Below are 56,812 nucleotides of genomic sequence, written 5' to 3' on the forward strand. Positions count from 1 at the left end.
CCCGGCCAGCTGCGCCGCGTACCTCGCCAGCGCAGCGCACCTCCACGGCGCAGCGCACCCCGGCCCAACGAAGTCCGGCGCCGCGAACCGGAGCCCCGCGCACCCCTGCGCGGGCATCCTCAACCGTCAAGCGGCCCGCGGCCCCGACGTCGTCCGCTGCGGCCAAGCCCGCCGTGAAGCGGCCCGCCACACCGTCGTCGCCAGCCACACCCAAACCCCCAGCAAAGAGCCCCGCCAAACCGGCCGGCAAAGCCCCGTCCCGCCGTTAGCTCGCGGGGGCCCGTTAGCTCACGGGGCCCGTTCGCTAGAGGTTGCGCGGCCGGTCGCCGTGCGGGTCCCCGGGGTCGTGCGCCGGGGCCGTACCGCCGGGAAATCCTTCGGTTCCGCCAGATTCAGCCCGGCGTTCGCGCTCACCGCGGTCCCGGCGCAGCTCTTCGTGCGGCTGGCCGTTGGCGGCTTCCGCGTCGCGGGTCCGGGTGTCGTACTCCCCGGCGGCGCGGGTCTCATCGGCGCCACGGGTTTCATCGGCGCCAGGTTCGGTTGCGACGTCGGGATCGACCTCGTCGGCCCGGCGGAGCTGCTCTTCGGCGCCCATCCGGGCTGTTTCGGCTTCCTGCTGGGTGCCGCGGGCCTGCAGGCGCAGCCGTTCGGCCTCGACCTCGGCTGCCTTCGCGTCGGCTTCGGCGCGGGCTGCCTTGGCTTCGTGGTCCCTGGCGGCCAGCTGGTCGGCCTCGGCCCTTTCACGCATTTCTGCGGCCCGGTTCCGGTCCGCGTCGGTCTTGCGCTTGCGGCTGAAATAGATTGCCACCGCAACGATCGCGAGCACCACAACGATGCCGATAATGATCCCTACGAGCTGTCCTGAATCCACGGTGATTCACCTTTTCCTTCGGTAGCTAAGTAACACCGGCAGTAAAAGCAATTACAGCATTAGTAAACAACACAAACGGGTCGCTGGCCATGGAATAGCCCGCCCTTGGGCGCTACTTCGCGCGCGGAACCGTGAAGTGGGTCAGCCGCGCGTCCTGGCCGTCCAGCTCGGCCCAGGACTTTTCGGTTTCCAGGACAGTCAGGCCGCTGGTGGGGTAGCGGGTGGCGGCGTCCATGTAGGCGTCATGGTTCGAATCGCGGGACGCCAGATGCATGGCGAGGTCCTGCACGCCGGGCATGTGGGAAATCACCATAAGGGTGGTCACGGTATCCGGGACATGGTTGATGACTGCCAGCATGTGCAGGGCCGAGGCTCCGTAGAGGCCGTCCTCGAGTTTCGGGGTCGGCGCCTTGTCCCCCAGTTCGCTGCACACCCAGGTGCAGGTCTGGCGGGTGCGGAGGGCGCTGGAGCACAGGATGAAGTCGGGGACGACGCCGTGCTTCAGGAGCCAGCGTCCGGCCAGCGGCGCTTCCCGGTGTCCGCGCTCTTCCAGCGGCCGGTCGTGATCCGCGACGCCGCCCGGCCAGTCCGCTTTGGCGTGCCGCATGAGCACCAGCTGTTTGATGTGATGCGCGCTCATGGCTCAATCCTAGTGCGGCCAGCCGCCGCGATTCCCCCGTTCCCCCGCCCACCCCAGCCGCGGAGGCCCAAACCCCACAAGGCCGTACCCGCGCAGAGAGGCAGTGCCTTTTGCGAGGGCGCTGAAGCGCAGCGGCACATCCCGAAAGCGCCGTTGTTGCGCGAGGAACGAGCGCAGGCGCCGAGGGATCGTGCCGCGAAAGCGAAAAGCGCCCGCCCCACAGAAGGGACGGGCGCTTCGCAAAAGCCAGCCTAGATGGAGTATTCCGGAGCGGCCCAGACAACAACTTCGGGGTGCTCGTAGAACCGGTAGCCCTGGCCGCGCACGGTCCGGACGGTGTTGGCCAGGCGGCCGAGCTTGGAGCGCAGGCGCCGGATGTGCACGTCGATGGTGCGCTCGTTGGGAACCTCTTCGGCGTTCCGCCACAGGCCCTCAAGCAGTTCATCGCGGCCGACGGTGCGGGTGCCGTTCTCGACGAGGTAGTTCAGGAGCTCGAATTCCTTGAAGGTAAGGTTCAGCGATTCGCCGTCGAGCGCCACTTCACGGCGGGCAAGGTCAATAAGCACGCCGGACGGGCGCGGATCCTGGGGCTGCTGCAGCCGCGCGTTCTCGGCGCGCTGGCGGGCCCCCGCCGTCGGATCGCCGAAGGTGGACCGGACGACGTCGAGCGCGGACCCCGGGGCGGACGCCGGGGCGACGGCGACGGCGGCGTAGCTCTCGGCACCGGAGACCAGGGACTGGGCGTAGGCGCGGATTTCCTGGGCGAGCTTGGCGATGGAAGTGCCGGCAGCCGCCGCGGTCTCCTCGTCAATGCCCATGTAGAGCACAAATCCGCGGGCCACGTTGTCGTTCGGCACGGGACGGACCGGGCCGCCTGCGCCCGGGGCGATCACCGGGGTGGGAGCCGTGGCCGGAGCAGACTCGGCCGCGGGGACGGCGCGGAGCTGGCCGTAGGAATTCGGGTTGTAGCCCTGCGCGGCATAGCCCGGGGCGGGAAAGCTGTTGCCGGATGCGGCAGGGCCAAAGCTGGGACGGCCGCCGAAACCCTGGCGGAGGCCCGCCTGGCCGGCCTTATTGGCGTTACGGACGGAGATGTGGACGTATCCGGATGCAACTGACATGGAATGCTTACCTCAATGTGAATGGCCGTCATCGCGGCTCGAATGCTGATTTCCCCGCAATGAAAACTGGGGAGGGGCGCCCGACGCTGGGCTGGGGGCGAATGCCTATAAACGTTCTGGGGTGTAGAAGTTAGGCGTGCATTCGACAACAGCGCATCTCAGTACCAGCTGGTGCGCTGATCCCGGAAGCTGCGGCTGCAGGTGCTGTTGAGTTCTTGTTCACAATTGAAGTGTGCAACGTAACAATGAGAACTAGCAAGTAACAATGGACTGCCAAGTCCGCATTGTGAGACAAAAAGGGCGATTGTAGCGCAAATCACAATTCTGGCGAGCCCATAAAAAGTCAGCATACTTGCGATACAGGCGCGGTTTGGCCGGTATTATCCGAAGATTGTTCGGGCTGAGCGGCCCATGACCGCTGTCGGTTCATCTACAGCCAGAATGGCGAAATCACCCCTCGGGCTCCCGGGGCCGCGCAGGAGTCCACGGAGTGGTCGTGCCGCCGGACCCTTCGGATCCGGCGGCACGGGCCCGGATCAGTTGGTCTGGCCGGTGGCGGTCGCCTGCACCAGCTGCACGGACGACGCCGCGTATCCGGAACCGGACTTGGCGGCCACGATCCGCACCGTTGCCCCGGCGACGATGTCGGAGACACTCAGCTGGGTTCCTGTGCCACCGGCCTGCTGGCGCCGTTGTTGCATATTGCTCACCACCACGTCGCTGCCCAGGGAATAGCTGCGCGTGAAACCGTCGCTGCTCTTGATGGTGACCGACGTCGAGCTGACCTCGCTGACGGTTCCCAGCTGCTCGGCCCGGGTGGTGTAGGTGCTGCCTTCAAGCACCACATATTCGGCGTGCACGGCCGCGTTCAGCCCGCCCATGCCGCCGGCGGAGAAATCGCCGGGACCGCCCTGGCCCGGCATGCCGCCTCCCCCAAAGCCGCCCTGCGCTCCGCCTTGTATGCCCTGCATCCCCTGGCCGGAACCCTGGCCGCCCAGGCCGGGTCCGCCCGCCGCACCGGCAGCGGTGCCGCTGGCAGCGGCCGAACTCGAGGTCAGGGCGTAGACCCCCACTCCGGCTCCGGCTGCGAGGACCACGGCCGCCCCCGCGACAGCCACGCCACGCTTGACGGTCCACTGCTTGCCGGCCGGGGCGTGTGCGGCGGGTCCTGCCGGTGCACCCCACCCGGGAGCGGGGGCTTGGGCCGCGGTGGCCGGGCCACCCCAACCCGGCTGGGGCGGGGCACCCCACCCCGGGGCCTGGGCCGGGTCGGGATGCGGGCCTTGGAAAACCGGCTCCCCCGTTGCGTACCCCCGTGTTGCGTGATCCCCGGTTGCGTAATCCTGTGTTGCGTAGGGAGTGGTCACGGGTGCCGGTGCGGCCTGGGGCGGGGTGTCGGAGCCGTGCTCGAGGCTGTGCTGGGAACTGTGTCCGGAGTGGTGTTCGGGGACGGGCCGGGGTCCGGTTCCGGGGTGCTGACCGCTCATGGTGTTACTCCTGTCAGGGTGCTTGATCATGTCCACCCCAGAGTGCTGAGCGATCCTGTGCCGGGGCTGTGCGGTCCGAAGGCCACGCCTGTGACCTTTCGCCGCTGCGCGGGGCATCCAGCTCGGTAGTCTGGGATTCACAGGTGCCGCACAGGGTTCCTAAAGCCGCCCCCTAACGGCAGATCGGAGAGTCGTTCCATGGCCACTTCGCACTCCACCACCAACAACCTTCCCCAGCTCACGCACCCGGACGGCTCGCCGATCCGCGCGCTGGTGGTGGACGACGAGCCCAGCCTCTCCGAGCTCATGAGCATGGGCCTGCGGATGGCGGGCTGGTCCGTGGCCGTCGCCGGTGACGGGCCGACGGCGGTCAAACTGGCCAAGGACTTCCGGCCCGATGTCCTGGTGCTGGACGTGATGCTGCCGGGGTTCGACGGCGTCGAACTCCTCAGCCGCATCCGGGCCTTCGCATCGGAAGTTCCCGCACTGTTCCTGACGGCAAAGGATGCGGTGCAGGACCGTATCACCGGCCTCGCGGCGGGCGGCGACGACTACGTCACCAAGCCGTTCAGCATGGAAGAGGTACTCCTGCGGCTGCACCGGCTGGTGCAGCGCTCCGGGGTGGCGGCCATGGACACCGCCGAGCTGGTCGTGGGCGATCTGGTGCTCAATGTCGATACCCGCGACGTCACCCGGGCCGGCGAGGAACTGCACCTGACCGCAACCCAGTTTGAGCTGCTGCGCTACCTCATGGAAAACCCCAAACGGGTCATCAGCAAGGCCCAGATCCTGGACCGCGTCTGGGACTACGATTTCGGCGGCCAGGCGAACATTGTCGAGCTCTACATCTCCTACCTGCGCAAGAAAATCGACGCCAACCACGCACCCATGATCCACACCGTGCGCGGCGCCGGCTACGTCCTGAAACCGGCGGACTGATCCGTGCCTACCCTTTCCGGCGTGACGCCAACGCCCGGCCGCGACTGGCGGAACCCGTCCACCTGGCATTTGCGCACCCGCCTGGTCCTGGTGGCCATGGCGTTGCTGGTGGCGATCTGCGGGGCCGTAGGCGTGGTCAGCTACGCCTCCATGGACGTGTTCCTGACCCGGCAGCTCGATACCCAGCTGGCCCAGGCCTCCCACCGCGCCAGCGAGTTCGGCCGGCCGGTCCCGGACGACTCCGGCCGCCGGCCCGACCCGCTGGAGGCGCGCGGCCAGGGCATCGGGACGCTGAACGCCCGGATCGCCAACGGCACGGTCAGCAACCCGGGGTTTTTGGCCGGGGACGCCACCCGCAAGAGCCTCTCCCCCGATGACAATGCGGTCCTCCTGGCACTAACCCCGGACGGCATCCCGGTGGAACGAAGCCTGTCGGCAGGCGCCTACCGGCTCACGGCCGTCCGCGCCCCTTACGGGGACATCATTGTCACCGGACTGCCGCTGGAGGAAAAACAAAACACCCTGGCCTCGCTGGTCTGGACCCTCGCCATTGTGTCCGCCGGCGGCCTCGTGCTGATCGGCCTGGCCGGCACCGCCATCATCCGGCGCACCATGAAGCCGCTCGAGCAGCTCTCCGAGGTGGCCACTAAAGTCTCCCGCCTGCCTCTGGACGCCGGCGAGGTGGCGCTGGGGGTACGCGTCCCGGCGTCGGCCGCCCATCCGGGAACGGAAGTGGGCAGCGTGGGGCACGCGCTGAACCAGATGCTGGACAACGTCTCCAACGCCCTCGAAGCGCGGCAGGAGAGCGAGATGAAGGTCCGGCAGTTCGTGGCCGACGCCTCGCACGAACTCCGCACCCCGCTGACCGCCATCCGCGGCTACACCGAACTGATGCGCATGACCGAACACTTCTCGCCCGACGGCGCGAAATCCCTGGCCCGCGTCCAGAGCCAGTCCGAGCGGATGACCACCCTCGTGGAGGATCTGCTGCTGCTGGCCCGGCTGGACGAGGGGCAGCCGCTGAAGATCACCGACGTCGACCTCACCCAGCTGGCCGTGGAAACGGTGAGCGACGAAAAGGTCATGGCCCCCGACCGCCGCTGGCAGCTCGAGCTCCCGGACCAACCCGTGGTGGTCCGCGGCGACGCCACCCAGCTCCACCAGGTCCTCGCCAACCTGCTCTCCAACGCGCGCAAACACACGGACCCCGGGACGAAGGTGGTCACCGGTGTGATGCGCTCAGCGGACGGCAGCGCCGTGGTCACCGTGACGGATAACGGCAACGGCATCGCCCCCGAATTCATCGGCCGGGTCTTCGCCCGCTTCGCCCGGGCCGACGCCTCCCGCGCCAACCCGGCCACGGCGGCTGCGTCCGCCGCTGCGCCCGCGGTTTCGGTGCCCGGGCGGGGCACGACGGCGGTCGCCGCCACGGCGTCCGAGGGCACCAGCGGCCTGGGGCTGTCCATTGTGCAGTCGATTGTCGCGGCCCACGGCGGCACCGTCGAAGTCTCGTCCCGGCCCGGACGGACCGAGTTCGCCGTCCGCCTTCCGGCAGTGCCGCCGTCGTCGTAATCCGCCGCGGCCCGGACTTCCACAGCCCCAGCACAGCTTGACCCTAAAGCCCTCTAATGGGCGGCCTGAAAAGTGGAACCATGACGTTCACAGACCAGGCCCCAGGAACCCTGCCCCACTCCCCGGCGACGCCGGCCGGCCCGGTGTTGACCGGCCCCGGCACCCGGCGCGCAGCTATCGTCCCGCGTACCGGCAGTCCGCTGCTGGACGTCACCATTCCCGTTTTCAATGAGGAACGCGACCTCGAAGCCTGCCTGCGCCGGCTCCACGCGTATCTGCGGGGCTCGTTCCCGCACTCGTTCCGGATCACGGTGGCGGACAACGCCAGCACCGACGGCACACTCCAGGCGGCGGAGCGCGTGGCCCGCGAACTGCGCGAAGTGACGGTGGTCCACATGGCCGAAAAGGGCCGCGGGAATGCCCTGCGGAAGGTGTGGCTGGCTTCTTCGTCGCCCGTCCTGGCCTACATGGACGTGGACCTGTCCACCGACCTCGCGGCCCTGGGCCCGCTGCTGGCCCCGCTGATTTCGGGCCACTCGGACCTGGCGATCGGGACCCGGCTGACCCGCAACTCGCGCGTGGTCCGCGGGCCGAAGCGCGAATTCATCTCACGCGGCTACAACCTCCTGCTGCAGTCCCTGATGGGCGCGCATTTCAGCGACGCGCAGTGTGGATTCAAAGCGATCAGGGCCGACGTCGCCCGGCAGCTGCTGCCGCACACGCTGGACAACGCGTGGTTCTTTGACACCGAGCTGTTAGTCCTGGCCGAAAAGTGCGGCCTTCGGGTCCATGAAGTCCCCGTTGACTGGACTGACGATCCCGATTCGAGCGTGGACATCGTCCAGACGGCCCTCGCCGACCTGCGCGGGATGGCCCGCCTCAGCCGGGACCTGCTCTCGGGCCGCATTCCCGTTCCCGAGCTCCGCGCCGCCCTGGCCCGCGGACCGCTGCCGGCGTCGTCCCGGGCGCAGGAACAAAGCCCCGGCGGGAGCCTGTTCGGTCAACTGGTGCGGTTCGGCAGCATCGGGGTGGCCTCCACCCTGGCCTACCTGCTCATCTTCCTCTTGTGCCGCGGACTCATGGACCCCCAGCTGGCGAACTTCCTGGCGCTCCTCAGCACCGCCGTGGCCAATACGGCCGCCAACCGGCGGTTTACGTTCGGCATCCAGGGCAGCAGCCAGGCCGCGCGCCACCACTTCGAGGGCCTGCTGGTCTTCGGGATCGGGCTGGCCCTCACCTCGGGCGCACTGGCCCTGGTGCACGGCATGTCCGGCACGCCCGACCGGTGGCTGGAGCTGGCCACCGTCACCGCGGCCAACCTCGCCGCCACCGCCGTAAAGTTCCTGCTTTTCCGGCTGGTGGTCTTCCGCCACCGGACCGTCCCGGTGCCCGCTCCGGCTGGCGACCCTGCCCTTCCCCTCCCCAGCACAGAAACGGCCAAGTAAATGACCGCAACCATTAGCCCCGCTGCCGAAACCACCAACGGCGTCCCCGCTCCCCCGGCGCAGACCGCCCGGGCGCCCCGGCCCGCCGATCTGCCCCCGGGCGGGGTCCAGAACCGCCGCGGGCGTTTGCTCTTCGGGGCCCAACCACGCTGGGTGCGGCCCTCGGCGATCCTGTTGCTGCTCCTCACCGCCGCCCTCTACCTGTGGAACCTCGAAGCGACCGGCTACGCCAACTCCTTCTACGCGGCGGCCATCCAGGCGGGCACGAAGGACTGGACCGCGTTGCTGTTCGGTTCGCTTGACGCCGGCAACGCCATAACCGTGGACAAGCCGCCGGCGGCCCTCTGGATCCCGGCCCTGTCCGGACGGATTTTTGGCTTCTCTGCGTTGAGCATGCTCATCCCGCAGGCGCTGATGGGCGTGGCCGCCGTCGGCGTTCTCTACCTGGCCGTCAAGCGCGTCTCCGGCCCGGCCGCCGGCCTGCTGGCCGGCGGCGCCCTGGCCCTGACCCCCGTGGCCGCCCTGATGTTCCGCTTCAACAACCCCGACGCCATGCTCACCCTCTGCCTGGTGCTGGCCGCGTACTTCACCACCCGCGCGATCGAAAAGGCCGGCTGGAAGTGGCTTGCTGCCGCCGGCGCGGTGGTTGGGCTGGCGTTCCTCACCAAGATGCTGCAGGGCTTCCTGATTGTGCCCGGACTGGCGCTCGCCTACCTCTGGGCCGCCCCGACGACGCTGGGCCGCAGGCTCCTGCACCTGCTGGCGGCCGCCGGCGGCATTGCCGTCGTGGCCGGAAGCTACCTGGCCCTGTTCCAGCTCACGCCGGCCTCGGCGCGGCCCTACATGGCGGGGTCGGAGACCAACAGTTTCCTGGAACTCACGTTCGGCTACAACGGCCTGGGCCGGATCACGGGAACCGGCGGCGGGATGCCCGGCGGCGGCTTTGGCGGCAACGCCGGAGGGCCGGGCGGCAGCGGCAACGTAGGCTTCGGCGGCACGGCCGGCCTCACCCGGATGTTTGGCACCAGTTTTGGCGGCGAGGTGTCATGGCTTCTGCCGGCGGCCTTGATCCTGCTGGCCGCCGGGCTGTGGTTCACCCGGCGTGAGCCCCGCACGTCATCCACCCGCGCTGCGCTGGTGCTGTGGGGCGGATGGCTGGTGGTCACGGCCGGCATCTTCAGCTTCATGAGCGGCACCGTCCATCCGTACTACGCCGTGGCACTGGCCCCGGCAATTGCGGCCCTGGTCGGCATCGGATCCGCGGAGCTGTGGCGGGGCCGGATGCACTGGCCGGCGCGGATCGTCCTGGCCGTCACGGTTCTCGCCACCTCGGCATGGTCGGCCGCCCTCCTGGGCCGCGACCCGGCCTGGCTGCCCGGCCTCCGTGTGATCGTGGTGGCCCTGGGCGTACTGGCCGCCGCGGCCCTCCTGCTCCAGGTCGACAGCATGGCCGCGCTCCCGGTGCGGCTCCGCAAAGCCGCCACGGCCGCCGTCGTGGTCCTCTCCCTCCTGGCCGGCGGGCTGGGAACCGCCGCGTGGACGCTGGCGACGGCGGCCCAGCCGCACTCGGGTTCGATCCCCACCTCAGGTCCGACGGCGTCCGCGATGGGCGGCGGATTCGGACCCTCGGCGGGCCCGGGCGGCGCGACATCGTCGTCCGAACTCTCGACCCTGCTGAAGTCCTCCGGCACCAAATGGTCCGCGATTGTCTCCGGCGCCACCGAAGCAGCCAGCCTGGAACTCGCTACCGGCACCAGCGTCATTGCGCTGGGCGGCTGGAACGGCGGCGACCCCTACCCGACGCTCGCCCAGTTCCAGGCCATGGTGGACCGCGGCGAGATCGGCTACTTCATCTCCGGCGGCATGGGCGGGGGCCGCGGGGGCAACTCCGAGGTCGCCACCTGGGTGGCCGCCAACTACCAGGCCCAGACCGTGGGCAACGCCACCGTGTACAAGCTGGCAGGCTAGGCCGCCATGGCTGGGATCCTGGGCACGCGGACCGGAGTGTCAGACGGAATGTCCGACGGGGCGGCTGCAGGGGCGGTGGAGGGACGTCGCCTGCCGGGAACGGCCCGTGCACACCGGGCCGGGATGCACCCGATGCGGGCACGGGTGGAGCTGGCGGTCCTGCTCCTGGCGACGGCCGGGCTGTACCTGTGGAACCTCGGCGCCTCCGGCTGGGCCAACGCCTTCTATTCGGCCGCGGCCCAGGCAGGTTCGCAGGACTGGACGGCCTGGTTCTTCGGCTCATCCGACGCCGCCAACGCCATCACCGTGGACAAACCGCCGGCGTCGTTGTGGGTGATGGGACTCTCGGTGCGGTTGTTCGGACTCAACTCCTGGAGCATCCTCGTCCCGCAGGCGCTGATGGGTGTCGGCACGGTCTGGCTCGTTTATCTGGCCGTCCGCCGGGCGGCGGTACCCGCTGCGGCCGACCGGGTCCTGGCCCACCGCGCCGGGCTGCTGGCCGGCGCGGTGATGGCGCTGACCCCGGTTGCCGTCCTGATGTTCCGGTTCAACAACCCCGACGCCCTGCTGGTGCTCCTCATGACGGCGGCCGCCTACGCCGTGCTGCGCTCCATCCAGGACGCGCGTCTGCGGTGGCTACTGTTCGCCGGGGTGCTGCTGGGCTTCGGGTTCCTGACCAAGCAGCTTCAGGTGCTCCTGGTGGTTCCCGGGTTCGCCCTGGCGTACCTGCTCGCGGCACCGGCCGGAATCGGCAGACGCGTCCTTCATCTCCTCGCCGCCGGCGGTGCAATGGCCGCCGCGGCGGGGTGGTGGCTGGCCGCCGTCGAGGTCATCCCGGCGGCGGCCCGGCCGTACATCGGCGGGTCACAGAACAATTCGATCCTGGAGCTCACCCTTGGCTATAACGGCCTGGGCAGGCTCAGCGGGGACGAGACCGGGAGTGTGGGCGGCGGCAACGGCTGGGGCACCCCGGGCGTGTTCCGGCTGTTCAACACTGAGTTCGGCGGCCAGATTGCGTGGCTGATCCCCTCGGTGCTGCTGCTCGGCGCCGGGTTGTTCTGGCTGGGGCGGCGGGCACCGCGGACCGACGCCGTCCGGGCCTCCGTGATCATCTGGGGCTCGTGGGTCCTGGTCACCGGCCTGACCTTCAGCCTGATGGCCGGCATTATCCACCCGTATTACATGGTGGCGCTGGCTCCGGGGATCGCCGGACTGGCCGCGCTGGGCGGGGTTCTCCTGTGGCAGCGGCGGGAGCAGCCGGTGGCCGCCTTTGTGCTGGCCGGCGCCCTCGCCGCAGCCGGATTCATGGCCGCCGCCCTCCTCGGCCGCACGCCCGCGTTCCTGCCGTGGTTGCGCTGGGTGGTCCTGCTGGGCGCCCTGGCCGCCGCTGCCCTGGCGCTGTTCGCCGGGGCACGGGGCGTGCTGGGGTCCGGTGGAGCGCAAGCGCCGGGGCCGGACGGCACGCGCTCTCGCCCCGGCTCGGTTTCGCTCCTAACGCGCACGACGGCATCCCTCGCAGTTGCCGTTGCCCTCTCCGGTCCGCTGGCGTACTCGGTATCCACCGCGGCCACAGCCCATAGCGGCGCGATCGTCTCTGCCGGCCCCGCGGTGTCCGGCCGCGGTGCACCCGGAATGGCGCCGGCGGTGGTCGGTGCCGGCGGGCTGGGCGGGGCCGGCGGGTTGGGCGGAGCCGGCGGGATTGGCGGTCCGGGCGGCGGCAGGGGTGGCGGGATGGGAGGTCTACTCGGCGCCAGCACGCCGTCGGACGCCCTCGTCACCCTGCTCAAGGTCGACGCCGGCACCTTCACCTGGGCGGCCGCCGTCGTCGGCTCCAACAACGCTGCCGGCTACCAGCTGGCCACGCAGCTGCCCGTGATGGCCGTGGGCGGATTCAACGGGACGGACCCGGCCCCGACGCTGGAACAGTTCCAGCAGTACGTGGCCGCGGGGAAGATCCACTACTTCATCGCCGGGACAATGATGCAGGGCGAAACGGGCTCGGACGACGCCGCCCGGATCGCCTCGTGGGTCGCGGCCAACTTCACGGCCGCGAGTGTCGGCGGGACCGAGGTGTACCTGCTGGCGGGGTAGCTGCCGCCGAAGCACCCCGCCATTTCGACGGTTCCCTGCCGACTCGACGTTCATAAGCCTCGAGTGGGCGCGGAACCGTCGAAACGGGGCCGATGGCGGCGACGGAGACGGCCTGAGCACAGACCGGGTCTGCGGCAAGACGCCACGCTGCAGCTCGTGATCTCCGTTACCAAAATGTGACTTCTGAATGAAAGTCCGGTACCGTTTTAGAGTGCGGCAATCGATCTGGCCGCATATCCGGATTGACGCCATGCTCTGCCGCTTCCCGGATTCCGATGGACCAGGCAGAGGCGGGGGACCCAGTGTTCCCGGGCATTCTGCATCCATGCACCCAAGGGGTTAAGCCGCACGTCGATTTTCCGTGCGGCCGGATTTTGCATCCGAACCCAACAGCTAACTCCGTAGGCGTTGAGAGGCGAACATGACTGAATTCAAGGTACAAACGCGCCCCGAGGGCGCTAAACGCACATCCGACGCCGACACCGCGCGTCACCGGGCCGAGCCGTCCAAGCGTTCGTCGGCCCTGTCGCGGGTCGGCACCCGCTCCAACGGCAAGCGTGCCGCCGTCGTTGCCACCGCATTCGCCGTCCTGCTGGGGGCCGGCGCCGCGGGGCAGGCTTCCGGTACGTCCGCCCACACCACTGAGGCGGCCAAGGACTCGAAGGCTTCGCTGGAGACCCTGGACTTCGAACGCGTCGGAAGCACCAGCACACCGTCGCCCACGGCCATGAGTGTCGAGGCCCAGGCCTCCACGGTCAAGCCCGCCAAGGCTCCCGCCGCAGCGGCTCCGAAACCGGCTGCCGCCCCGGCGCCCGCTCCCACTAAGCCGGTGGCAGTCGACGACCCCGCAGGCGCACAGGCCTACGCCGCGTCCCAGCTGCCCGCCCACGGCTGGGCGCCGAGCGAGATGCAGTGCCTGATGAAGCTCTGGACCCGGGAATCGGACTGGAAGACCACCGCCACCAACGCCAGCAGCGGCGCCTACGGTGTGGTGCAGTCGCTGCCGGCCGAGAAGATGGCCAGCGCCGGCGCCGACTACCTGACCAACTACAAGACCCAGATCAACTGGGGCCTGCAGTACGTCCAGGAACGCTACGGTTCGCCGTGCGGTGCCCTGAACTTCCACTACGCGAACAACTGGTACTAAGAAACACCCCGCGGCCCTGCCGCACATAAAGCTCAGGCGAGGCCCCGGATCCACTGGATCCTGGGCCTCGCCCTCGTCTGCCGTCATTTGTAGCCGGCCGCGGCCCGCGAGCCCCGCGGCCGGGTGCGAGCCCCACTAGCCGTTCGTGCGGCCGGGGATGTACTGCACGGCCCATTTGTTGCCGTCCGGGTCGGCGAAGTACAGGAAGTGCCCCCAGTCCTGGACGTCGACGTCGCTGACGTCCACACCGTTGTCCTTCAGCTGCCGGTGCGCGGCCTGGATGTCGCTGACCACCAGTTGGAGGCTGGGAGCAGTGCCGGGTGGGGCATCTATGAGGCCCTCGCCGATCGCAATCGAGCACCCGGAGCCCGGCGGAGTCAGCTGGACAAACCGGATGCCTTCCGAGGGGCGTTCGTCGTAGTCGGCGTTGAAGCCCACTTTGTTGACGTAGAAATCCTTGGCCCGGTCCACGTCGGACACCGGCACCATAACAAGTTCAAGTTTCCAGTCCATGGGCACAGGCTAGCCCGGGACACGTTTCGCCGGAACCCCCGACGCCGGCACCCGCGAACGAATACCGGCGGACGGAAGCCTAGACCGCGATCCCGTACAGGCGGTCGCCGGCGTCGCCCAGGCCGGGCACAATGTAGGACTTTTCGTTCAGTTTCTCGTCAATCGAGGCCAGCACGATGGTGACATTGGCTTCCGAGAGCTCTTCTTCGAGCTTGGCGAGGCCCTCGGGGGCGGCCAGCAGGCAGATGCAGGTGACGTCGGAGGCGCCGCGCTTGAAGAGGAACTTGATGGCCTCGCGCAGGGTGCCGCCGGTTGCGAGCATCGGGTCCAGGACGAAGATCTGGCGATCCGTCAGGTCCTCGGGGAGACGCTCGGCGTAGGTGATGATGTCCAGTGTCTCTTCGTCGCGGGCCATGCCCAGGAAGCCGACCTCGGCGGTGGGAACCAGCTTGGTCATGCCCTCGAGCATGCCGAGTCCGGCGCGCAGGATCGGGACCACCAGCGGGGTGGGTTTGGTGAACGCCGTTCCGATGGTCGTACTGACCGGCGTCTCGATGGTCACCGGTTCGGTGCGGACGTCCCGGGTTGCCTCGTAGGCGAGGAGCGTCACGAGCTCCTCGGTGAGCTGGCGGAAGACCGGGGACGGGGTGTTCTTGTCCCGCAGAACGGTGAGCTTATGGGCGACCAGCGGGTGGTCCACAACGAGAGTGCGCATGGGTCAAAACTATCACCCGGACGCTGAGGACCGTCCCGCGCTGCCGGACGAATCGGCGTCGGCGGCATCACCGCCGGGCGCCCCCGCGCCGCCGTCGACGCCGGGGGCACGGTCGCGCAGGTGCGCCTCGTTATCGAACGTCGGGGCGGGCCCGGTGTGCTCCCGGTGCCGCAGCACATGGAAGAGCCTGTGTGCCAGGATCACGATCCCCACCCAGCCGAATCCGAGCACCCAGCCGATGATCACGTCGGTCATCCAGTGGTGGCCCAGGTAGACCCGGCTCATACCCATCGCGAAGATGAAAAGCACCCCGGCGGCGATCAGGCCGACCCGTGCGATGGTGCGGTGCACCTGGAGGCAGGCGAGGTAGACCACCAGCCCGATCACCACCGTGGTGTTCAGGGTGTGGCCGCTGGGGAACGACGGCGAGTTCTCGTAAGGGGGGACGGCGTCGGCGTGGTCCGGGCGGGCCCGTCCGATCAGCTTTTTGCCCAGCGACGTGGCGGTAATGGACACGGCTGCGGCGCCGCCGATCAGGATCAGGGGCCGCCAGGTCCGCGAGACCCAAGTCAGCCAGGCCGTCAGGATGCTGGCCAGGATGGGCATCCCGATGCCGCCGCCGATGTTGGTGAACCCGGTGACGAAGGAGTCCAGGCCGGGACTGCGCAGGTGCTCCATAAAGGAGAGGGTGGGCTTGTCCAGGTTGGCCAGGCCGGCGTCATCCACCACGTTGTCGTAGACCTCCGCGCTGAGGAGGGCGAGCATCACGATCACGACGCCGCCGATCAGCATGGTGATCCACAGGGCGGCGTACGGCACCACCCACTTACCCCAGCGCCGCATCAGCCAGCTCTCGGTCCTGGTACTCACTGCCGTCTCCCGACTTTCCGGTGCACCGCCCGGGTGCACAGCCTGCTTAGGATCGAAACTACCATTGAGCCATGACTACCCCCGAGCCGCGCCATGCCGAATGGATGGGCCTGGCCCTTGCCGAAGCGCGCCGGGCGCTGGCCACCGCGGACGTGCCGATCGGCGCCGTCGTCATCGGCCCGGACGGTTCGGTGCTGGGCACGGGGCGCAATGAGCGCGAAGCCCTCGGGGACCCGACGGCGCACGCCGAGGTGGTCGCGATCCGGGAGGCGGCGGCCCGGCTGCGGGTCAGGCGTTCCCGGGAGGGGGCGGCCGACGACGGCTGGCGGCTGGAAGACTGCACCCTGGTGGTCACGCTGGAGCCGTGCGCGATGTGCGCCGGGGCGGTGGTGCTGGCCCGGATCCCGCGGGTGGTCTTTGGCGCCTGGGATGAGAAGGCCGGGGCCGCGGGTTCCGTGTTCGACATCCTGCGCGAACGCCGGCTGAACCATTGGGTGGAGGTCTACGCCGGGGTCCGGGAGCAGGAGTGCGGCGCACTGCTGCGGGAGTTCTTCGCCGGGCACCGCGGCGCCTGAGGAGCGCCGGCGGCCGGCTGGAAGGCCAGCGGTCAGCCCACGCGAGGCCGCCGGGCTACCGCGCTGCCCGCTCGAGGCCGCCGGGCTACCGGCTAGCGGTGGCCGTGGTGGACGCGCGCAGCGCATCGATCCGTATTTGCCGCGACGCGGGCGAGTCCAGGCTGAAGGCACGGAAGTCGCCCAGGTCCTCCCTGATCCAGTCCTCCACCTCGGCGATCCGCCGGGTCACGGCCGGCGTTGCTGTGCCGAACACCCAGGCGGCGATCCCTTCCCGGCCCGGATCGTACTGCCAGAGCCCGATGATCCGGCCGCGGTCGACGATGGGGTGGTCCGGAAGGTCGGCCTGCAGCGCCAACGGGGCCAGGGCCGCTTTGCTGTGATCCGCCCCGGCCAGCAGTTCCGCCGCGTTCCGGCGCAGCAGCACCAGCGAATCGGTCCCGGCGAGCAACTGGATCTGCTCCTCGGCCGGTTCCTCGAACGCGGCCAGGAGTTCGACGTCGTCGGGCAGCATCCAGAGCGGGTCCCCGCCGGCGGCGGTGGGAACCTCGACGGCACCGGCGGCGGCGAGCGCGGTTTTGCTCTGCGCGACGGTGAAGCCGGTGAACCACTGCGACTGTTTGAAGCTCGCCCCGCCGGTCCAGCCGAGGTACCGCCGGATCAGCTGGGCGCGGACCTCGTCGTCGCCCAGGGTGCTCGGCTGCAGTCCCCAGGGTTCGTAGGCGTAGCGCTGCTGGTCGAGCCGGCCGTTGGCGGGGACCCGGCGGATCCGCCCGTCTGCCTGCAGGATCCCGAGTGCGGTGGGCAGCGTGGTGGCGGCGCCCTTCTTTTTGCCCTCCTCGCCGAGGTTGCGGACCGTATCTCCAAGTTCCTCCTTGAGCTGGCGCGGGTCCATGGGGACTCCGGCCTCCGCGAGGACGTGCAGCACCTGCTCCTCCAGCAGGGTGATTTCGCCGCGGTCGACGCCGAGCCTTCCCAGCACCTTGAAACCGGCCTCGGCCGCGTCCCGCCCCAGCCGCAGCGCCCAGCCGAAGTCGTCACTGCCCAGCACATAGGTGCAGCCGCGCGCCGTCGGGAGCTCCAGGATCCGTTGCGCCAGGACCTCCCCGTCCACCTGTTCCCGGCCCAGGCCGGCCCGGGCAAAGAGCGTGAGGTAGGGGTTGGCGCCGCCTACGGAGCGGGCCCAGCCGGCCCGGGCGAACACCTGCTCCGCGGTGCACCCGGCCAGCGAGCCGTCGAGCCCCTGCCGGTGCCACGACCAGGCACGGAGCCGTTCAGGGGTGAGGCTCTTGGCGGGAGGCAACTGCACGGTCATCGGCTCGGTGGTCATGGGGCCATTCTCCATCAGCTTCGGCCGGCTGGCTCGCAATAATTGCCGGCAGGTGTCGCCCGGGGGTAACTGCGGCGGGCTAGTCCACCGGGCCTGCGTCGCCGAGGGCCGCCAGGACTGCCCTCGCTGTGGCGTCCCAGCCGGGCAGGTGGTCCCGTGCCGTCAGGGCGGCCGTCCGCCAACGCTCTCGGAGCGTCGGTTCGGTCAGCCAGCGGCGCAGCAGCGCTGTCAGCGGCGCCGGGTCATCGGAGAGGGCGACGACGGCGCCCGGGAGCGCCGTCCCGGCGGGGGTTCCGGCTGCGAGGGCCTCCACGGCACCGGTCCCCTGCCGGACTACCACCGGGATGCCGTGGGCCAGTGATTCGGTCACTACCAGCCCGTAAGTTTCGGCCTGTGAAATCAGCAGGCTCAGGTCGGCGGCGGCCCATTCGGTTTCCAGCGCGGGGCCGCGCAGCTCGCCCGGAAGGCTGACGCGGCCGTGGAGTCCGAGGCGCTCCGTTTCTTGCCGGAGGCGGGCCGAGTAGCGGGGTTCGGCGGTATCGGATCCGGCGAGTGTGGCCGTCCACGGCAGGTCCGTGAGGCCGGCCAGGGCCCGTACCAGCAGCAACTGGTCCTTGTTCGGCAGGAGGGCGGCCACGGCGAGGAGGTGCGGCGGGTGGGAGCCGGTGGCGGCTGGGGCAGGCTCGGTGCCGGGCAGGGCGACGCAGATTTTTGCGGCCCTGGCACGGCCGGCTCCTTCGTGTGGGGTGACCAGCGCGTGCCGGTCACGCAGCGCCGCCGCCGCGAAGTTGCTGGTGCAGATCACTCCGGCGGCGGCGTCCAGGGCGCGGTGTTCCAGCTCCGCGTGCCCCTCCAGCGGCATATGCAGCAGGATCCACGCCGGGGTGCCGGCCGCGGCGGCGGCCTCCAGCTCAGCCGGCGCCCCGAGGGCCACCAGTCCATCCACCAGGGTGACCTGGCCGCCGTCGGACCCGGTGAGCAGTTGGCTAAAGCGCTGCCGGTCAGCCGCGCTGCCGACGGGCCAGCCGCCGTCGGCCCCGCAGGATTCCGCCGTTACCCCGAGGTCTTGCAGGGCACGAAGGAGCGCGGCGTTGTAGGCGTTGCCGCCGGAGTTGTGGCGGACGTTGCCGGGCAGGATGAGGCGGACGCCGGGCGCTCCCACGGGGTTTAGCCGGCGTCGAACTCGAGGGAGTAGCTGGCCCAGGCGTCAGGGGTTTCGCGCAGCGTGACGTCGAGGCCGGCGAGGGCTTTCCCGTCCTGCCCGTCCCGGATGCGCCCGGCTACGGAGTCGGCGATGTACTGGGCGAGGGCTTCAGTGGTGCTGAGTTTGCCGGCGAAGTCGGGGTGTTCGTCGAGGTTTTTGTAGTTCAGTTCCGCCAGGACGGCGTCCAGCACGTCGCCGGCCTCGCCAATGTCCAGGACGATCGAGTCCTCGTTCAGGGCGCGACGCCGGAAGGTCACCTCGGTGACGAATGTGGCCCCGTGCAGGCCCTGGGCGGGACCGAAGGCAGGCCGAGGGAGGCTGTGGGCGATCATGAAATTACGGCGGACGGTCAGGCTGAACACGGATTACCTCGTGGTTTCTGTTGCCGAATGGTTCGGGACGGGTGAGCCGGTGGCTGCTGAGTCACTGGCGGGGTATTCGATGACGTGGCAGAGGGCGTCCAGGGTGCCGTCGGAGAGGCGCTGGACGACGTCGGGCAGCTCGGCGAACGGCGACGCCCCGGAGAGGAAGGTGTCGAAGACGGGGTCGCTGAGCAGGGAGACGGCGAGGTTGAGCCGGTCCGCGGTGGTGCGGCGGTGCCGGCGGGCCCGGGCCACCACGCCTACCTGGCTGGCGCGGAGGGAGAGCCGGCGGGCGTGGAAATCCTCACCGAGCGGGAGGGTGACCAGGCGGTCGGCGTACCAGGACATCTCGATGATCTCGCCCTCGTCCCCCACCAGCTGCAGGGCGCGGCGGAGCCCGCCCTCGGAGGCCGAGCAGTGGATCACGATGTCGCAGTCCGGCAGGGCGTCGTCGGGATGGCAGAAGTCGACGCCGAGGGTGTCGGCGAACGCGCGCTTGGCGGGGTCGACGTCGATCAGCTGCAGCCGGCCGAGCGGGAAGGTTCCGAGGAGCTTGGCGACCATGCCGCCCACCAGGCCGGCGCCGATCACGGCCACCCTGTCGCCCAGGCGCGGGCCGGCCTCCCAGAGGGCGTTGACTGCGGTTTCGACGGTGCCGGTGAGCACGGCGCGGCGGGCGGGAACGCCGTCGGGGACTTCGGTCAGGGCCTCGACAGGGACGATGTAACGGTCCTGGTGGGGGTGGAGGCAGAACACCGTTTTGCCCTGCCAGTCCGCCGGGCCCTGCTCGACGACGCCGACGGACAGGTAGCCGAACTTCACCGGCGACGGGAAGCTGCCCTCCTGGTGGGGTGCCGCCATTTCGTCGGCAATACACTCGGGCACCCGGGCGTTGTGCACCACCATCTCGGTGCCCTTGCTGATGCCGGAGTACAGCGCGCGCACCAGGGCTTCACCGGGCTGGAGCGGGCGCAGTTCCTCGGTCCGGAGCTCACCCTGCTCCGGGCCGACCGTCCAGTAGGCGGTGGCCGTGGTGTGGTCCGGGCTCGATACGTGGCCGGTGCTGGTGGAGGTAGTCATCGTGCTTACGAATCTAGCGCCGGGGGCCGACACGGGGAAGCTTCGGGCCGGGCACGGGCGTGGCGGACCCTCTTGCGGCGGCCGTTTTGGGGTTGGGCGCCTTGCTCCGGTAGCCTAGTCAGGTTGGTGACGTGTCCGAGCGGCCGAAGGTGCAACACTCGAAATGTTGTTTGGTGTAAAAGCCAACGTGGGTTCAAATCCCACCGTCACCGCCAAATGCGGGGCCCCTGCATCCCTAGAAGGGAAGCAGGGGCCTTTGCTTTGCCCTAAATGTAGTCCTGGGTTCGATGGCCCGATTGCATGCGGGAGAGGACAACCTGGTGGAGGGCGCCGTTGGCTTGGCGGGCCACCCTGAGCACCCGATCGGGCACGATCCCTGGGCGCGATCTCTGAGAACATGCTTCCCGCCAGCTGCCCCGGGGATGCGCTCGTGCGTCCTCGTGTCTTGGACGAGCTGCCGGCAGCGATGCCGGAGGCACCGAAGCCAGCCCGGGCGAGAGAACTCTCAATCTGGGCGGGGTGCAGTTCTATCGAGCCCGTCTTCTGGGTGCTTCTTTGGGAGTTCTGGCGTGCGGAACAGTCACAAAATGCGCACAGCAGGATGAAGGTAGTCCGACAGGCTTCCCTCCGAGGATAAGAACAGCTTCGAAAGCCGGAGTGGAACCAGCAAGGAGAACAATCGTGAACATCATCCGGAAAATAGCAGCACGCACCAGCCTCATCGCCGTACCCTTCGGAGGTGGTGCCCTGACCGCCATGGCACAACCAGCCAACGCCGCAACCACCCCTACCCCGTCCGCCACATCAACGTCAGTGAGCGATGCCAGCCACGGAAACAAAACCGATCTCACCGGGGACGCCGCAATCAACGTCAAGGCCGCCGTGCTGGCAGCCAACGCGGGTGCGACCGTCGAGAACATGACGACCGAGGATGACGGCAGTGCAGCTTACGAAGCCCTTATCACCAAGACTGACGGCACGCACGCGACCGTCAAGCTCGACACCAACTTCGCCATCACCGCCGCCGAAGCCGGCGCACAGGGCGGTCACGGCGACTGATCCTGTCGCACTCCTTCGGGCGGGCGCCCCATTGCGGGAGCCGTCCGAAGACCACCGGCGGGCGCTGCCTAACAGCAGTCCAAGTCGTCATCACAACGCCCGGTCTCGGTGCAGCATCCGGCATCCATCCAGATCGCCTCCCTAGCACGTGGGCTTCAGGCGTGGGCAGGTTCCCTCAGGCAGCGTGGGTTAGGTGGCGGCCGGGGTTAGGGATTGGATGAGACTCTCGATGCGGCTCTTGATCTCGTCCCGGATCGGTCGGACAGCATCAACTCCCTGCCCGGCAGGGTCTTCCAGGATCCAATCCTCGTAGCGCTTGCCCGGGAAATACGGACATTCATCGCCGCAGCCCATGGTGATCACGACGTCGGAATCTTGCACCGCTTCGGCGGTGAGGACCTTCGGGATTTCGGCGGACATGTCGATCCCCAGCTCGGCCATGGCCCGCACGGCGGCCGGGTTGACCTTCTCAGCCGGCTGGGAGCCAGCGGACCGGACCTCGATCCGGCCCTCGGAAAGGGTGGTGAGGAAGGCTGCGGCCATCTGGGAGCGTCCGGCGTTGTGGACGCAGACGAAGTGGACGGAGGGCTTGTCGGTCATGAGGGGACCTTTCGATCGGCCGCGGGTCGATCTGCCGCGGGAACTGCTGGGCCGGCAACGGTTGGGTAGAGGACTCGAATCAGGTAGAAACCGGCGGCGCCGCCGAGTAGCTGGGCGAGGATGAACGCCGGCGCGGATGCCGGAGCAATGCCGGCGACGGTGTCGGTGATTGTCCGGGCCACAGTCACGGCCGGGTTGGCGAAACTGGAGGAGCTGGTGAACCAGTAGGCCGCCGTTATGTAGCCGCCGACGGCAAAAGCCACCCGCTCCCCCCGGCCCGAACGGACCGTGCCGAAGATGACAAGGAGCAGCCCAAACGTGGCGATAATTTCGCCGAGCCACAGCCCTGACCCTGCGCGTTCATGTGTCGAGAGCGTCACCGGGTCCAGGCCGAACATCAGGTTGGCCAGCATGCTTCCCGACAGGCCGCCGGCGAACTGGGCCAGGATCAGGGCCAGTGTGGTGCGAGTGTCCACCGCCCCCAAGGCCCGTTCGACCAGGGTGACCACGGGGTTGAAGGATGCCGAGACCGGTTGCAGCGCCAGGATCAAGGCCACCAGCGCCGCGCCTGTGGCGGTGCTGTTCTCGAGAAGCTGCAGCCCGACGTCGTTAGGGGACAGCCGCGAGGCCATGACACCGGACCCGACTACGGCCATCACCAGGAAAGTTGTCCCGGCGAACTCCGCCACGGCCCGCCGCAGGAGTATGCTCATCGGCTCTGTCCGCTGATCAGCTTGGAAAGGTTCGTCAGGGCATCGGTGCGCGCACGGTAATAGACCCACACGCCGCGCTTTTCCCTCTCCAGCAGCCCCGCTTCATGGAGGATCTTCAGGTGGTGGCTAATGGTCGGCTGTGAGAGCTCGAAGGCGTCATTCAGGTCGCACACACAGGCTTCACCGCCTTCATGGGAGGCCACCAGGGACATCAGCCGCAGCCGCACCGGATCACCCAGCGCTTCAGTAGCGGCACGACTTCCCCGGCCTCCACTTCCGACAACGGTTCCCTCGACAGGGGCGAACAGCGCGCCACGGACTGGACGGGAGCGACGTTGACAGATATAGACATATGCCTATATTTACACCTATCGATGCCTAGCCAACGCAGGGCTGCAGACTCGCCCGGGAGGAAACCGGCCACACCACTGCAACGAGTGCGAAAACGTAAACAATGGGGACCTATTTCCGTACAGATCTACGTAACATCCCTAGCCCCCTGGGCGCCCCGGCTGTTCGGAAAACCCGTCGGTAAGGCCTGCCAGCAGAATAGTGATGCCGCCGTCGAGCTCTTTCTTTCCGTCATAGTCAGTCAAGACCGGGACGAGGGACCGCAGATGGGGGAAATCCTTCGGCGGCAGCCGGTACAGGCCCAGACGGAGCAGGGCTTCGTTTTTCTCAGGGTCGACGACGACCTCCTGCAGCTCGTTGAGGACATGCCCGTACAGGAAGCCGTAGTAAGCGCGGTACACGTGCAACGCCTCAGGAGCGGCAAACCCTGCGCCAACCAGCAGCGACAGGATTTGTTCCAGCGGCCGGAGTGTTCCCATCGGCCGACGGCCCAGCGGGGTGGAAAGAGGCCGCGTCACCAACAGCGGCACGACATTCGGATGCCGCAGTGCGAGGTCCCGGAAATCATGCGCGATGCGCCGGAGCTGGGCCCGCCAGTCAGGATCAGCAGGATTGACAGGCAGCTCATTGAAGACCAGCTCCGTGACACCATCCAGCAGGTCGGCCCGGCTCCGGGCGTACCGGTACAGTGCCATCGGGTCCCGGCCCAACTTCTGCCCGAGCCGACGCATAGTAAGGGCCTCCAGCCCCCAGCCGTCTACCAGCTCCAGTGCGGCCGAGAGCACCAGCTCCCGACTCAACCGGCTCTTGCCCACCGAACCCGAGGGCGGATCGTCCGCGACCATAGGGCTCATCCCCTCCGCCCCGACGGTAACAGCCGTGCCTGCGCCACCACCTGGGGCTATCACTGCTCCGCCACCGGGGCTATCACTAAGCATCCTTGCCTCTTCTGCAGTCTACGCGCGACGTCTGCTGCCTGGAGGAAATGACGTCGGCTTACCCTCGGGACCATCAGCAATGATGAGGCCTGCGGATGCCCGGCTACCAACACCCAAGATCGGCGCGTGTCGCGGCGAGGGCGCCGGCAAGCCGACCGGCGTTGTCTTTCCGCACCGCCTCCGTAGGCAACACCGGGGAAACATCGCTGGTACAGACCAGCAGCGCGTCCGTGACCTCCGCCACCAGGTCCGGGAACCGGCTGCTCCGGTAATCACCGTCGGTCTCTGAATGGCGGTTTAACGCATTCACTACATGCACGGCGACCTGCGATCTGCGCTCCATGCCAAGCTTCGCCAGAATACTCGAGATCATGTTCTTGACTGTTTTTTCCGAGAGAAACATTCTGTGGCTGATCTGACGGTTACTCAGTCCCCGGCCAAGGGCAGCAGCCGCGACAGCCTCCTGGCGGGTGAGCATCCCAAGTTTCTCCTCCCGGTCGGGCTCAACAATGAGCAGGTTCGGAGCCCGGAGAGCCGGCTGAAACACGCCACTGAAGGCGGTGTACCCGTCCAAGGCTCGGGAGATCAGCCGGAGCTGTTCGGCGTTGTCGTCCTTTTTGGACAGACACCCCCAGGCGCCGGACATTATGGACTCGATCAAGACTGCTTCGTCGGCCGCCGCCGTCATCAGGAGGCACCTGATACCCGGTGCCGACACGGCGATCCCACGGCAGACCGCAGCACCGGAACCGTCCGGAAGATCATCATCAACAATAACCAGCGCCGGCCGAAGCGCAGGGATCCGCCGCAGTGCCTCGAGCGCCGACGCAGACTCCCCCGCAACGCCCACACCCGAGGACTCCAACAGATAACGCAGACCGCGCCTCACGACTTCATGGTCGTCCAAAAGGTAAACACCCTGGCCCCTCAGCGGCAGGGCCACTTCGACCTCCGGTTCAGCCCGCATTGCTGCTCCATCCAAGCCTCCGGGACTCCAAAGGCGCCGTCGTCCGTCACTGTCGTCGGCCCCGCCCGATGCGAAGACGAACCCGGACCCCATCCGGTCACCCCGGCCCCGGCGCAATTATCCACGCGGACCTTGCCCCCAAACTAGACCTGATGGCTCCGAAAGAACACCCCGATCCCGCCTTGCCCCATTTCAAGGAACCGGCCTTCGGCGAACCGGCCGCCGCTTCCGTCCGGGCCCATCAGGGTCGGAGCGCAGGCGTCCTGCAGCACGGAGGGAGCGCAGAACGGTCTTCGCTCCCGAGCCAGCGTCGCTCTGCCCCGTCTACTGAAGATCGAGGATCCCAGGTATCCAAGGGCGGCCCGCACCCCCTCAACTCCGTGATCGGGACTCACATTCGAACTTCGCGGGAGTGACCGTGCCCGGCTTTTAACATGGGCCGCTGGCCTCACGCCAGGCCCGGACCGCTCTGTCCATTCGCTTACACGCCTCCTCCATATATAAGCCAGGCGAATAAGGATGCTGAACGCTTGCTAACTGCTGAGGACGGTTTATATTCTGGGTCAAGTAAGGAGTTAAGCAGTTGGCTTCCACGGATCTGCTTACGGGGAGACGTAATGGAACACAAACTGCAACTCACAATCCGCACCGACGTGGACGCCCTGGGCCTCGGCCTTCAGGTCTCCGGTTGCCTGACCGGCGCTGCGTACCCTGTCCTTCTGCGCGCACTAGCAAGGGCCGGACAGGTATCTAAGGGCCCGCTAACCTTGGATTTGCGCGGAGCCAGGCATCTGGACCCTGACGTGCTACTCCATCTGCGGGCCTTCAGCGGCTCCGCCACAGCACCAGCTCCGAACAACGCCGAACCCGGAAAAGAACTCCCCGGGGTCTTCCTAAAGGAACCGTCCGAACTGCCGGTCTGCCTCGCTCACGTCGCTATCGACGGAGCCGTCCTGGAGCACCTCACGGACGCTCAGGGCGCCCACGCCGCCGGCTGCACCGTCACCCACGGACCCGCCGGGACCGAGCTCATCGACGACCTTCAGCTCTGCCAATACTACGAAGGAAGCCTCGACCCGGCGTCAACCGTACGTGCCCTCTCGGATGAAGCGCTTGGCCGATTGGTCGACGCCCTGTACCGCCACCTTGATTCACCCGGCCCGTCCTTCGGGGCCCGGACCTGGTTCGAGCTCGCGACCGATGAGATGGACCGACGGGACCTCCCTGGCTCTTCACTCAACGAGTCCGCCTCAGACAAAGGCACTGTGACGGCTCGAAAGCTCCAACTGCCCTCACAGACCGATGAACACCGCGAACCCGTTCAGCTTTGAACAGGGCCGCGGGTTCATAGTTGGGGCTGTGGAGGCGTGCCCACGCCCGTCATCGTCTCCCGGGCAGGAATAATGCACCAACTACCCCAAGCCGCCTACCTTCGTGACGCAGCTTTCGCCATAATTCCGGTAGTGCCCCCGGCCTCGCAACTGATCGATCTTCTCGGAAGAACACCTGCCAGTAAAGACAGCCGTACCGTTTTATTAGTCGGGCCTGCGGTGACGGCCTGCGGGGGCGAACAGACGGGGTTTACTGCGCCCTATCCCGGTAATCGAATGCCGCGGTCGGGGACGCCGCTGGCTATTGGGCCGATTTGGGCGCATGCTGGTCGTGGATCCGCAGCTTGAAGGCGAAGTTTTTCGCCACGGGCGGTCCCCGCGTACCAGGCCGCCTAAACACCGGTCCGGGCTGCGTCGGAGCCGTCAAGCAGCCGGCGGCTTCGAAGGCGGAAATCAATCATCCCCGTGATCGGCGCAGTCACAGCCAGGACGCCGACATTCTCTCGGGCCCGCCGCCACCCTGATTTTCATAACGGTGACAGGATGTGGGCGTCCCCGGATGCCACAAGACACAAGCTATTCCCTATCGGCCGCCAGCCTTGCCCATGCCGTGCTGCCCTGTTGCCAAACGGAAGGCGACGTAGATGAGCCAGGGAGATATGCAGTTACGGGGAGCAGGATCGATCTTAATCGGATCGAAACCGCTCGGTTACGGTTCTCCTACATGTGGTGGACTGCCCTCAGCGTGCTGCAACTCCATGTGTTGTGAGGTAAGTGCGCCACCACTGCAGGCACTCGTCCGCCAATTCCAACGCATCGACCGTATCGGTCGGGTCCTCAATGAAGCGGAAGCTGGCCCTGGAGTTGTCATGGATCGCCATGCCTTGAACCCCCTCCGTGGCACGTTGGTTGGCGGTATTCGCCACCGCCCAGCACCGGCGCATGGAGAGAACCCTGGCCTCGATGTCCATCAGATCCTTACCGAAGGGAACCGTGTCATCGGTCATGATCCAGTCGCGAAGGTTCCAGCACAGGATGAAGAAGACCATTATGTCTGCCTTCAGGGTTTCCGGATCCGAACCGCTCTCATATCCGTTCGCAATTTTGGTCCGTGTGCGCCGCATTGCGTCCCACAAGTCGGTCCAGACCGGGGGACCGTACTCCATTGCAACGTCCGAGGCGGCTTCCGTCCCGGCGCTCCCGGCAGTCTCGGGAATTTCTGGACGTTTAGGTTGACTACCGCTTCCGGTACTTGACATGTCTTGAGATTATCCCGGGCAGTGTCTTACTGACTACATCACCAACACCCAGTTGATTATTTCAGAGGAGCCGTCGTTGCGCCCCTCTCCAATGATCCCCAACCGCCGACGCATGTCGGCAACCGCAGCGCCAAACCATACGTAGCCTTGTGAACATGGAACTCGTCGCTCAAGGAGCCGGGTGCCGCAAGATCGTGGAGTTCGTCAACGGCTTCGTCGTCATGGCAATCCATCACCGCTCGGGCAGTGGCCCCGTTCCCTAACGCCGACGGCCGACTCTGGTCATCGTTTTGGACGGCGGCAAGGTTATCGGCGCCTATTTCTCCGGCCGGACATTTCTGACGGCTCCTTCTGATTCAGGGGCTTGATGGTGTTCATTCTTCTGACGTGCTTCACGCAGGTGAGAGCCCAGCTTCTCTTCCGATTCCCGCCGGCGTTGACCTACGGTAGGCACCGGCTGCGTACCCGGCGCCGACTGCCCGTGCTGATGCGAGCTTTGGTCCTGCTCGTCCTTGCTGTGTTGATCGCTCATAAGGGCATCGTCCCACCGCCCCTGCTCTGGAGGAAGCCCAGTTGGGAATCCCGAAACATCCTCGTCTTCCTGATGGCAGCTGTGGCACCTGGCCTCGAATTTTATTTCGCCGGTAGTGTTTTCGGTTTCCGCCGAGGAACCGTCAGCTGCTACTTTCGGCGCCCCAGCGGGTGTACCACGGTATGGTTGTGATCGTAGACGTGCTGCACGTTCCATTCAAGGAAGCTGCGAGGTGCAGGTGTGAACGAGTATGAGGCTTCATTGGTCATTAGGTCCGGAGCCGAGCAGCTGTCGGCGGCGTCTTCTGACCCCCGTTCGGAGGAAGGCTACGCGGCGGTCAAGGCCAATATTTCCGAAGCGCTTGAGCGCATAGCGGAAGCTCTTGGTAACTTTGAGTCGAGTTCGGGGGCACCGCGCCGTTCAAGCGGATGGGTTCAGGACCTTCGCCGCGTAGCGGACGACCTGGGGGAATGACAGGGCTGAAACGCCGATGACAGCGAGTGGCCCTGACGGGGCGCCTGCACGTTTTGACCGGGCTGTGCTGGTCTTCAATCCCGGCAAGTCTGGTATGACCGCCAGGATCAACGGGCTGCGACGGGATCTCGCCGCCGGAGCCCCGGAACTTCAGGTTGACTTGCTGCCGACCGGCTTTGCGGGGCATGCGCGAGACCTTGCACGGTCCGTCGCGGCGGCAGGGTCCACGCTCATTGTTTCAGTAAGCGGTGACGGCGGGTACAACGAGGTTGTCAACGGGGTGATGGACGTTCCGGGCAGCAAGGCGGTGTGCACGGTCGTCGCGGCAGGCAATGCCAACGACCATCACCGGAGCATGCCTGCAATATCATTGCCGGAGGCTGTGCGGATAGGACAGGGACAGGTCCGGCACATCGACCTGTTGCGAATAACATTTGGGGAGGAGCCGCAGGCACAGGTTCACTACGCCCATTCCTACATCGGTTTCGGACTTACGCCCCTGATGGCGATCGGAATCGAGAGCGGAGGAAAGGGCAAAATCCTCGAACTCCTGTCCGTGGCGCGCACGCTCTCCCACTTGAGCCCCTTCGAGCTCGTTCGGGCAGACGGGGCCATCGCCTGCTTGGACAGCCTGATCCTGGCCAATATTTCGCGGATGGCCAAGTATGGGAGGGTCAGCGAGGCGGCGGGTCCCGACGACGGCCGTTTCGAGGTTGTGACGCTCCCCCATTCCGGCCACTGGAAGATGGCACTGATGACTCTTCGGGCCGTGACGTTGGGGCTCGGGAATCAGCCAAGCGTCAGTAGCTACGCGTTCAGCACGCGCGACGCTGTTCCTTGCCAGATTGACGGCGAGGTCAGACATCTTCCCGCCGCCACCCATGTTCTTGTCGAAAGCGCGAAAAATGCCCTGGCGGTTCTCTGATCCTCGGCGCCCTTGACATCTACTCAATGGGGCGGCCAGCACCCAGGGAATCTCCGCCGGCGATGACGAACACGGACCATTGATGGCCTTCGCGGCACCACCGGGACTACGGCAGGAGACTCAGCGCCGTCGTTATCGGCTTCGGCGCCACAGCCCGTGGGTGCACAACGCCCTCATCGCCGACGGCATCCATGACCTCCAGAGCCTGACCAACCGCGGGGGCGCCACCATCGGTTCGTCCATCCATCCGTGCTGATTCTCCAGTCCGATCTCGGTCCCCGATGCGCCGTTCCTCCAGCTGGCGCCCTTCCTGGCCGAAAGCGACATCGTGGTCACGCCCAAGAAAATCCCAGTCCACCACTGACGTATTTGCGGACCGAGGACCCGGATGTTTTCCGACCCTGATCGCGGACGTTTCCTGCGATGAGGGAATGGGCTTCAGCTGGACGAAAACCACCATCTGAGAGATCAGCGAAGCACGGTCGCCCTTCCTTGAACCATCTTCGCCAGTTTTAGGGCGTAGCAGCAATTTTGATGGAAGGGCGCTGCCCGGACTGGTAGGCAGACGCGATGACTGGTTCGAGTTCGTCAATTACCGTCCGATTCCCGGGTAGAACCACATGGGCGAGAAATTCCGACTCAAGCGTAGCAACCCCGGCTGCCACCGCTGCGAGTTTCGCGTCTATCGACAAAGCGAAAGAATGCCAAAACCTTCGGGCGCTGAGCTCCGACACTCTTACTGTAACCTCCGGGCCGTGGACCTTCCCGGAACCACCGCCGACACCAGCGACCACGTGCGGATCCGGTAAACAGATGACGATGCGGAACTGCCTTCCGCCGGCCCTGAACGCGATGGCTGTGAAATCGCCGCGTTGGCTGGAACGGACGTCGGTTGCCCCGAAGGTAACGAGCGCCCGCTCGGCATGTTCCTTTGAGTCCCCAATGCTGAATGAGTCACCACGCGTGTAGAAACTGCGGTTATCAAGAGGTCCCATAGTCCAACTATGCACCCCCTTGCCAAACCTTCGAGACTTCAGCCTATCGGCGGGACGAACAAAGTAGCACGAAGGACTCTTTGGGGAATTCCAGGTGCACAATGTTGCGGCGGCCTGGTGTCCAAGGGGCGCGCCCCACACACACCCTTATAGGCGTAAGCTATCGATGCGCGCGTGCGAAGCAACTGCGCCCGCGCGGAGCCCGGCATCGGACCCTCAGCCGATGTCGCCCGACGTCAGTCCCAGCGCCGGCACCCGGCGTCGGACCCTAAGGCAGGACCCCGAACCGGGGCCGAACCAGACCGAGCCATCGAGGAGCCGCATGGACACGCGCAAACTGAAGTACTTCCTTGCGGTGGTTGACCACGACGGCTTCAGCCGGGCCGCGGAGCATCTGCTGATCGCGCAACCCTCCCTGTCACAGACCATCGCCGGGCTGGAAAGAGAGCTAGGGGTTCCGCTCTTCCACCGCATCGGCCGCCGGGTGGTCCTCAGCGAGGCGGGCAACGAACTTGTCGGCCCGGCCCGGCTGGTGATGCGGGACCTGGACGCCGCGCAGTCAGCGGTGCGGGCACTTCAGGGGGTCCGCAGCGGCCGCCTCGACATCATCACCATGCCCTCCCCGGGCATCGAGCCGCTGACCTCCATGATCGCCAGTTTCACCCGCCAGCATCCTTCGGTCCGGCTGAACGTCAGCGCAGCGTTCACCCCCGAAGAGGTCATCGAATCCGTCCGGACCGGCAGCACCGAAATCGGCCTGGCCGGGTCGCCCGATCCCATCCGTGTGCCCGGCGTCCAGGTCATGGAACTGGAACGCCAGCCCCTCATCCTCATCGTCAACCCGCAAGCCGACACCTTCGGCCCCGGACCTGCCATCCAGAGGGAGGACCTTGGCGGCCACCGGCTGATAGCCAGCCAACGCGGTTCCCTGGTGCGCTGGCTGGTCGACGACGCCCTGGCACGCGGCGTCAACACCGAGATCGTTGTCGAGGTCGCGCACCGGACATCGATCCTCCCCCTCGTTCTCGCCGGCGTCGGACACGCGGTGATGCCCTCGTCCTGGGCGCCTACAGCCCAGAAGTCCGGGCTCCGGACCCTGCTGATCGAGCCGGTCTCCCAGCTTGATGTCGCAATCCTCAGCCGAAAGGAAGACCTGACACCTGCTGCGCGGGCTTTCCTGAAGGTTGCCGAACTGCACGTCACGCCCTGATTCCGCGGGGATCCGCCCGAGTCCATAGGTCGAGCCTATGTGGCGCATCGGATCTTGGTCTTGGACGCCCTGAGGCGTCAGCCCGTCTACTTGAAGAGGACCAGCAGTGTGACGCTGCTAACACACACTCAACGAGGAGGTAGGCACGTGAGCGCCACCCAAACATTCAGCATCGCGTCCATTCCGGCCGACGGCGTCGGCAAGGAAGTCATCTCGGCCGGACGCCGGGTCCTGGACGCCCTCGCGGAGAATTCCGGAGGCAAGTTCGCCTTCGAATGGAACGAATTCCCCTGGGGTTGCGGCTACTACGAAAAGACGGGCCAGATGATGGACCCGAAGGGCCTGGACGCCCTGAAGAACTTTGATGCCATCTACTTCGGAGCCGTCGGCTGGGAAAACGTCCCCGACCACGTCAGCCTCTGGGGCCTTCGGCTGAACATCACCCAGAATTTCGACCAGTGGGCCAACGTCCGGCCGGTGAAGTTCCTTCCCGGTATCGAGTCCCCGCTCCGTAAGGCCGACACCACGGAGCTCGACTGGGTGGTGGTCCGGGAGAACAGCGAGGGCGAGTACGCCGGGCTGGGTGGCCGGAACCTCAGCGGCCGTGGCCCCGGCAACGAGGTTGCGCTGCAGACCGCGCTGTTCACCGAAAAGGGCTGCGAACGCATCATGCGCTTCGCCTTTGATCTCGCACGGACGCGGACCGTGAAGAAGGTGTCCTCGGTGACGAAGTCCAACGCCCAGCAGTACGGCATGGTCCTGTGGGACGAGACGTTCCAGCGCGTGGCCCCGGACTACCCGGACGTTGCCACCGAAAGTGTCCTGGTGGATGCGATGAGCGCGAAGTTCATCCTGAAGCCGGAAGAGCTCTCCGTCGTCGTGGCGTCCAACCTGAACGCGGACATCCTCTCCGACCTGGGGTCCGCCCTCGCCGGCAGCCTGGGCCTGGCCGCGAGCGCCAACCTCAACCCGGAGCGCCGCTTCCCGTCCATGTTCGAACCAGTGCACGGCTCCGCCCCGGACATCGCCGGCAAGGGCATCAGCAACCCGATCGGCGCCATTGCGAGCGCCGCCCTGATGCTGGACCACTTCGGCCTGCACGCCGAGGCGCGCCAGGTCGAGGCCGCGATCGAGCAGACCACCGCGGCCGGATACCTGACCCGCGACGTCGGCGGCGATGCCGATACCACCGACGTCACCGACGCCATCATCAAGGCCCTGACCCACACCCTGGCCGCCGTCTAGCCACACCGGCCGGCCTCCGGAACATCGGGGGCCGCCACCAGCCCGGGACGGGCGGCGCAGCAAAACCACCGCCCGTCCCGACACCCCTGACTTTCGAACGCTCTTCCAGCGACATTCCACAACGAGGTAGGAATTATGGATCACATCTCCACCGCCGCAAAGGCACCGCGGAACCCCAAGGTCCGCTGGTACCGGCAGCTGTACTTCTGGGTACTGACCGCCATTCTCATCGGCATACTGGTCGGCTGGCTCGCCCCCGCCGCCGGCACCGCCCTGGAACCGATCGGCACGACGTTCGTCAATGCGATGCGGATGCTCATCGGCCCCATCGTGTTCCTGACCATCGTGGGCGGCATCGCCGGCGTCGCAGACCTCAAGAGGGTCGGCATGACGGGCCTGAAGGCGCTGACCTATTTCCAGGTCGGCACCATCCTGGCCCTGGTGTTCGGCCTGGTCGCCATCAACATCTTCCGCCTCGGCGACGGCGTCAACGCCGACGCAGGCTCCATCAAGACCTCCGAATCCGCGGCCAAACTCATCGACGCCGGCGCCAAGCAGGAGTGGTGGCAGTTCATCACCCACATCATTCCCAACAGCGTGATCGGCCCGTTCGTTGAAGGCGACATCCTGCAGATCATCTTCATCGCCGTCGTGTTCGGCATCGCCCTGAACGCCATCGGCAAAGCGGGCGCCCCCGTACTGGACGGGGTGCAGCGGCTAACCGGGGTCATGTTCAAGATCCTGGGCTTCATTATGAAGGCGGCCCCGATCGGTGCCTTCGGCGCGATGGCCTACGCCGTCGGTAAGTACGGCGTCTCCTCGCTCACCAGCATGGGCGGCCTGATCGCCCTGTTCTACGCCACCTCGATCCTGTTCGTTGTGGTGGTCCTCGGATCAGTGATGGCGTTCCTGAAGCTGAACATTTTCTCGATGATCCGCCACCTCAAAGAGGAATACCTGCTGATCCTGGGCACGTCCACCGCCGAACCAGCCCTCCCCGGGCTGATGCGCAAACTGGAACACGCGGGCGTGAAAAAGGAGACCGTGGGGCTGGTGGTGCCCACCGGGTACAGCTTCAACCTCGACGGCGCCGCCATCTACCTCTCCCTCGCTGCCGTCTACATTGCGCAGGCCACGAACACCGACCTCAGCATCGGCCAGCAGTTGGGCCTCATCGCGGTCATGCTGCTCACGTCCAAGGGCGCGGCAGGCGTGGCCGGCGGCGGCTTCATCGCCCTCACCGCGACCCTGGCCACGATCGGGACCATCCCGGCCGCCGGCATCATGCTCATCTTCGGCATCGACAAGTTCATGTCCGAATGCCGGGCCTTGGTCAACTTCACCGGCAACGCCGTCGCAACCCTCTTCATCGCCTGGTGGGACCGCACCCTCGACGCCGACCGTGCCCGCCGCGTCTTCGCCGGAGAGGTAGTCGAACCACTCCCCAGCAACGCTGCCGTCCCCACCAGCGAGCCCACGGACGGTGCCCGCACCGTCCACGCCGCCAGCGCATCAGACGAGGCAGGCACCACCGGCCCGTCACCGGCCGCAGACGGCCGCCGCCCCGCCTACTCGGAAACGCTCTAACGTGACCCCGGCAGAAAACACCATCCGCACCCTTATCGCACCCGACAAGTTCAAGGGCAGCCTCACGGCGGCTGAGGTCGCGGATGCCCTGGCGGCGGGGCTCCGCTCCGCCGCCAGGACCGGCGGGGTGCTCTGCGAACTCCTTCCGCTGGCGGACGGCGGCGACGGGAGCGTGGACGCCGCCGTCGCGGCCGGCTTCAGTCGGCATGATTGCACCGTGGCGGGCCCCACGGGGCAACCGGTCCAGGCCAGTATCGCGTTCGACGGCGTCACCGCCGTCGTCGAGGTGGCCAACACCTGCGGGCTCGGGACGTTGGCGGGCGGGCGGCTGGAGCCCCTCAACGCATCAAGCCGCGGCTTCGGTGAGGCGGTCCTGGCCGCCCTCAGCCTCAGGCCGGTCCGGATTGTCATGGCCCTGGGCGGGAGCGCCAGCACCGACGGAGGGATGGGCATGCTCACCGCTTTGGGCCTCAGCTTCCGCGACGCGGCGGGCCGGCCCCTCACCGGCAGCGGCGGGGACCTGGAGATGATCGACCGCATCCACGGCGCGTTGCCCCCGGAATTGGCCGGCACGGAACTCGTCGTCGCCTGCGACGTCAGCAACCCCCTGCTCGGTGCTGCCGGCGCGGCGGCTGTCTTCGGGCCGCAGAAGGGCGCCGGACCCGCGGAGGTCGACGTCCTCGACGGCGGCCTGGCGCGGCTGGTTGCCAGGCTCGCGGAGGCAGGATTCGACGACGCCGCGACCGTGGCGGAGCACGACGGCGCCGGCAGCGCCGGCGGGATCGGCTTCGCCTGCCTGCTGCTCGGGGCGCGGCAGGTCTCGGGGGCCGATTACTTCCTGGATCTGCTGGACTTCGACGCCCGCAAGGACCAGTGTGACGTCGTCATCACGGGCGAGGGGAGCCTCGACGAACAGACGCTGGCCGGGAAACTGCCCGCCGCCGTCGCCCGTCGTTCCGGAACCCGTCCCATCATCGCCGTCGCCGGACGCTCCCTGCTCCCCCGGGAACGCTGGCACGAACTGGCCCTCACCCGGGTGTACACCCTGGCCGACTACACGGACCTCGACTCGGCCAGGGACCCCGCGCTGTCCGCTGCGTTGCTGCGCCGGATCGGCACGGACATCGGAACGAGCCTGCTGTAGCTTCGCGCTCCCGGGTGCCGGCTCCCGGCGCCCGGCAGAACCGTTGCCAACAGGACCCCGGCCGATTAGCGTGTCCTGACGTGGACATGACCTTCGACGCGGAACTGTTCGAATGGCGCGGACCGGCGCCGTTCTACTGGCTGACCCTGCCCGCGGACGCATCCGATTTCGTCCGGGCCGAGGCCGCAGAGGCAACCTACGGGTGGGGTGCCATCCCGGTGGCCGCGCGGATCGGCGACACCGAGTGGGAAACCTCGCTGCTGCCCCGCAACGGAGACTACGTCCTTCCGGTGAAGAAGCACGTCCGCCTGCAGGAGGGGTTCGGCGACGGCGACACCGTGACCGTCTCCCTGTCCGTGGCGCCCCGGGGTGGCCGGGCCGCCAACGGCACCGGCCCCACCATGTGAGGCCGTGATTCCGCGGCGGTTCGGTTCTGGCGCGGCGGACAGGGCCGGACGCGGCGGTTCGTGCCCGGCGCGGCGGTTTGCGCCCCGCGCTACGCAAAATACCCAGCGCGGTGGGTATTCCGGTCGCGAGGGGTATTTTTCGCGTCGAAGGGCAGGATACGCAGCGCCAAGCGTCCGGAGCACCACAAGATGACGCCCGCTCGGCCACCCATCACCCCGCCGTCTTCGACACCCAGTAGAATTGGGGCGTTTGCAGCCCGCGTCGAACGGTGAAGGAGGCCCCGGTGCGTACATCCCGTGCCCGGACACCCTTTCATTCGCTCCGCGCCGCCATGGTGGCCACCACCATGGTGACGCTCGCCGCCGCCGCGCACGTGATCGCCGGCGGCCAGCTTCCCGCCCCCGCCATCCTGGCCGCCGTCCTCGCCCTCACCGGCCTGACGTCCACCGCGGCCACCCGGCTGAAGCTGAACCTCCCGGCCATGGCAGCCCTCCTCGGGGCCGGCCAGGTGATCCTGCACGAGGCATTCGCCGCTTTCAGCACCCCCGCCGCGGCCGACGCCGGCCCGGGCGGCACTGCCAGCGACGCCGGAGCCGCCAGCTCTGCTGGCCTCGCCGGCGCTGCTGCCACTGCCGCGCACCACACGGGATTCGTGCAACTGCCGCATCCGGCCGGACACCTGCAGCTGCACGAACTGGACTCCGTGGCCTCCTGGTCGATGCTGGCGGGCCACGCACTGGCCACACTCGCCTGTGCCCTGCTTTTGGCCAAGGGTGAAGATGCCCTCTGGTCGCTCGCCGCATGGCTCCGGCCGCTCATCGAGCTCCCCGCCCCTGCTCCGCTCAGGCCTGCAGTCGCCCGCGCCGTACCGCCGCACCCCAGGGCCGCCGTTCCGCTCCCCTGGCGCAACCTCCGGGCCGACTGCCGCCGCGGGCCGCCCGCCGTCGTCGTTCCTTCCTAACCCTTCTTAAGGCACCGGCCGTACCCTCCGCTGAACCCAGCGACGGGAGGCCCGCCGTGCCTCCCTGTTTCCGCGCGCCGCCTTGCCGCCGCGCCCGCCTGAAAGGCACCCGTTTTGACCACTTCACAGCACAAATCTGCCCTCCGCCGCGGCCTCACCGCAGCCGCCGTCACCGCCGCCACCTCGGCCCTTATGCTCGCCGGGATCAGCGGCGCATCGGCCCACGTCGAAGCAACCCCGGACCAGACGGCGGCGGGCTCGTACGCCCTGCTGACGTTCGCCGTCCCGCATGGCTGCGGGGAATCCAGCACCACCAAAATCGCCATCAGCCTGCCGGACGAGCTCGACGACGCCCTGCCCACCGTGAACCCCAGCTGGACTGCAGCGAAGGTCACCGAGAAGCTGGCGCAGCCCAAGAAGCTCGCGGACGGTTCCTCTATCACCAAGCGCACCAGCCAGATCGTCTACACGGCCAAGACCCCCCTGAGCCCGGAGCTCCGCGACACCCTGGTCCTGTCCGTGAAGCTGCCGGACGAGCCCGGAAAGACCCTCTACTTCCGGACCCTGCAGACCTGCGAAACCGGAACGGTCGACTGGTCACAGATCCCTGCGGCCGGCCAGGACGAGCACGATCTGAAGTCCCCGTCGCCGTCGGTGACCATCACGGCGGCAGCGGCGGACAGCCACGGCGCTGCCGCCTCCGGCGCGCACGACGCGGAGGCAGCCGGGTCTGTCACGGCAGCGTCCTCCGCGAAGGACGACGACGGCGGCCAGGCCCTGAGCTGGGCGGGCCTGGTTGCCGGCATCGGCGGCCTGGTGCTGGGCGGACTGGCCCTGCTGCGGAGCCGGCGGGCCACCCCCGCGCGGGTTCCGGCCGGCGGCACCGCACCCAAGGACTAGCGCGCCCGAAGTCGACGGCGCCACGGTGCTCCACCCGGTTGATGCCCGGAAATCACAATCCGGGCGTCAATCCGGGCCCTGCGTCGTGGCGTCGTTGACTAAGGCAACTGTGGAACATCACAGTTATGCCATGAGGTCTCAGCAGATGAAAAACAAACTCGTATTCATGTCCGTGACGGCGGCTGCCGGGGTGGCGCTGCTGCTCAGCGGCTGCGCGACCACCCAAAGCCAGACCCAGGCCACCAGCAGCTCCTCCACGCCGTCTGCGTCCGCCAGCGATACCAGCCAGCCGAGTTCCGCTGCCGCGACCCCGACGGCCTCCGGCGCGGCCACCGCGACGACGGCCACCACGTCCGCGTCCGGACCTGCCCTCTGCAAGGCTGCGAACCTCAAGGGCTCCCTGGACGCCAGCGGCGGCGGCGCTGCCGGCAGCGTCTACATGCAGCTGATCCTGAAGAACTCCGGCTCCGCTTCCTGCCTGCTGAAGGGCTTCGCCGGAGTGTCCCTCACCGCCAGCGCCACCGGAAACCCGCTTGGAGCAGCCGCCACCCGCGACGACTCCACCCCGGTCGCCAGCGTGCTGCTGGCCCCGGGGCAGTCCGGTAAGGCCACCCTGCGCTACACCCAGGCCGGGAACTACCCCAGCTGCACCCACGTCCCGGCAGCCGGCTTCCGGGTCTACCCGCCCGAAGACACAGCATCACTGTTCCTCCCGGCCGCGAAAGACGCCTGCAGCGAGTCGGCCATCAAGCTCCTGACCATCGGGGCCTTCGCGGCGATGTAGCTCGGCGCGTCCTGCCGGAGGCCGGGCGGCGATCAGCCCGCGAATTACTGTCGGTGCCGTAAGGCATGATGGAGGAATGAAGGGGCAGGAGCTCGCCGGCGGCACACTCGAGGCCGAGGCAATGGACCGGTTCAGCCGGCCGACCCGTGAGTGGTTTTTGGGTGCCTTCAGCGCGCCCACCCCGGCCCAGAACGGCGCGTGGAATGCCATCTCCTCCGGCTCCCACGCCCTGGTGGTCGCGCCCACCGGCTCGGGCAAAACGCTCGCAGCTTTCCTCTGGGCCCTGGACCGGCTCCTTGTCTCCGTCCCGGCGGAACCCGAGGAGCTGCCGGGCCTGGACGCCGCAGCCGCCAAGCCTGGACGGCGGAAAACGCCCAAGCGGAAGACCCGGGTCCTGTATATCTCCCCGCTGAAGGCCCTCGGCGTCGACGTCGAACGCAACCTGCGCGCGCCGCTGATCGGCATCACCCAGACCGCCAAGCGGCTCGGGCTTCCCGCGCCGATGACCACCGTGGGTGTCCGTTCCGGAGACACGACGGCGGCGGACCGCCGCTCGCTGCTGAGCAACCCGCCGGACATCCTCATCACCACGCCCGAGTCTCTCTTCCTGATGCTGACCTCCAAGGCGCGCGAAACCCTGGACGAGGTGGACACCATCATCGTGGACGAGGTCCACGCCGTCGCCGGCACCAAACGCGGCGCCCACCTGGCCGTCTCGCTGGAGCGCCTCGACGCCCTCCTGTCCAAGCCCGCGCAACGGATTGGGCTCTCCGCCACAGTGGAGCCCAAAGAACTGGTGGCACAGTTCCTCGCCGGATCCGCCCCGGTGGAAATCGTGGCGCCCCCGTCGAAGAAGACCTGGGACCTCACCGTTTCCGTTCCGGTCGAGGACATGTCCGACCTCCAGGGCGCCGCCGGGGCTTTCGATTCGGGGCCCGCGTCGGGGCTGCAGCCGCAGGCGTCCATCTGGCCGCACGTCGAGGAGAAGATCGTGGACCTGGTGCTGGCCAACCAGTCCACCATCGTGTTCGCCAACTCCCGCCGGCTCGCGGAGCGCCTCACGGCCCGGCTGAACGAAATTTACGTCGAACGCCAGCTGATGGCCGAGGGCCGAGGCTGGGACGACGCCGCCCCGGCGTCGTCCGGCGGCCCCGCCACCTCGACTGCCACGCCGGCGCACATGATGGCCCAGGCCGGCAGCACCGCGGGCGCGGACCCGGTGCTGGCCAGGGCGCACCACGGGTCCGTATCCAAGGACCAGCGCGCCCTGATCGAGGACGACCTGAAGTCCGGCCGGCTGCGCTGCGTGGTGGCCACCTCCTCGCTGGAACTCGGCATCGACATGGGCGCCGTGGACCTGGTGGTGCAGGTCGAATCCCCGCCGTCGGTGGCCAGCGGGCTGCAGCGCGTGGGCCGCGCCGGCCACCAGGTCGGCGAAGTCTCCCAGGGTGTGCTCTTCCCCAAGCACCGGGCGGACCTGGTCCACACGGCCATCACCGTCGAACGGATGCTGGACGGCAAGATCGAGCGGCTCTACGTCCCGGCGAATCCGCTGGACATCCTCGCCCAGCAGACCGTCGCCGCGACCGCACTCGGCGGGATTGACGTCGAGGAATGGTTTTCCACCGTCCGCCGCTCCGCGCCTTTCGCCTCGCTCCCGCGCTCCGCGTTCGAGGCCACTCTGGACCTGCTGGCCGGACGCTACCCCTCGGACGAATTCGCCGAACTGCGGCCCAGGATTGTCTGGGACCGCAATGCAGGCACCATCGAGGGACGCCCGGGCTCGCAGCGGCTGGCCGTGACCTCCGGCGGCACCATCCCGGACCGCGGCATGTTCGGGGTGTACATCATCGGCACCGAGGTGGAGGGCACCGGTAGCGACGGCTCCAGCGAGGGCAAGGCCCCGAGCCAGACGTCCACCGCCAAGGGCGGGCGCCGGGTGGGCGAGCTGGACGAGGAGATGGTCTACGAATCCCGGGTCGGGGACATCTTTGCCCTCGGCGCCACCAGCTGGAAGATCGAGGACATCACGCACGACCGCGTCCTCGTCTCCCCCGCCTTCGGCCAGCCGGGCAAGTTGCCGTTCTGGCGGGGCGATTCGCTCGGCCGGCCGGTGGACCTGGGCCGGGCCCTCGGCGCATTTATGCGCGAACTCTCGGCGTCCGACGTCGGCCCGGCCACCGAGCGCTGCAAGGCCACCGGCCTGGACGACTTCGCCGCCAACAACCTGATCCAGTACCTCGCCGAACAGAAACTCGCCACCGAGGTGGTCCCCAGCGACACCACCCTGGTGGTGGAGCGGTTCCACGACGAGCTCGGCGACTGGCGGGTGGTGCTGCACAGCCCCTTCGGCATGCCGGTGCACGCGCCCTGGGCCCTGGCCGTCGGCCAGCGCCTGCAGCAGCGCTACGGGCTGGACGGCTCCGCGATGGCAGCCGACGACGGCATCGTGCTGCGGGTGCCGATGATGGAGGACGAACCGCCCGGCGCCGAACTGTTCCTTTTCGAGCCCGAGGAACTCGAACAGATTGTCACCGCTGAGGTCGGCGGCAGCGCACTGTTCGCCTCCCGCTTCCGGGAGTGCGCGGCCCGTGCCCTCCTGCTGCCGCGGCAGACGCCCGGAAAGCGCCAGCCGCTCTGGCAACAGCGCCAGCGCTCCGCCCAGCTGCTGGACGTCGCCCGGAAGTACCCGACCTTCCCGATCGTGCTCGAGACCGTGCGCGAGTGCCTGCAGGACGTCTACGACCTTCCCGCTCTGAAGGACATCGCCGCCTCGATCGAGCGGCGCGAACTGCGGATCCTGCAAACCACCACGCAGCAGCCCTCGCCGTTCGCAAAGTCGCTGCTCTTTGGCTACGTGGCGCAGTTCCTCTACGAGGGTGATTCGCCGCTGGCCGAGCGCCGGGCCGCCGCCCTGGCGCTCGATTCGACCCTGCTCAACGAGCTCCTGGGCAGGGTGGAACTGCGCGAACTGCTCGACGCCAAAGTCATCGAGGCCACCGAGCTCGAACTGCAGCGCCTCGCCCCGGACCGCCGGATGCGCGGACTGGAAGGGGTGGCCGACCTGCTCCGGCTGCTCGGGCCGCTTACCGCCGGCGAAGTCGCGGCCCGGCTCGAGGCGCAGGTCCAGCCGGAGGGGGCGGATGCGGCGGCCGCCGGGGTGGCCGGCGATGCCGCGGCTGCACCGGATGCCCCGGAAGCCGCGCCGGAGGAGGAAGCCGTCGCGGCGGTTGCCGTGGGCGCCGACGCCGCAGAGGCCGCCGCGCACTTGGCCGCGCTGCAGCGCGCAAACCGCGCGATCAAGGTCAACATTGGGGGCGCCGAGCGGTTCGCCGCCGTTGAGGACGCCGCGAGGCTGCGGGATGCGCTCGGCGTTCCGTTGCCCATGGGTGTGCCGCTGGCGTTCATCGAGCCCGTCGCCGACCCGCTGGGCGACCTCGTCTCGCGCTACGCCCGCACCCACGGGCCCTTCACTGCCGGCGAAGCGGCCACCCGGCTGGGACTTGGCGTCGCCGTCGTCGGCACGGCCCTGAAACGGCTGGCCGCTGACGGCCGCGTCGTCGAGGGCGAGTTCCGCCCCCACGCAGCGGCTCCCAATGCAGCACCCGCGGGCACCGACGGTGCGGACGACGGCGGCGCCGACGGTGCCGCGGCCGCCGCTCCGGCCGTCGTTCAGCCCCTGGCGGGGGCCAGCGAATGGTGCGACGCCGAGGTACTGCGCAAGCTCCGGCGCCGGTCACTGGCCGCGCTGCGCGCCGAGGTCGAACCTGTGGACACGTCGGCGTACGGGCGGTTCCTTCCAGCGTGGCAGCACGTGCGGACCCCCGGCGGCCGGGGCCAGTCGGCACTGCGCGGACTGGACGGCATCATCACCGCCGTCGACCAGCTCTCCGGTATCCCCATTCCGGCGTCGGCCTGGGAACCGCTGGTCCTGGCGAGCCGGGTGTCCAATTACCAGCCGGCCATGCTCGACGAGCTCATGGCGGCGGGGGAAGTCCTTTGGTCCGGGGCCGGCTCCCTGCCCGGGAACGACGGCTGGGTGAGCCTGCACCTCGCCGACTCGGCCGAATTGACGCTGAACCCCGCCATCGACTTCGAGCCCGGGGACGCCCAGCAGCGGCTCCTCGACCACCTGCAGAACAACGGCGGCGGCTATTTCTTCCGGCAGCTCACCGACATTGCCGGCGGGATGGACACGGTCCTGAGCGACCAGGACGTGGTGTCCGCGCTCTGGGATCTGGCCTGGGCCGGCCGGATCACCGGCGACACCTTCGCCCCCGTCCGCGCGCTGATCGCCGGCGGCCACACCGCGCACCGCCAGGTGGGACGGGCTCCGCGGGCCCGCGCCCCGCGGCTCAGCCGGCTGGGCCGCGCCCACGGCAGCGGGCTGCTGGGGTCACCCGGGCTCACCGGCGGCCGCTATGGTTCGGTCAGCGGGACCACGCCCACGCCGCCCCTGGCCGCGGGGCGCTGGTCCGCCCTCCCCTCCCCCGAACTCGACGCCACCATCCACGCCCGCGCCACCGCCGAACTCCTGCTGGACCGCTACGGCGTGGTCACCCGGGGCTCGGTCATGGCGGAAAACATCCTGGGCGGTTTCGGCCTGATGTACAAGGTGCTGGCGCGGCTGGAGGAGGCCGGGCGCTGCCGACGCGGCTACTTCATCGAACACCTCGGCGCCGCGCAGTTCGCGGTGCCGGCCACCGTGGACCGGCTGCGCTCCTATGTTGAGGACGCCCAGCTGGAGAATGCCGAGCCGGTCGCTTTGGCCCTCGCCGCCACTGATCCCGCCAATCCCTACGGCGCGGCCCTGCCGTGGCCTGCCCTGGACGTGGAGGCGGGAACGGGCCACCGCCCCGGCCGGAAGGCCGGCGCCCTGGTGGTGCTGGTGGACGGAGCCCTGATCCTCTATGTCGAACGCGGCGGCAAGACCCTGCTGGCGTTCAGCGCCGACGCCGGTCTGCTGGCCGCCGCCGGAGCCGCGCTGGTGGGCGTTGTGACCCGGGGCGCCGTCGACAAGCTGATCATGGAGAAAGTCAACGGCCACGGCATCCTGGACACACCCGTTGCGGCCGCCCTGGCCCAGGCCGGCGCTTATTCCACCCCGAAGGGACTGAGGATCCGTGCCTGAGGGGGATTCGGTCTTCCGAGCCGCGGCGCAACTGCACGCCGCGCTGGCCGGCAAGGAACTCCTCGCCTCCGACTTCCGGGTGCCCCGGTTCGCCACGCTGAAGCTGGGCGGCTGGACAGTCCAGGAAGTTGTCCCCCGCGGCAAGCACCTGCTGATGCGGGTGACGGGCCCGACGCCGAAGGACCGGCTGACCATCCACTCGCACCTGAAAATGGAAGGCACGTGGCAGGTCTATCCCCCCGGCGGGCGCTGGCGGAAGCCCGGTTTCACCGCCCGCTGCGTGCTCCGCACCGCGACCGCCGACGCCGTCGGATTCTCCCTGGGCATCCTCGAAGTCATCCCCACCGCAGAGGAAGCCAGTGCGGTCGGCCACCTCGGACCGGACCTCCTCGGCCCGGACTGGGACATGGCGGAGGCCGAACGGCGGCTGCTGGCGGACCCCGAGGTGCCGATCGGCGTCGCCCTCCTGGACCAGAGCAACCTCGCCGGCATCGGCAACATCTACCGCTGCGAGGCCTGCTTCCTCTCCGGCGTCCATCCGGCAGCCCCGGTCTCTGCAGTGCCGGATTTGTCGGCGATGATCACCGACGCAAAGGTCCTGCTGACGGCCAACCTCGGCCCCGGGCGGCGGGTGACGGTGCTGAACGCCCGCGGCGTCCCGGTGGGCCGGACCGCCGGACGGCCCGGCTACTGGGTGTACCGGCGCGAGCACCAGCCGTGCCTGAAATGCCGCACTCCGATCCGTCGCGGGGTCCTGGCCAAGGCCAGCGGAACCGAGGAACGCGACATCTACTTCTGCCCCCACTGCCAACCCCTGCCGGACACACAGAACGGGTGAGGCGGGGCGCGGTGTGCCGGGGCCGCGGGGCTGGCCGTTCCGCGGGGTGGCCTGTCGACTCGGCGACGTGCCAGCGACGCGCAAAATACCTAAGGCGACGGTAATTCCCCTAGCGAGCGGTAATTTGCGCGTCGAGGGGTGTTTTGCGCGTCGAAGTCGATGGCCTGCAAACGTCCGGGGCGGAGGGAACCGCGCACTCCGTCAGGGAGCCCCACCAGTTCCCGGCCACCAGACGGTCAGAGAGTGGCCACCGCCGGGTCGGCTGCTGATACCGGTGGTTCGGGCGACTCCTCCTCGGGCACCTTGGCCTCGGGAGCGGTGAACCGCGGCAGCAGGAGTTGCACCAGCGGGCCGATCGCCAGCGCGTAGAGCACCGTCCCGACGCCAACCGAACCCCCCAGCAGCCAGCCGGCGGCCAGCACCACCACCTCGATGGCGGTCCGCGCGCCCCTGACGGGCCACCCGGTGCGTCGTGCGAGTCCGGTCATCAGGCCGTCCCTCGCCCCGGGGCCCAGGCGGGCGCCGATGTAGAGCGCCGACGCCACACCGTTCAGCAGCACGGCCCCCACCAGCAACGCGATCTGGCCGCCCAAGTGTGAGAACTTCGGAATCAGGGCCAGCCCGATGTCGGCAAAGACGCCCACCAGCACCGCATTGCAGACCGTGCCGACGCCCGGCCATTGCCGAAGCGGGATCCACAGCAGCAGGACCAGGAAACTGACGATGATGACAACCGTGCCCAGGCTCAGGCCGGTCCGGCCCGCGAGTCCCTGGTGGAAGACATCCCACGGCGCCGTGCCGAGGCTGGCACGGATAACCATGGCCAGCGAAACGCCATACAGGGCGAGGCCAATCAGGAGCTGGAGGAGTCTGCGCGTCATCATGCCTTCAATCATTGCCAAAACTGGCCTTGCAATCCATAGCCAGTTTGAAATACTGGCCTTATGTCCGGCTCCCTGAATCCGAGTTCCCTGGCACGCCTGTTGGGTGAGTGGAACGTCGGCGCCTCGCCCGCCTACCGCGAGCTGGCCGACGTCGTCCGCCTCCTGGTCCTGGACGGGCGGGTCCCCCTCGACGTCGCACTGCCCAGCGAGCGGGCACTGGCCGCGACCCTCGGCATCAGCCGCACCACGGTGACGGCGGCCTACGCCCTGCTGCGCGAACAGGGGTACCTCAGCAGCGGCCAGGGCAGCCGGAGCCGGAGCTGCATCCCGAGCCAGGGGCACGTCCATGCGGGGGCGAACGACGGCGGCCTCCGGCTCAGCGGCGCACCCGGCCTGGCGGTGCCGGACGGAATCATCGACCTCGCCTACGCCTCGCTGCCCGCCAGCGGCGAAGTGGTGCACCGCGCGTTCGCCGCGGCGCTGACGGAACTGCCGGCGCTCCTGCCCGGATTCGGGTACGACGCGCTCGGCGTCGGACCGCTCCGTGAGGCGATCGCGGCCCAATACACGGCGGCCGGCGTGCCCACCACGGCCGGGCAGATCCTGGTCACGTCCGGCGCGCAGCACGCCCTGAACATAGTTTTGCGGACCCTGGCGGGGCGATCGGAGCGGGTCCTCGTCGAGCATCCGAGCTACCCGAACGCCCTCGACGCGATCCGGGCTGCGGGCTGCCGGCCGGTCACGGTGGCCATGCCCGCGGCAACGTCCGACGGCGGCCACCATTCCGGTGGCCTGCGCGCGCCGGGCGGCAACGGGCACCCCGGCTGGGACCTCGACGCGATGGAGTCCGCACTCCTGCAGCAGCGGCCGGCGATGGCGTACGTGGTGCCCGACTTCCACAATCCCACGGGCCGCCTGATGCCCGACGAGCAGCGGCGCCGCCTTGTCGCTGCTGCGGCGGCGGCGGGCACTGTATTGGTGGCCGACGAAACGCTCCGCGAGCTGAACCTCGACGGCGTCCGCTCCACGCCCATGGCCGCGTTCAGCCCGGCGGTGGTTTCCCTCGGATCCCTGAGCAAGTCGCACTGGGCGGGGCTGCGCACCGGCTGGATCCGTGCCAGCGAGCCCCTGATCCGCCGCTTCGCCGCCGCCCGCACCACCCTGGACCTCGGCGGCCCCGTGGTGGAGCAGCTCGCCGCGGCGCACCTCGTGAGCGATCTTGCCGAGCCGCTCCCGGCGCGGCTCGCGTCGCTGCGCGGAAACCGGGACGTCCTGCTCGATCTGATCCGCAGCCAGCTTCCGTCGTGGCAAGCGGAACGGCCCGACGGCGGGCTGTCCGTCTGGTGCCGGCTGCCGGCGCCGGTGAGCACCGCCCTGGCCGTGATCGCCCCGGACTTCGGCATCCGGCTCGCGGCGGGACCAAGGTTCGGCGTCGGCGGCGCGTTCGAACACTACTTGCGCGTCCCGTTCACCCTGCCGCCGGAGCAACTGGAGACTGCGGTGCTCGCCCTCCGCGCGGCCCAGGATCGGCTGGACAGCTCGCCGCAGCTGCGCCGGAACCTGCCCGCCCAGCCCGCCGTCGCCATCGCCTGACCGCTGGGCCACCGCGCCCGTTTCGACGGTTCCCTGCCGGTTCGACGCCCAGAAACATCGAGGCGGCGCGGAACCGTCGAAGTGGCGAAGCGTGGTCGCGTGGAAACGGGGGGGCCGCGGAGGAGGGACCTAGGCGTAGACCTTCGCGAGGAACCCGGCCCACGCATCCGCCGTCGCCGCGGAGTCGCCCCGGCCGCTGAAGTCGTGCACGGTCATGCCCACCGGCGCCCCGAAGTTGTTGCGTCCGAAGAACCGGTACATCGTGTCGGCGGTCCGTATTCCGAGGAAGTTCTCGTTGGCAAAGTCCACTTCGCCGGACAGGTGGCCGACGCCGTCGATGTCCAATGCCACCGCATCCCCCGGGGCCGAGCCGGCAACTCCGAGGGCCTTCTTGAGCCGGTCGAAGCCATCCGGCGCCTGCGACGGGGGCGGGGCCTGGATATCTGTGAAGACCACGGGCCTCCCGCTGAAGTGCTGCAGGTACTGGCCGAGGGTGTGGAGGTAGAAGGCGGTGTGCTTGCTGGCGCCGTCGTACTGTTCGTCCCAGTTGTCGGCAAAGATGCCGCTGTGGACGTAGTGCAGCCGCGCCCGGCCGCCGTCGGCCGGTTCCAGAACGTGCTCCAGCTGGTTGAACCAGCCGTCAGGTCCCTCCATCCGGGACACCAGGTGGGAGGGGTAGTCCTCGACGGTGCGGACCGCGGGCCACCGGTCGGTGGGGAACATCCAGGCGGGAGTGTCCTTGGTGACGGCCTCCCAGACCTGCTCGGGGGTGCCCGGCAGCTCAGTGTCGTAGACGATCTCGAATTCGCGCTTGTCAGTCATTGTCCTGCTCCTTGGCTTGTGGGTTGGGGCCCTGGGGGCTGCGTGGGGTGCTGTTCGGCGGCGTCTTCAACGCCGGGTGGAGCGCGACGACGAGCCGGTGCTTGCGTCCGGCAGGCGGGCTGGCGGCCGGGCCCCCGGGCTGGCTGACCGCGGGACCGGACGGTCCGCCGTCGTGGTACTTGTCGACGAGTCGGGTCACCGCGACGCCGAGTTCCTCCGCGAATGCCGCCCGGTCGGCGGCCGTCTTGAACGTCACCTCGCCGTCGATCGCAAAGGTGGCGAGTTTCTGCCTTGCCGCGGCGGCACCGGCGATCAGCCGACCCACTTCCTGGACCATGCGGGCCGCGAGCGCCAGCAGCCAGAACGCGGAGAACCGGTCCGAGAAGCGGTGCGGGTCCGGGGCCACGGACGCCAGCGCCGACGGCGAAATCAGGTACGACGACGCCGTCGCCCGCAGGATGCGTTCGGTGACGTTTCCCCGCCGCCGCTCCTCGATGAGTTCCACCAGCCCGTGCCGTTCGAGCGCTTTCAGGTGGTAATTTACTTTCTGCCGCGGCAGCCCCACCTTCGCGGCAAGCTGCGTGGCGGAACCGGGCTCGGCAAGCTCACGGAGGATCCGTGTGCGGATCGGGTCCAAAGAGGCCTCCGCCGCGGCCGGGTCCTCGATTACTTCGATGTCTAGCATGCTCCAAGTCTCCTTGCCGACAGTTTTATTTGTCAAGAACTTTTTTGTCGTCGGCGTCGTTTCGACGGTTCCCTGCCGAATCGATGCTCAGATACGTCGCGCCAGCACGGAACCGTCGAAGTGGCCGGGGCGGAGGCCGGCGAACGGGGGCGAGGGGTGGGCGCAAGGGCGGGGCACGTAGAATGGACCGGTGATGCAATCCCCCCTGCCCGTACGTGACGGCGTGAATGCGACCCGCCTTCGCCTGCCGGAGGAGGGGCCGTGGGACACCGCCATGGAGTACATGATGCACCGCTGGGGCCACATCGACCCGCAGGGCATCGAGGACCGCTTTGACGCCGGCGAGATCGTGGGCGAGGCCGGCGTCCCGCTGGACCGCACCACCCCCCTGCGCCGCCACACCTTCATCTGGTACTACCGCTCCCTGCCGCCGGAGACGCGTATGCCCGTGGAGCTGAACATCCTGCACCAGGACGAGCATCTGCTGGTGGTGGACAAGCCGCACTTCCTCCCCACCACGCCGGGCGGCACCTACATCCAGGAATCGGCCCTGGTCCGGCTGCGCAACCAGCTGGAGCTGCCGGACCTGATCCCCATGCACCGCCTCGACCGCATGACCGCCGGGATCCTGCTGCTCTCCACCAACCCGGAGACCCGCGGGAAGTACCAGGTGCTCTTCGAAAAGCGCCAGGTCCAGAAGGAGTACGAGTGCGTGTCCGCCGCGGAGCCCGCCGCCGGGCACCCCGCCGTCGACTTCCCCGTGGTGGTCCGGAACCGGATGACTAAGTCCCGCAGTTACCTGCTCGCCGAGGTCATCCCCGGTGAGCCCAACGCCGAGACCCGGATCGAGCGGCTGCGCTGCTTTGACGGGCCCGCCCGGACGGGAGCGGCCGACGACGGCGTCCCGCGCCGCGCGCTGTACCGCCTGGAGCCGCACTCGGGCAAGACGCACCAGCTGCGAGTGCACATGGCGTCGCTGGGACTCGGGATCGTAAACGACGCGTTCTACCCCGACCTGCTGGATAAGGCGCCGGACGACTACACTAGACCCCTGCAGCTGCTGGCGCGCGGCATCCGCTTCGTCGACCCCATCTCGGGCGCCCCGGTGGAGTACCGGAGCCGGCTCACCCTTTCCGAGGCCCGCTAGCCCGCTAGCCCGTTAGCCGCGGGCGCGCCGCGCGCCCACCCGCAACGAACCACACCGCGCCCACTCCGCCGGATATGCGGTACCTTGTGCCCATGGACCTGGCCAACGCGGACACCTGGGGAGCCGCGATCTATTTCTGGATCATCCCCGTGGTCCTTGGCGACGCCATCTTCCCGCCGGTCCCCTCCGAAATGCTGGTCATCACCGGCGGCGCCCTGTCGGCCGACGGGCGCGCCAACGTTTTCCTCGTGGCGTTCCTCGCCGCGGTGGCGTCCTGGCTCGGCGACCTCCTGGTGTTCCAGCTGTTCAAACGGCGGCTAAGCCATGTGCTGGACCGGTGGAGCTGGGGCCGGAAATTCCACAGCGGGGTCCACCTCGCCATCGCCCGGGCCGGCCGCTCATCCACCTACGGGGCGATCATCGGGATCCGGTTCATCCCCGGCGGCCGGCTCGCCACCACCGCAGCGGCCGGGATCGCCAACGTGTCCACCCGCGGCTTCAGTTTCTGCGCGGCCCTGGGCGGCACGCTGTGGGCGGTGTGGTCCGTGGCCCTCGGCTACGTCACGGGCTCGGCCACCAAGCTGCCCTTTTGGGCCAGTTCGCTGATCGGGGTGGGAGTGGGCCTGGTGATCGGCGCCGTCGTCGGAGTGATCGTCACGCGCCGCCGCGGCAGCCGCTCCCCTGTGGTGGAGCCCGGCTCCCCCGGCGCGGATCCCGACGCCGAACTCGACTTCTAGGCCGGCGCCGCCGCCGGCAGGTGGCCGCTAGACCGGCGCCCAGCGGCCGCGGTTGCGGCGAAGCACCGTCAGTGTCCCGGTGACTGCCACGCGTTCGACGGCGTCGCGCATCATGGCGGCCGACTCCAGCGCCTGGCTGTTCTCCGCGGCATAGGCCGTGGCGTCCACCAGGAAACGCAGGTTCAGCTGCGGGACGCCGCCGGCGAGTTCCAGCTGGTTCGACTCCACGTGGTGCCGCGTCCCGAGCACCTCCACGGCCGTTGCCATCACGGCCTCCGGCGGGTTGCCCGGCTTGAGCCCGGTGATTTTGAGTCTGGTCTGGAACGACGGCATAAAACCACCCTAGCCGGAGCCGGCAGGACGCAAGCCAGCGCGGACCGCCCCGGCCGGGAGCGCCCCGGCCGAAACCCCAACCAAAGCCCCGGGCCCCTACCCCGTATTGCGCAGCCCGGCGGCCACACCGTTGACGGTGATCAGCATCGCGCGCTGGAGCCGCTCGTCGATCTCAGGATTGGACATGTCCGTCCCGGCAGCGGATTCGGCGCGGACGCGACGCAGCAGTTCCACCTGCAGGTAACTGATCGGATCCAGGTACTGGTCCCGGATTTCGAGCGAGCGCTTGAGGGTGGGCTGGGCGTCCAGCAGCAGGTTCTCACCCGTCAGGGTCTGGATTTCGGCGACCGTGAGCTCGTACTCGGCCCGGATGGCGTGGAACAGGTGGTGCAGCTCCTCCGGGACCAGGGTGGAGACGTAGTAGCCGGCGATGTCCATGTCGGTCTTGGCCAGGGTCATTTCGACGTTGGAGAGCACCGAACGGAAGAAGTGCCACCCGTCCATCATCTCCACCAACTGGGCCGTGTGGCCGGCCTCGCGGGCCGCCTTGAGTCCCGAGCCGACGCCGAACCAGCCGGGAACGATCTGCCGCGACTGGGTCCAGCCGAACACCCACGGGATGGCCCGGAGCCCCTCCAGCCCGGCCCCGGAATCGGGGCGTTTGGACGGCCGGGACCCGATGTTCAGCGACCCCAGCTGCTCCACCGGGGTGGAGGCCATAAAGTAGGCCGGCAGGTCCGGGTCATCGATCAGTGTCCGGTACCGGGCGAACGCGGCGTCCGAGATGGTTTCCATCACGTGGCCGTACCGCTCCCGCTGGTCCTCGGAGGTGCGCGGGGCGCGGTGCAGCGCGGAACCCTGGAGCACCGCGGCGAGGGAGAGTTCCAGGTTTTCGCGGGCGAGCTCCGGCAGCGAGTACTTGTCCGAGATCACCTCGCCCTGTTCGGTGAACTTGATCTCGCCCTCCAGGACGCCGTTGGGCTGGGCCATGATGGCGTCATAGGTGGGCCCGCCGCCGCGGCCCACCGACCCGCCGCGGCCGTGGAAGAGCCGCACCCGCACGCCGTGCTTGGCCGCGACGTCGCGCAGCTTCCGTTGGGTTTTGTAGATTTCCCACTGGCTGGTCATCACCCCGGATTCCTTATTGGAGTCCGAGTAGCCAAGCATGATCTCCTGCACGTCGCCGCGCAGCCGGACCACCTCGCGGTAGGAAGCGTCGGAGAGCAGCGCATCGACGATCTCGGCCGAGGCCCGCAGCTCTTCGACGGTCTCCAGTAGCGGGGCGAACCCGATCTTCGCGTAGGGCGCCTCACCGAAGACGTTCACCAGCCCGGCCTCGCGGGCCAGCACGGCGGCGGCCAGGACGTCGTCTGCGCCGCGGGTCATGGACACGATGTAGGTCTCGATGACGTCCGGGCCGTAGGTGCGCAGGGCGCGGCGGATCTCGCGGAAGACGTCGTAGGTGCCGTCCGCGACGCCGTCGAGCTTGATCGGGTGGCCGGAGAGCGGTCGCCGGGACGCGAGCTCGGAGCCGAGAACCTCCAGCCGCTCGGCCCGGCTCAGTTCGGCGTACCGCACGCCGGGGCCGCCGAGCCGGTCCATCAGCTGGCCGACGGCGTCGTGGTGGTGGTCGGCGTGTTCCCGGATGTCCAGGGTGGCCAGGTGCAGGCCGAAGGAGGAAATCGCGCGCCGGACGCGGGCCAGGGCACCGTCGGCGGCGAGGGCGGCGTGGTGGTTCCGGAGCGAGGTTTCCAATAGACCCAGCTCGGCCAGGAGCTCGGCAGTGGCGGCGTAGTCACGGCCCGGCTCGTGGGCGGACCCGGCCGCAACCCGGCGTCCGGTGTTGAGCAGTTTCGCCTTGATGCAGGTGAGTTTGAGCCGGTACGGTTCCTGCGCGTTCAGTTCCAGGACGCGGCGGTCCAGGCCCGGCAGGTTCTTCAGGTCGACGTCGATCGAGTCCAGCAGTGCCTGGTCCGCCCCGGCGAGCGCCGTGGAGTTGGACAGGATGGAGATCAGCCCGTCGATCAGGCCGATGCTGATCCGGACGGCGTGCTGGTTCTGGATCTGCAGGATTTCGCGGGTGACGGCCGCGGTGACGTTGGGGTTGCCGTCCCGGTCCCCGCCGATCCAGGACCCGAAGCGGATCGGCGCCTTGGTGACCGGCAGGCTGACCCCGTGATCGCCGAGGAGTTCGGAGAGGTCCGAGAGCATCTCCGGCATGGCGTCCCCGAGGATCCCGGTCAGGTAGTAGATGGCGTTCCGGGCCTCATCCCCGGGGGTGGGCCGGACCTGCCGGAGCTCGTCGGTCTGCCACATCTGGTCGATCACCTCGGCCAGCTGGCGGTCCTGGCGGCGGCGGGCCGCGGTCCCGTCGAGGGTGGCCTCGGACAGCACGTCGGAGAGCCTGCGGATCTTGTCCAGCACGGAACGGCGCGAGGCCTCCGTGGGGTGCGCGGTGAAGATCGGCCGCACGTCGAGCTCATCCACCACGTCCTGCAGCACACCCGGGCCGGCCTGCTCAGCGATGTCCGCGACGGCCCTGGCCAGCCAGCCGTCCTTCTCCTGCCGGTTCCGCAGCCCGCGCACCCGGTGGACCTGCTCGGCGGCGTTGGCCAGGTGGAAGTAGAACGCGAAGGCCCGAACCAGGTCGGTGGCCTGCTCGAGCGGCAGGGAGCCGAGCAGTTCCCGGACCTGGGCGACGACGTCGTACGAGCTCCAGGGACCCGTGGCGTCGGCGCCACCGCGGGCAGCCTCCTTGGATTCCTTGGTCAGCAGGCGCACCTGCTCCACGAGGTCCAGGAGTTCCGGGCCGTGCTGGCGGACCAGGGATTCGCCGAGCAGGGTGGACACCCGGCGGACGTCAGCGCGGAGTTCGGAGGCGAGGTCCGAGGCGGAAGTCATTGCAGTGTCAGCCATGGAAACAATCTTTCGAGGGTTCGACTTGGCTCGTACACTGCGCTGGATACTGTGAGCCGGGTTACTTGTACCCATGGGATGTTACCCGGCTCACGGTGCGCCGTGGAATCCGTCTCAGATAGTGTCCGCCCCCTTGCCGTTCGAGGCCCGGGGCCTAGCGGGCGATCTTGAAGTTGAAGTCCGCGTTCCCGAGGGCACCCCAGAGCCGCAGCCAGACCGGCAGGAGCATCTCCGTGCCGCGGGCCGTGGTGATGTCGCCCAGGTCGATGATGTCGCGGTGCCCCAGGTCCGCCAGCAGGCCGGACACCGCGGCCTTGGCGCCGGCGTCGTTGCCGGAGACGAAGACCGAGTGGTCGCCGCCGGCCACACTTGCCGGGTCCACCATGATCGCGGCGTTCATCGTGTTGAGGGTCTTGACCACCCGGGCGTCGGGGAACGCCCGCTGGATCTGCTCGCCGAGGCTGTCCGTGTTCACCGGGTTCAACGACGGCGGGAAGCCCTGGGAGAAGTCGAGCGGGTTCGCGATGTCCACAATGACCTTGCCGGCCAGGTTGTCGGCGCCGGCGGCGTTCAGCGCCTCCAGGGATCCGGTCCCATTGGTGGCGTTGACAACAATGTCGCTGCCGGCCGCGGCCTCGGCGAAGGTGGCCAGCGCAATGTCGGAATGTTCCGTGTGCCACTGGGCGAAGGGGACGCCGCCCATCGGGCCGGCCTCGGTCCGGGCCAGGGTGGCCTGCGGGTCCCGGGTGCCGATAGCGACGTTGTGGCCGAGCTTTGCCAGGGCGCCTGCGACCGTGGGGCCAACGGTGCCGGTGCCGAAGACTGCGATTTTCATGGGGACCTCACGGGTTTCGGATTATGGGGTAGACAGAACCGTCTACCATCTGGCGAGACGTTATCAGACAGAACTGTCTACGGCAAGACCCGGCAAGCTGGATAGACAGACTGGTCTGTGTACCATGAAGCTATGACCGCGACAGCCCCAGCGCCCACTGCCGGGCCCCGGGCTGTCCGGACGCCGGCCGGCCAGGCGAAGGACAAGATCCTGGCAACGGCATTCCGGCTCTTTTATGCCCAGGGCCTCCGGGCGGCCGGGATCGATACGATCATTGCCGAGTCCGGCGTCGCCAAGGCCACCTTCTATAAGTACTTTCCGGCCAAGGACGACCTGATCCTGGCCTATCTCGAGCGGGTCGACGGGGTCTGGAGCGGGCAGCTGCACGCCGCCGCCGACGCCGCTGGGCCGGAACCCGCGGACCAGCTGGTGGGCCTCTTCGACGCCCTCTCCACCGCGTGCCGCCGTGACGGTTACCGCGGCTGCGCGTTCATCAATGCCGCCGCCGAATCCGCCGCCGGCACCCGGGTGCACCAGCGGACGGTTGCCCATAAGCAACAAATCCTGGCCTGGATCAGGTCCCTGGCAGCGGATGCCGGCGCCCCGGACCCGGACGGCCTGGCGCGGAGCCTGACCCTGGTCCTGGACGGCGGCCTGGCCAGCGGGGTCCTCGACGCCGACCCCGCCGCGCCCGCCGCGGCCCGCGCCACCGCCGCCGCGCTGGTCGCGGCGTCCCTCGCAACCCCGCCCGCTACCAGGAGTGACGCCCGTGACCACCGCTGAGACCCCCGCCGACCCGCAGCTTGCCCGCTGGCAGCGCTTCCGCACCAGCCGGAACACCGCCCTCGCCAGCGACTACGGCTGGCTGACCCTGACCTCGTTCCAGTGGCTGGCGGCCTCCCCCGCCGCCGTCGACCTCGCGCCGGGGCAGTGGTCAACGGACGGCACGACGGCGTTCCTCACCGCCGCCGCGGCGGACGGGCTGACGCTGGTGGAGTCTGGCGACCCCGTGGACGGGACAGTCAGCGCGGAACTGGCCGACGAGGAATCCCTCCTGTGGGTCCAGTACGGCGGCACGGACGGCCGGCAGGTGGTGGTGGAACTCGCCATGCGCGCGGACAAATACGCGATCCGGACCCGCGATTCGGCGTCGCCGGTCTTCACCGGGTTCAGCGGCGTTCCCACCTTCGACTACCGGCCCGACCTCGTCATCGAGGCGCGCTACAAGCCCTACCCCGAGCCGGTGGACGTGCCCATCGGCACGGCCAACCCGCTGGTCGACGGTGTGCACCGCTCCGTCGGCGAGCTCGTCTTCCGGCTCCCCGGCCAGGAACACGAAAGCCGCCTGCAGGCCGAAGAAGAGAAGCTCGGCGCCCTGACGGTCACGTTCCACGACGAGACCAACGGCGAGAGCACCGACGAGTGGCGCAAGGTCTCCACGGCCCGGCCGCGGCCGGACAGCACCGTGATCCTGGACTTCAACCGGGCCATCAACTACCCCAGCGCGTTCACCCCGTACGGCACCTGCCCCATGCCGGTGAAGAACAACAGCCTGGACTACCGGATCGAGGCCGGCGAGAAGCAGCCCTTCGCCTAGCGGTACCCCGGACAGGCACCCGGGGTCAGGCAATCGCGGAGACCCCGGTGACCGCGCGGCCCACGATCAGGGTGTTGATCTCGTAGGAACCCTCGTAGGTGTAGATCGCCTCGGCGTCGGCGAAAATCTTCGCCATCCGGTAATCGGTGACGATCCCGTTGCCGCCCAGCAGGGACCGGCCCATCGCCACGGTTTCCCGCATCCGGGCGCTCACGTAAGACTTCGCCAGCGCCACCTGGGGCATATCCGCCGCGCCCCGGTCCTGCAGCTGCGCGAGCCGGACCATCATGCCCATACTCGCCACCGCGTTCCCGAGCATGATCACCAGCTGCTGCTGGACCAGCTGGAACTTCGCCAGCGGCCGGCCGAACTGCTGGCGTTCGACGGCGTACTGCCGGGCGACGTCGAACGCCGCCAGCTGCTGCCCCACACCCTGCCAGGCGACCATGATCCGCGACCCGCGCAGCAGCTCGTTGGTGTCCTCGAAGCTGTTTATCCCGGCGAACCGGTCCGATTCGGCCACCCGGACGTCCTCGAAGACAATGTCGGCGTTCTGCACGGTCCGCAGCGCGATCTTGTTCTCGATCCGGCTCCGGCTCACACCCGGCAACGTGGCGTCGACGATGAACCCGCGGATGCCGCCGTCGGCCTCGTCGCGGGCCCAGACCAGCATGTAGTCGCAAAACGTCCCGTTCCCGATCCAGCGCTTGGCGCCGTTGAGGACCCAGTAATCGCCGTCCTCCCCGCCGGAGACCCGGCGGGCGGTGGTCTCCATGCCGCCGGCGACGTCGGATCCGTGGTCCGGTTCGGTCAGCGCGAAGGCCCCGGTGGTGCGCAGGTTGGCCGCGTCCGCGAGCAGCCGGGCCTTCTGGTCCGCCGAGCCGAACCCGTAGAGGGACTCCACGAAAAGGTCATGGTGGACCAGGAAGAAGGTGGCCAGCGAGGTGTCCACCCGGGTCATCTCGGCGATGACGAGGCCGGCGA

At 68.5% G+C, this 56,812-nt stretch carries 50 protein-coding genes, 1 tRNA gene and 1 riboswitch (2 of these 52 cut by a window edge); of the genes, 27 read left to right on the forward strand and 24 right to left on the reverse strand.

Annotated elements, in window-relative coordinates; all coding sequences use genetic code 11:
* Positions 1–269, forward strand: partial view of a hypothetical protein gene (locus AC1DBE_RS11600; protein WP_476970618.1) — the 3' portion only. It extends 496 nt beyond the left edge of the window; 269 of the gene's 765 nt are visible here — the last part of the coding sequence; the start codon falls outside the window, past its left edge; the stop codon is at positions 267–269.
* Between the two features lie 35 nt (positions 270–304).
* On the opposite strand, the gene AC1DBE_RS11605 is transcribed toward AC1DBE_RS11600, so the two are convergent.
* From AC1DBE_RS11605 to AC1DBE_RS11620, 4 genes are all read right to left on the reverse strand, one after another.
* Positions 305–871: a hypothetical protein gene (locus AC1DBE_RS11605; RefSeq protein ID WP_476903815.1), complete on the reverse strand. Its 567-nt coding sequence runs from the start codon at positions 869–871 to the stop codon at positions 305–307.
* 112 nt (positions 872–983) lie between these two features.
* The gene (locus tag AC1DBE_RS11610; protein WP_476880557.1) at positions 984–1,511 is read right to left on the reverse strand and encodes a SixA phosphatase family protein; all 528 of its coding nucleotides are present in this window, start codon (positions 1,509–1,511) and stop codon (positions 984–986) included.
* Positions 1,512–1,762: 251 nt separating this feature from the next.
* Complete coding sequence (locus AC1DBE_RS11615) at positions 1,763–2,632, reverse strand: winged helix-turn-helix domain-containing protein (RefSeq protein WP_476903814.1); 870 nt, start codon at positions 2,630–2,632, stop codon at positions 1,763–1,765.
* A gap of 536 nt (positions 2,633–3,168) precedes the next feature.
* Positions 3,169–3,750: a hypothetical protein gene (locus tag AC1DBE_RS11620; protein WP_476903813.1), complete on the reverse strand. Its 582-nt coding sequence runs from the start codon at positions 3,748–3,750 to the stop codon at positions 3,169–3,171.
* A 567-nt stretch (positions 3,751–4,317) separates the two neighbouring features.
* Between AC1DBE_RS11620 and AC1DBE_RS11625 the strand changes: the two genes are divergently transcribed.
* The 6 genes from AC1DBE_RS11625 (at position 4,318) to AC1DBE_RS11650 (ending at position 13,281) form a co-directional block, all read left to right on the forward strand.
* Complete coding sequence (locus tag AC1DBE_RS11625; protein ID WP_476970619.1) at positions 4,318–5,058, forward strand: response regulator transcription factor; 741 nt, start codon at positions 4,318–4,320, stop codon at positions 5,056–5,058.
* Positions 5,059–5,154: 96 nt separating this feature from the next.
* A complete protein-coding gene (locus AC1DBE_RS11630) occupies positions 5,155–6,630 on the forward strand; it encodes a HAMP domain-containing sensor histidine kinase (protein ID WP_476970666.1) in 1,476 nt (491 codons plus the stop codon).
* A gap of 80 nt (positions 6,631–6,710) precedes the next feature.
* On the forward strand, positions 6,711–8,075 hold the full coding sequence (locus AC1DBE_RS11635) for a bifunctional glycosyltransferase family 2/GtrA family protein (protein WP_476970620.1): 1,365 nt from the start codon (positions 6,711–6,713) through the stop codon (positions 8,073–8,075).
* Positions 8,076–10,043 (forward strand): glycosyltransferase family 39 protein, encoded by a 1,968-nt coding sequence (locus tag AC1DBE_RS11640; RefSeq protein ID WP_476970621.1) that lies wholly within the window; start codon positions 8,076–8,078, stop codon positions 10,041–10,043. It begins immediately after the preceding gene.
* A 6-nt stretch (positions 10,044–10,049) separates the two neighbouring features.
* On the forward strand, positions 10,050–12,134 hold the full coding sequence (locus tag AC1DBE_RS11645; protein ID WP_476970622.1) for an ArnT family glycosyltransferase: 2,085 nt from the start codon (positions 10,050–10,052) through the stop codon (positions 12,132–12,134).
* Between the two features lie 253 nt (positions 12,135–12,387).
* A riboswitch (cyclic di-AMP (ydaO/yuaA leader) is annotated at positions 12,388–12,557 on the forward strand.
* Complete coding sequence (locus AC1DBE_RS11650; protein WP_476903809.1) at positions 12,556–13,281, forward strand: aggregation-promoting factor C-terminal-like domain-containing protein; 726 nt, start codon at positions 12,556–12,558, stop codon at positions 13,279–13,281. (Overlaps the previous riboswitch by 2 nt.)
* 135 nt (positions 13,282–13,416) lie before the next feature.
* Here AC1DBE_RS11650 and AC1DBE_RS11655 read toward each other — a convergent pair whose 3' ends face one another.
* The 3 genes from AC1DBE_RS11655 to AC1DBE_RS11665 all read right to left on the reverse strand — a co-directional run bounded on the left by AC1DBE_RS11655 (position 13,417) and on the right by AC1DBE_RS11665 (position 15,352).
* Positions 13,417–13,794: a VOC family protein gene (locus AC1DBE_RS11655; protein WP_476879130.1), complete on the reverse strand. Its 378-nt coding sequence runs from the start codon at positions 13,792–13,794 to the stop codon at positions 13,417–13,419.
* 79 nt (positions 13,795–13,873) lie between these two features.
* Positions 13,874–14,509 (reverse strand): uracil phosphoribosyltransferase, encoded by a 636-nt coding sequence (gene upp / locus AC1DBE_RS11660; RefSeq protein WP_056736007.1) that lies wholly within the window; start codon positions 14,507–14,509, stop codon positions 13,874–13,876.
* Between the two features lie 12 nt (positions 14,510–14,521).
* Entirely contained in the window at positions 14,522–15,352 is an 831-nt protein-coding gene (locus AC1DBE_RS11665; RefSeq protein ID WP_476970667.1) for a phosphatase PAP2 family protein, read from the reverse strand.
* A 98-nt stretch (positions 15,353–15,450) separates the two neighbouring features.
* Between AC1DBE_RS11665 and AC1DBE_RS11670 the strand changes: the two genes are divergently transcribed.
* Positions 15,451–15,954, forward strand: coding sequence for a nucleoside deaminase (locus tag AC1DBE_RS11670; protein ID WP_476970623.1), 504 nt, complete (start codon positions 15,451–15,453; stop codon positions 15,952–15,954).
* An 85-nt stretch (positions 15,955–16,039) separates the two neighbouring features.
* Here AC1DBE_RS11670 and AC1DBE_RS11675 read toward each other — a convergent pair whose 3' ends face one another.
* The 4 genes from AC1DBE_RS11675 to AC1DBE_RS11690 form a co-directional block, all read right to left on the reverse strand.
* Positions 16,040–17,281 carry a DNA glycosylase AlkZ-like family protein gene (locus AC1DBE_RS11675; RefSeq protein ID WP_476970624.1) on the reverse strand — a complete coding sequence of 414 codons (1,242 nt, stop codon included), beginning with the start codon at positions 17,279–17,281 and terminating at the stop codon, positions 16,040–16,042.
* Between the two features lie 79 nt (positions 17,282–17,360).
* Complete coding sequence (locus tag AC1DBE_RS11680; RefSeq protein WP_476970625.1) at positions 17,361–18,443, reverse strand: glycosyltransferase family 4 protein; 1,083 nt, start codon at positions 18,441–18,443, stop codon at positions 17,361–17,363.
* A 5-nt stretch (positions 18,444–18,448) separates the two neighbouring features.
* On the reverse strand, positions 18,449–18,847 hold the full coding sequence (locus AC1DBE_RS11685; protein ID WP_476970626.1) for a 6-pyruvoyl trahydropterin synthase family protein: 399 nt from the start codon (positions 18,845–18,847) through the stop codon (positions 18,449–18,451).
* A 3-nt stretch (positions 18,848–18,850) separates the two neighbouring features.
* Positions 18,851–19,927: a zinc-dependent alcohol dehydrogenase gene (locus AC1DBE_RS11690; protein WP_476970627.1), complete on the reverse strand. Its 1,077-nt coding sequence runs from the start codon at positions 19,925–19,927 to the stop codon at positions 18,851–18,853.
* Positions 19,928–20,052: 125 nt separating this feature from the next.
* On the opposite strand from AC1DBE_RS11690, the gene AC1DBE_RS11695 reads away from it, so the two are divergent.
* Positions 20,053–20,142 (forward strand) — tRNA-Ser (locus AC1DBE_RS11695).
* Positions 20,143–20,608: 466 nt separating this feature from the next.
* Entirely contained in the window at positions 20,609–20,986 is a 378-nt protein-coding gene (locus AC1DBE_RS11700; protein WP_476970628.1) for a hypothetical protein, read from the forward strand.
* A gap of 189 nt (positions 20,987–21,175) precedes the next feature.
* On the opposite strand, the gene AC1DBE_RS11705 is transcribed toward AC1DBE_RS11700, so the two are convergent.
* The 5 genes from AC1DBE_RS11705 to AC1DBE_RS11725 form a co-directional block, all read right to left on the reverse strand.
* Positions 21,176–21,586, reverse strand: a complete 411-nt coding sequence (locus tag AC1DBE_RS11705) for an arsenate reductase ArsC (protein ID WP_476879124.1) — start codon at positions 21,584–21,586, stop codon at positions 21,176–21,178.
* Entirely contained in the window at positions 21,583–22,299 is a 717-nt protein-coding gene (locus AC1DBE_RS11710; protein ID WP_476970629.1) for an aquaporin, read from the reverse strand. Before AC1DBE_RS11710 ends, AC1DBE_RS11705 begins: the two co-directional genes overlap by 4 nt.
* Complete coding sequence (locus AC1DBE_RS11715) at positions 22,296–22,526, reverse strand: ArsR/SmtB family transcription factor (protein ID WP_476970630.1); 231 nt, start codon at positions 22,524–22,526, stop codon at positions 22,296–22,298. The genes AC1DBE_RS11710 and AC1DBE_RS11715 overlap by 4 nt, the downstream gene beginning before the upstream one ends.
* Before the next feature lie 264 nt (positions 22,527–22,790).
* Positions 22,791–23,504 (reverse strand): TetR/AcrR family transcriptional regulator C-terminal domain-containing protein, encoded by a 714-nt coding sequence (locus AC1DBE_RS11720; protein WP_476970631.1) that lies wholly within the window; start codon positions 23,502–23,504, stop codon positions 22,791–22,793.
* 187 nt (positions 23,505–23,691) lie between these two features.
* A complete protein-coding gene (locus AC1DBE_RS11725; protein WP_476879456.1) occupies positions 23,692–24,555 on the reverse strand; it encodes a response regulator in 864 nt (287 codons plus the stop codon).
* A gap of 617 nt (positions 24,556–25,172) precedes the next feature.
* Between AC1DBE_RS11725 and AC1DBE_RS11730 the strand changes: the two genes are divergently transcribed.
* Positions 25,173–25,886, forward strand: coding sequence for a hypothetical protein (locus AC1DBE_RS11730; protein ID WP_476970632.1), 714 nt, complete (start codon positions 25,173–25,175; stop codon positions 25,884–25,886).
* 740 nt (positions 25,887–26,626) lie between these two features.
* On the opposite strand, the gene AC1DBE_RS11735 is transcribed toward AC1DBE_RS11730, so the two are convergent.
* Positions 26,627–26,935, reverse strand: coding sequence for a hypothetical protein (locus tag AC1DBE_RS11735; RefSeq protein ID WP_476879458.1), 309 nt, complete (start codon positions 26,933–26,935; stop codon positions 26,627–26,629).
* 1,232 nt (positions 26,936–28,167) lie between these two features.
* Between AC1DBE_RS11735 and AC1DBE_RS11740 the strand changes: the two genes are divergently transcribed.
* The 11 genes from AC1DBE_RS11740 (at position 28,168) to AC1DBE_RS11790 (ending at position 44,279) form a co-directional block, all read left to right on the forward strand.
* Positions 28,168–29,076, forward strand: a complete 909-nt coding sequence (locus AC1DBE_RS11740; protein WP_476970633.1) for a diacylglycerol/lipid kinase family protein — start codon at positions 28,168–28,170, stop codon at positions 29,074–29,076.
* A 1,317-nt stretch (positions 29,077–30,393) separates the two neighbouring features.
* On the forward strand, positions 30,394–31,281 hold the full coding sequence (locus tag AC1DBE_RS11745) for a LysR family transcriptional regulator (protein WP_476970634.1): 888 nt from the start codon (positions 30,394–30,396) through the stop codon (positions 31,279–31,281).
* A gap of 147 nt (positions 31,282–31,428) precedes the next feature.
* Entirely contained in the window at positions 31,429–32,526 is a 1,098-nt protein-coding gene (locus AC1DBE_RS11750) for a tartrate dehydrogenase (RefSeq protein ID WP_476970635.1), read from the forward strand.
* A gap of 135 nt (positions 32,527–32,661) precedes the next feature.
* Positions 32,662–34,113, forward strand: coding sequence for a C4-dicarboxylate transporter DctA (gene dctA / locus AC1DBE_RS11755; protein ID WP_476970636.1), 1,452 nt, complete (start codon positions 32,662–32,664; stop codon positions 34,111–34,113).
* Position 34,114: 1 nt separating this feature from the next.
* A complete protein-coding gene (locus tag AC1DBE_RS11760) occupies positions 34,115–35,257 on the forward strand; it encodes a glycerate kinase (RefSeq protein ID WP_476970637.1) in 1,143 nt (380 codons plus the stop codon).
* 86 nt (positions 35,258–35,343) lie between these two features.
* Positions 35,344–35,664 carry a DUF1905 domain-containing protein gene (locus tag AC1DBE_RS11765; protein WP_476878873.1) on the forward strand — a complete coding sequence of 107 codons (321 nt, stop codon included), beginning with the start codon at positions 35,344–35,346 and terminating at the stop codon, positions 35,662–35,664.
* 284 nt (positions 35,665–35,948) lie between these two features.
* Positions 35,949–36,626 carry a hypothetical protein gene (locus tag AC1DBE_RS11770; RefSeq protein ID WP_476970638.1) on the forward strand — a complete coding sequence of 226 codons (678 nt, stop codon included), beginning with the start codon at positions 35,949–35,951 and terminating at the stop codon, positions 36,624–36,626.
* Positions 36,627–36,818: 192 nt separating this feature from the next.
* A complete protein-coding gene (locus tag AC1DBE_RS11775; RefSeq protein ID WP_476970668.1) occupies positions 36,819–37,526 on the forward strand; it encodes a YcnI family copper-binding membrane protein in 708 nt (235 codons plus the stop codon).
* 130 nt (positions 37,527–37,656) lie between these two features.
* On the forward strand, positions 37,657–38,310 hold the full coding sequence (locus AC1DBE_RS11780; RefSeq protein ID WP_476878868.1) for a DUF4232 domain-containing protein: 654 nt from the start codon (positions 37,657–37,659) through the stop codon (positions 38,308–38,310).
* 76 nt (positions 38,311–38,386) lie between these two features.
* A complete protein-coding gene (locus AC1DBE_RS11785; RefSeq protein ID WP_476970639.1) occupies positions 38,387–43,441 on the forward strand; it encodes an Lhr family helicase in 5,055 nt (1,684 codons plus the stop codon).
* Entirely contained in the window at positions 43,434–44,279 is an 846-nt protein-coding gene (locus AC1DBE_RS11790; protein ID WP_476970640.1) for a DNA-formamidopyrimidine glycosylase family protein, read from the forward strand. Before AC1DBE_RS11785 ends, AC1DBE_RS11790 begins: the two co-directional genes overlap by 8 nt.
* 236 nt (positions 44,280–44,515) lie before the next feature.
* On the opposite strand, the gene yczE is transcribed toward AC1DBE_RS11790, so the two are convergent.
* Positions 44,516–45,163 carry a membrane protein YczE gene (gene yczE / locus AC1DBE_RS11795; protein WP_476970641.1) on the reverse strand — a complete coding sequence of 216 codons (648 nt, stop codon included), beginning with the start codon at positions 45,161–45,163 and terminating at the stop codon, positions 44,516–44,518.
* Between the two features lie 60 nt (positions 45,164–45,223).
* On the opposite strand from yczE, the gene yczR reads away from it, so the two are divergent.
* Positions 45,224–46,756: a MocR-like transcription factor YczR gene (gene yczR, locus AC1DBE_RS11800; RefSeq protein ID WP_476970642.1), complete on the forward strand. Its 1,533-nt coding sequence runs from the start codon at positions 45,224–45,226 to the stop codon at positions 46,754–46,756.
* Positions 46,757–46,885: 129 nt separating this feature from the next.
* Here the strand turns inward: yczR and AC1DBE_RS11805 are convergent, their stop codons facing one another.
* Together AC1DBE_RS11805 and AC1DBE_RS11810 are read right to left on the reverse strand one after the other, a co-directional pair.
* Positions 46,886–47,578, reverse strand: coding sequence for an SRPBCC family protein (locus AC1DBE_RS11805; RefSeq protein ID WP_476970643.1), 693 nt, complete (start codon positions 47,576–47,578; stop codon positions 46,886–46,888).
* Entirely contained in the window at positions 47,571–48,263 is a 693-nt protein-coding gene (locus AC1DBE_RS11810) for a helix-turn-helix domain-containing protein (protein WP_476970644.1), read from the reverse strand. Before AC1DBE_RS11810 ends, AC1DBE_RS11805 begins: the two co-directional genes overlap by 8 nt.
* A 193-nt stretch (positions 48,264–48,456) precedes the next feature.
* Between AC1DBE_RS11810 and AC1DBE_RS11815 the strand changes: the two genes are divergently transcribed.
* Positions 48,457–49,410 carry an RluA family pseudouridine synthase gene (locus AC1DBE_RS11815; protein ID WP_476970669.1) on the forward strand — a complete coding sequence of 318 codons (954 nt, stop codon included), beginning with the start codon at positions 48,457–48,459 and terminating at the stop codon, positions 49,408–49,410.
* A gap of 92 nt (positions 49,411–49,502) precedes the next feature.
* Complete coding sequence (locus AC1DBE_RS11820) at positions 49,503–50,147, forward strand: DedA family protein (RefSeq protein WP_476878926.1); 645 nt, start codon at positions 49,503–49,505, stop codon at positions 50,145–50,147.
* A gap of 27 nt (positions 50,148–50,174) precedes the next feature.
* Here AC1DBE_RS11820 and AC1DBE_RS11825 read toward each other — a convergent pair whose 3' ends face one another.
* From AC1DBE_RS11825 to AC1DBE_RS11835, 3 genes are all read right to left on the reverse strand, one after another.
* Entirely contained in the window at positions 50,175–50,480 is a 306-nt protein-coding gene (locus AC1DBE_RS11825; RefSeq protein ID WP_476970645.1) for a hypothetical protein, read from the reverse strand.
* A gap of 96 nt (positions 50,481–50,576) precedes the next feature.
* Positions 50,577–53,396, reverse strand: a complete 2,820-nt coding sequence (gene ppc, locus AC1DBE_RS11830; protein WP_476970646.1) for a phosphoenolpyruvate carboxylase — start codon at positions 53,394–53,396, stop codon at positions 50,577–50,579.
* A gap of 154 nt (positions 53,397–53,550) precedes the next feature.
* On the reverse strand, positions 53,551–54,231 hold the full coding sequence (locus AC1DBE_RS11835; RefSeq protein ID WP_476878929.1) for an NADPH-dependent F420 reductase: 681 nt from the start codon (positions 54,229–54,231) through the stop codon (positions 53,551–53,553).
* A gap of 132 nt (positions 54,232–54,363) precedes the next feature.
* Between AC1DBE_RS11835 and AC1DBE_RS11840 the strand changes: the two genes are divergently transcribed.
* Both AC1DBE_RS11840 and AC1DBE_RS11845 read left to right on the forward strand, forming a co-directional pair.
* The gene (locus tag AC1DBE_RS11840) at positions 54,364–55,014 is read left to right on the forward strand and encodes a TetR/AcrR family transcriptional regulator (RefSeq protein WP_476970647.1); all 651 of its coding nucleotides are present in this window, start codon (positions 54,364–54,366) and stop codon (positions 55,012–55,014) included.
* Entirely contained in the window at positions 55,001–55,828 is an 828-nt protein-coding gene (locus AC1DBE_RS11845) for a DUF1684 domain-containing protein (RefSeq protein WP_476970648.1), read from the forward strand. The genes AC1DBE_RS11840 and AC1DBE_RS11845 overlap by 14 nt, the downstream gene beginning before the upstream one ends.
* A 25-nt stretch (positions 55,829–55,853) precedes the next feature.
* Here AC1DBE_RS11845 and AC1DBE_RS11850 read toward each other — a convergent pair whose 3' ends face one another.
* Positions 55,854–56,812 carry the 3' portion of an acyl-CoA dehydrogenase family protein gene (locus AC1DBE_RS11850; RefSeq protein ID WP_476970649.1) on the reverse strand. 259 nt of this gene lie beyond the right edge of the window, so 959 of the gene's 1,218 nt are visible here — the last part of the coding sequence; its start codon lies off the right edge, out of view — the gene reads right to left on this strand; it ends in the stop codon at positions 55,854–55,856.

Source organism: Arthrobacter sp. 10T416 (genome assembly GCF_056394165.1).

Coding starts and splice junctions, on each gene's coding strand:
- AC1DBE_RS11725 (WP_476879456.1), bottom strand. CDS start 24,555: ATGCGGGCTGAACCGGAGGTCGAAGTGGCCCTGCCGCTGAGGGGCCAG.
- AC1DBE_RS11775 (WP_476970668.1), top strand. CDS start 36,819: ATGCTCGCCGGGATCAGCGGCGCATCGGCCCACGTCGAAGCAACCCCG.
- AC1DBE_RS11740 (WP_476970633.1), top strand. CDS start 28,168: ATGACAGCGAGTGGCCCTGACGGGGCGCCTGCACGTTTTGACCGGGCT.
- AC1DBE_RS11835 (WP_476878929.1), bottom strand. CDS start 54,231: ATGAAAATCGCAGTCTTCGGCACCGGCACCGTTGGCCCCACGGTCGCA.
- AC1DBE_RS11645 (WP_476970622.1), top strand. CDS start 10,050: ATGGCTGGGATCCTGGGCACGCGGACCGGAGTGTCAGACGGAATGTCC.
- AC1DBE_RS11705 (WP_476879124.1), bottom strand. CDS start 21,586: ATGACCGACAAGCCCTCCGTCCACTTCGTCTGCGTCCACAACGCCGGA.
- AC1DBE_RS11610 (WP_476880557.1), bottom strand. CDS start 1,511: ATGAGCGCGCATCACATCAAACAGCTGGTGCTCATGCGGCACGCCAAA.
- AC1DBE_RS11625 (WP_476970619.1), top strand. CDS start 4,318: ATGGCCACTTCGCACTCCACCACCAACAACCTTCCCCAGCTCACGCAC.
- AC1DBE_RS11820 (WP_476878926.1), top strand. CDS start 49,503: ATGGACCTGGCCAACGCGGACACCTGGGGAGCCGCGATCTATTTCTGG.
- AC1DBE_RS11805 (WP_476970643.1), bottom strand. CDS start 47,578: ATGACTGACAAGCGCGAATTCGAGATCGTCTACGACACTGAGCTGCCG.
- AC1DBE_RS11670 (WP_476970623.1), top strand. CDS start 15,451: ATGACTACCCCCGAGCCGCGCCATGCCGAATGGATGGGCCTGGCCCTT.
- AC1DBE_RS11720 (WP_476970631.1), bottom strand. CDS start 23,504: ATGAGCCCTATGGTCGCGGACGATCCGCCCTCGGGTTCGGTGGGCAAG.
- AC1DBE_RS11665 (WP_476970667.1), bottom strand. CDS start 15,352: ATGCGGCGCTGGGGTAAGTGGGTGGTGCCGTACGCCGCCCTGTGGATC.
- AC1DBE_RS11825 (WP_476970645.1), bottom strand. CDS start 50,480: ATGCCGTCGTTCCAGACCAGACTCAAAATCACCGGGCTCAAGCCGGGC.
- dctA (WP_476970636.1), top strand. CDS start 32,662: ATGGATCACATCTCCACCGCCGCAAAGGCACCGCGGAACCCCAAGGTC.
- AC1DBE_RS11840 (WP_476970647.1), top strand. CDS start 54,364: ATGACCGCGACAGCCCCAGCGCCCACTGCCGGGCCCCGGGCTGTCCGG.
- AC1DBE_RS11690 (WP_476970627.1), bottom strand. CDS start 19,927: ATGACTACCTCCACCAGCACCGGCCACGTATCGAGCCCGGACCACACC.
- AC1DBE_RS11640 (WP_476970621.1), top strand. CDS start 8,076: ATGACCGCAACCATTAGCCCCGCTGCCGAAACCACCAACGGCGTCCCC.
- AC1DBE_RS11780 (WP_476878868.1), top strand. CDS start 37,657: ATGAGGTCTCAGCAGATGAAAAACAAACTCGTATTCATGTCCGTGACG.
- AC1DBE_RS11735 (WP_476879458.1), bottom strand. CDS start 26,935: ATGGTCTTCTTCATCCTGTGCTGGAACCTTCGCGACTGGATCATGACC.
- AC1DBE_RS11630 (WP_476970666.1), top strand. CDS start 5,155: ATGGCGTTGCTGGTGGCGATCTGCGGGGCCGTAGGCGTGGTCAGCTAC.
- AC1DBE_RS11810 (WP_476970644.1), bottom strand. CDS start 48,263: ATGCTAGACATCGAAGTAATCGAGGACCCGGCCGCGGCGGAGGCCTCT.
- yczE (WP_476970641.1), bottom strand. CDS start 45,163: ATGATGACGCGCAGACTCCTCCAGCTCCTGATTGGCCTCGCCCTGTAT.
- AC1DBE_RS11655 (WP_476879130.1), bottom strand. CDS start 13,794: ATGGACTGGAAACTTGAACTTGTTATGGTGCCGGTGTCCGACGTGGAC.
- AC1DBE_RS11635 (WP_476970620.1), top strand. CDS start 6,711: ATGACGTTCACAGACCAGGCCCCAGGAACCCTGCCCCACTCCCCGGCG.
- AC1DBE_RS11765 (WP_476878873.1), top strand. CDS start 35,344: ATGACCTTCGACGCGGAACTGTTCGAATGGCGCGGACCGGCGCCGTTC.
- upp (WP_056736007.1), bottom strand. CDS start 14,509: ATGCGCACTCTCGTTGTGGACCACCCGCTGGTCGCCCATAAGCTCACC.
- ppc (WP_476970646.1), bottom strand. CDS start 53,396: ATGGCTGACACTGCAATGACTTCCGCCTCGGACCTCGCCTCCGAACTC.
- AC1DBE_RS11615 (WP_476903814.1), bottom strand. CDS start 2,632: ATGTCAGTTGCATCCGGATACGTCCACATCTCCGTCCGTAACGCCAAT.
- AC1DBE_RS11815 (WP_476970669.1), top strand. CDS start 48,457: ATGCAATCCCCCCTGCCCGTACGTGACGGCGTGAATGCGACCCGCCTT.
- AC1DBE_RS11710 (WP_476970629.1), bottom strand. CDS start 22,299: ATGAGCATACTCCTGCGGCGGGCCGTGGCGGAGTTCGCCGGGACAACT.
- AC1DBE_RS11785 (WP_476970639.1), top strand. CDS start 38,387: ATGAAGGGGCAGGAGCTCGCCGGCGGCACACTCGAGGCCGAGGCAATG.
- AC1DBE_RS11745 (WP_476970634.1), top strand. CDS start 30,394: ATGGACACGCGCAAACTGAAGTACTTCCTTGCGGTGGTTGACCACGAC.
- yczR (WP_476970642.1), top strand. CDS start 45,224: ATGTCCGGCTCCCTGAATCCGAGTTCCCTGGCACGCCTGTTGGGTGAG.
- AC1DBE_RS11730 (WP_476970632.1), top strand. CDS start 25,173: ATGGAACACAAACTGCAACTCACAATCCGCACCGACGTGGACGCCCTG.
- AC1DBE_RS11650 (WP_476903809.1), top strand. CDS start 12,556: ATGACTGAATTCAAGGTACAAACGCGCCCCGAGGGCGCTAAACGCACA.
- AC1DBE_RS11675 (WP_476970624.1), bottom strand. CDS start 17,281: ATGACCACCGAGCCGATGACCGTGCAGTTGCCTCCCGCCAAGAGCCTC.